Annotated in this window: 44 protein-coding genes (1 of these 44 running past the window's edge); 25 read left to right on the top strand and 19 right to left on the bottom strand. The window is 41.1% G+C overall.

Translation table 11 applies throughout. The annotated features are described in order from the left end of the window. Positions 1 to 127: 127 nt before the first annotated feature. From QTN47_RS06705 to miaB, 7 genes are all read right to left on the bottom strand, one after another. Positions 128 to 1,084 carry a YihY/virulence factor BrkB family protein gene (locus QTN47_RS06705; RefSeq protein WP_369328572.1) on the bottom strand — a complete coding sequence of 319 codons (957 nt, stop codon included), beginning with the start codon at positions 1,082 to 1,084 and terminating at the stop codon, positions 128 to 130. A gap of 3 nt (positions 1,085 to 1,087) precedes the next feature. Continuing rightward, entirely contained in the window at positions 1,088 to 2,119 is a 1,032-nt protein-coding gene (gene mltG, locus QTN47_RS06700) for an endolytic transglycosylase MltG (protein ID WP_369328571.1), read from the bottom strand. A 220-nt stretch (positions 2,120 to 2,339) separates the two neighbouring features. Further along, positions 2,340 to 2,696: a preprotein translocase subunit SecG gene (gene secG / locus QTN47_RS06695; RefSeq protein WP_369328570.1), complete on the bottom strand. Its 357-nt coding sequence runs from the start codon at positions 2,694 to 2,696 to the stop codon at positions 2,340 to 2,342. A 3-nt stretch (positions 2,697 to 2,699) separates the two neighbouring features. Then, positions 2,700 to 3,905, bottom strand: a complete 1,206-nt coding sequence (locus QTN47_RS06690) for a DUF8458 domain-containing protein (RefSeq protein ID WP_369328569.1) — start codon at positions 3,903 to 3,905, stop codon at positions 2,700 to 2,702. An 82-nt stretch (positions 3,906 to 3,987) separates the two neighbouring features. Next, entirely contained in the window at positions 3,988 to 4,521 is a 534-nt protein-coding gene (lptE, locus tag QTN47_RS06685) for an LPS assembly lipoprotein LptE (protein ID WP_369328568.1), read from the bottom strand. 10 nt (positions 4,522 to 4,531) lie between these two features. Beyond that, positions 4,532 to 5,812 carry a sigma-54 interaction domain-containing protein gene (locus tag QTN47_RS06680; RefSeq protein WP_369328567.1) on the bottom strand — a complete coding sequence of 427 codons (1,281 nt, stop codon included), beginning with the start codon at positions 5,810 to 5,812 and terminating at the stop codon, positions 4,532 to 4,534. Between the two features lie 119 nt (positions 5,813 to 5,931). Continuing rightward, positions 5,932 to 7,350 (bottom strand): tRNA (N6-isopentenyl adenosine(37)-C2)-methylthiotransferase MiaB, encoded by a 1,419-nt coding sequence (gene miaB, locus QTN47_RS06675; RefSeq protein ID WP_369328566.1) that lies wholly within the window; start codon positions 7,348 to 7,350, stop codon positions 5,932 to 5,934. A 139-nt stretch (positions 7,351 to 7,489) separates the two neighbouring features. On the opposite strand from miaB, the gene QTN47_RS06670 reads away from it, so the two are divergent. The 12 genes from QTN47_RS06670 (at position 7,490) to QTN47_RS06615 (ending at position 18,673) form a co-directional block, all read left to right on the top strand. Then, positions 7,490 to 8,437: a DUF3078 domain-containing protein gene (locus tag QTN47_RS06670; protein WP_369328565.1), complete on the top strand. Its 948-nt coding sequence runs from the start codon at positions 7,490 to 7,492 to the stop codon at positions 8,435 to 8,437. 56 nt (positions 8,438 to 8,493) lie between these two features. Then, positions 8,494 to 9,675: a hypothetical protein gene (locus tag QTN47_RS06665; protein WP_369328564.1), complete on the top strand. Its 1,182-nt coding sequence runs from the start codon at positions 8,494 to 8,496 to the stop codon at positions 9,673 to 9,675. Between the two features lie 26 nt (positions 9,676 to 9,701). Then, entirely contained in the window at positions 9,702 to 10,367 is a 666-nt protein-coding gene (locus QTN47_RS06660) for a YggS family pyridoxal phosphate-dependent enzyme (RefSeq protein ID WP_369328563.1), read from the top strand. A gap of 45 nt (positions 10,368 to 10,412) precedes the next feature. Then, positions 10,413 to 10,904 (top strand): YajQ family cyclic di-GMP-binding protein, encoded by a 492-nt coding sequence (locus QTN47_RS06655; RefSeq protein WP_369328562.1) that lies wholly within the window; start codon positions 10,413 to 10,415, stop codon positions 10,902 to 10,904. A 128-nt stretch (positions 10,905 to 11,032) separates the two neighbouring features. Next, the gene (locus QTN47_RS06650) at positions 11,033 to 11,410 is read left to right on the top strand and encodes a Dabb family protein (protein WP_369328561.1); all 378 of its coding nucleotides are present in this window, start codon (positions 11,033 to 11,035) and stop codon (positions 11,408 to 11,410) included. Between the two features lie 289 nt (positions 11,411 to 11,699). Beyond that, positions 11,700 to 11,951 carry a type B 50S ribosomal protein L31 gene (locus QTN47_RS06645; RefSeq protein ID WP_369328560.1) on the top strand — a complete coding sequence of 84 codons (252 nt, stop codon included), beginning with the start codon at positions 11,700 to 11,702 and terminating at the stop codon, positions 11,949 to 11,951. Positions 11,952 to 12,249: 298 nt separating this feature from the next. Beyond that, a complete protein-coding gene (gene serA / locus QTN47_RS06640; protein WP_369328559.1) occupies positions 12,250 to 13,482 on the top strand; it encodes a phosphoglycerate dehydrogenase in 1,233 nt (410 codons plus the stop codon). Between the two features lie 116 nt (positions 13,483 to 13,598). Further along, complete coding sequence (locus QTN47_RS06635) at positions 13,599 to 14,951, top strand: AAA family ATPase (protein WP_369328558.1); 1,353 nt, start codon at positions 13,599 to 13,601, stop codon at positions 14,949 to 14,951. Beyond that, a complete protein-coding gene (locus QTN47_RS06630) occupies positions 14,951 to 16,201 on the top strand; it encodes a tetratricopeptide repeat protein (RefSeq protein ID WP_369328557.1) in 1,251 nt (416 codons plus the stop codon). Before QTN47_RS06635 ends, QTN47_RS06630 begins: the two co-directional genes overlap by 1 nt. 378 nt (positions 16,202 to 16,579) lie before the next feature. Beyond that, positions 16,580 to 17,068, top strand: a complete 489-nt coding sequence (locus QTN47_RS06625; protein WP_369328556.1) for a hypothetical protein — start codon at positions 16,580 to 16,582, stop codon at positions 17,066 to 17,068. A gap of 329 nt (positions 17,069 to 17,397) precedes the next feature. Then, entirely contained in the window at positions 17,398 to 17,886 is a 489-nt protein-coding gene (locus tag QTN47_RS06620) for a hypothetical protein (RefSeq protein WP_369328555.1), read from the top strand. Positions 17,887 to 18,145: 259 nt separating this feature from the next. Continuing rightward, on the top strand, positions 18,146 to 18,673 hold the full coding sequence (locus tag QTN47_RS06615) for a DUF2061 domain-containing protein (protein ID WP_369328554.1): 528 nt from the start codon (positions 18,146 to 18,148) through the stop codon (positions 18,671 to 18,673). Between the two features lie 38 nt (positions 18,674 to 18,711). Here QTN47_RS06615 and QTN47_RS06610 read toward each other — a convergent pair whose 3' ends face one another. From QTN47_RS06610 to QTN47_RS06575, 8 genes are all read right to left on the bottom strand, one after another. Next, positions 18,712 to 21,087 carry an ABC transporter permease gene (locus tag QTN47_RS06610; protein WP_369328553.1) on the bottom strand — a complete coding sequence of 792 codons (2,376 nt, stop codon included), beginning with the start codon at positions 21,085 to 21,087 and terminating at the stop codon, positions 18,712 to 18,714. 209 nt (positions 21,088 to 21,296) lie between these two features. After that, positions 21,297 to 21,812, bottom strand: a complete 516-nt coding sequence (locus QTN47_RS06605; protein WP_369328552.1) for a HEAT-like fold family protein — start codon at positions 21,810 to 21,812, stop codon at positions 21,297 to 21,299. 213 nt (positions 21,813 to 22,025) lie between these two features. Continuing rightward, a complete protein-coding gene (lepA, locus tag QTN47_RS06600) occupies positions 22,026 to 23,810 on the bottom strand; it encodes a translation elongation factor 4 (protein WP_369328551.1) in 1,785 nt (594 codons plus the stop codon). Positions 23,811 to 24,264: 454 nt separating this feature from the next. Then, a complete protein-coding gene (locus tag QTN47_RS06595; RefSeq protein ID WP_369328550.1) occupies positions 24,265 to 24,900 on the bottom strand; it encodes a precorrin-2 dehydrogenase/sirohydrochlorin ferrochelatase family protein in 636 nt (211 codons plus the stop codon). A 117-nt stretch (positions 24,901 to 25,017) separates the two neighbouring features. After that, positions 25,018 to 26,673, bottom strand: a complete 1,656-nt coding sequence (locus QTN47_RS06590) for an NADPH-dependent assimilatory sulfite reductase hemoprotein subunit (protein ID WP_369328549.1) — start codon at positions 26,671 to 26,673, stop codon at positions 25,018 to 25,020. A gap of 239 nt (positions 26,674 to 26,912) precedes the next feature. Beyond that, complete coding sequence (locus QTN47_RS06585) at positions 26,913 to 28,625, bottom strand: diflavin oxidoreductase (RefSeq protein ID WP_369328548.1); 1,713 nt, start codon at positions 28,623 to 28,625, stop codon at positions 26,913 to 26,915. After that, a complete protein-coding gene (cobA, locus tag QTN47_RS06580; protein WP_369328547.1) occupies positions 28,609 to 29,466 on the bottom strand; it encodes a uroporphyrinogen-III C-methyltransferase in 858 nt (285 codons plus the stop codon). Before cobA ends, QTN47_RS06585 begins: the two co-directional genes overlap by 17 nt. A 42-nt stretch (positions 29,467 to 29,508) precedes the next feature. After that, positions 29,509 to 30,252, bottom strand: coding sequence for a phosphoadenylyl-sulfate reductase (locus QTN47_RS06575; protein WP_369328546.1), 744 nt, complete (start codon positions 30,250 to 30,252; stop codon positions 29,509 to 29,511). Positions 30,253 to 30,591: 339 nt separating this feature from the next. Here QTN47_RS06575 and QTN47_RS06570 point away from each other — a divergent pair, with 339 nt between their 5' ends. The 11 genes from QTN47_RS06570 to QTN47_RS06520 all read left to right on the top strand — a co-directional run bounded on the left by QTN47_RS06570 (position 30,592) and on the right by QTN47_RS06520 (position 45,759). After that, positions 30,592 to 30,789, top strand: coding sequence for a hypothetical protein (locus QTN47_RS06570; protein ID WP_369328545.1), 198 nt, complete (start codon positions 30,592 to 30,594; stop codon positions 30,787 to 30,789). Positions 30,790 to 30,837: 48 nt separating this feature from the next. Next, the gene (locus QTN47_RS06565) at positions 30,838 to 30,987 is read left to right on the top strand and encodes a hypothetical protein (RefSeq protein ID WP_369328544.1); all 150 of its coding nucleotides are present in this window, start codon (positions 30,838 to 30,840) and stop codon (positions 30,985 to 30,987) included. Between the two features lie 93 nt (positions 30,988 to 31,080). Beyond that, entirely contained in the window at positions 31,081 to 32,223 is a 1,143-nt protein-coding gene (locus QTN47_RS06560) for an alpha/beta hydrolase (RefSeq protein ID WP_369328543.1), read from the top strand. An 84-nt stretch (positions 32,224 to 32,307) separates the two neighbouring features. Next, complete coding sequence (locus tag QTN47_RS06555) at positions 32,308 to 32,814, top strand: DUF7935 family protein (RefSeq protein ID WP_369328542.1); 507 nt, start codon at positions 32,308 to 32,310, stop codon at positions 32,812 to 32,814. A gap of 53 nt (positions 32,815 to 32,867) precedes the next feature. Then, entirely contained in the window at positions 32,868 to 34,415 is a 1,548-nt protein-coding gene (locus tag QTN47_RS06550) for an acyl-CoA mutase large subunit family protein (protein ID WP_369328541.1), read from the top strand. Positions 34,416 to 34,506: 91 nt separating this feature from the next. After that, on the top strand, positions 34,507 to 35,838 hold the full coding sequence (locus tag QTN47_RS06545; protein ID WP_369328540.1) for an exonuclease domain-containing protein: 1,332 nt from the start codon (positions 34,507 to 34,509) through the stop codon (positions 35,836 to 35,838). A gap of 280 nt (positions 35,839 to 36,118) precedes the next feature. Further along, complete coding sequence (locus tag QTN47_RS06540) at positions 36,119 to 38,362, top strand: Tex family protein (protein WP_369328539.1); 2,244 nt, start codon at positions 36,119 to 36,121, stop codon at positions 38,360 to 38,362. Between the two features lie 547 nt (positions 38,363 to 38,909). Continuing rightward, positions 38,910 to 39,395: a MarR family winged helix-turn-helix transcriptional regulator gene (locus QTN47_RS06535; RefSeq protein WP_369328538.1), complete on the top strand. Its 486-nt coding sequence runs from the start codon at positions 38,910 to 38,912 to the stop codon at positions 39,393 to 39,395. A gap of 81 nt (positions 39,396 to 39,476) precedes the next feature. Next, positions 39,477 to 40,970: a histidine ammonia-lyase gene (gene hutH / locus QTN47_RS06530; protein ID WP_369328537.1), complete on the top strand. Its 1,494-nt coding sequence runs from the start codon at positions 39,477 to 39,479 to the stop codon at positions 40,968 to 40,970. Between the two features lie 218 nt (positions 40,971 to 41,188). Then, entirely contained in the window at positions 41,189 to 42,826 is a 1,638-nt protein-coding gene (gene hutU / locus QTN47_RS06525; protein ID WP_369328536.1) for a urocanate hydratase, read from the top strand. A 566-nt stretch (positions 42,827 to 43,392) separates the two neighbouring features. Beyond that, positions 43,393 to 45,759, top strand: a complete 2,367-nt coding sequence (locus tag QTN47_RS06520; protein WP_369328535.1) for an ABC transporter permease — start codon at positions 43,393 to 43,395, stop codon at positions 45,757 to 45,759. Positions 45,760 to 45,960: 201 nt separating this feature from the next. Here QTN47_RS06520 and purB read toward each other — a convergent pair whose 3' ends face one another. Beyond that, the gene (gene purB / locus QTN47_RS06515) at positions 45,961 to 47,307 is read right to left on the bottom strand and encodes an adenylosuccinate lyase (RefSeq protein ID WP_369328534.1); all 1,347 of its coding nucleotides are present in this window, start codon (positions 47,305 to 47,307) and stop codon (positions 45,961 to 45,963) included. A 227-nt stretch (positions 47,308 to 47,534) separates the two neighbouring features. Between purB and QTN47_RS06510 the strand changes: the two genes are divergently transcribed. Beyond that, positions 47,535 to 48,296 carry a menaquinone biosynthetic enzyme MqnA/MqnD family protein gene (locus tag QTN47_RS06510; RefSeq protein WP_369328533.1) on the top strand — a complete coding sequence of 254 codons (762 nt, stop codon included), beginning with the start codon at positions 47,535 to 47,537 and terminating at the stop codon, positions 48,294 to 48,296. A gap of 116 nt (positions 48,297 to 48,412) precedes the next feature. On the opposite strand, the gene QTN47_RS06505 is transcribed toward QTN47_RS06510, so the two are convergent. Further along, positions 48,413 to 49,096, bottom strand: coding sequence for a response regulator transcription factor (locus QTN47_RS06505; protein ID WP_369328532.1), 684 nt, complete (start codon positions 49,094 to 49,096; stop codon positions 48,413 to 48,415). Next, positions 49,093 to 50,709: a sensor histidine kinase gene (locus QTN47_RS06500; protein ID WP_369328531.1), complete on the bottom strand. Its 1,617-nt coding sequence runs from the start codon at positions 50,707 to 50,709 to the stop codon at positions 49,093 to 49,095. The genes QTN47_RS06505 and QTN47_RS06500 overlap by 4 nt, the downstream gene beginning before the upstream one ends. A 127-nt stretch (positions 50,710 to 50,836) precedes the next feature. Here QTN47_RS06500 and QTN47_RS06495 point away from each other — a divergent pair, with 127 nt between their 5' ends. Further along, a complete protein-coding gene (locus tag QTN47_RS06495; RefSeq protein ID WP_369328530.1) occupies positions 50,837 to 51,625 on the top strand; it encodes a GLPGLI family protein in 789 nt (262 codons plus the stop codon). A 536-nt stretch (positions 51,626 to 52,161) separates the two neighbouring features. On the opposite strand, the gene QTN47_RS06490 is transcribed toward QTN47_RS06495, so the two are convergent. After that, positions 52,162 to 54,917 carry the 3' portion of an outer membrane beta-barrel protein gene (locus QTN47_RS06490; RefSeq protein ID WP_369328529.1) on the bottom strand. The gene runs 55 nt beyond the window's last position, so only the last 2,756 of its 2,811 coding nucleotides appear in the window; its start codon lies off the right edge, out of view; the stop codon is at positions 52,162 to 52,164.

The raw sequence follows: 54,917 nt of genomic DNA, 5'->3' as shown, positions 1-54,917 counted from the left end.
GTAAGAAAAATTAAATCCGTCAAGATAGTAAAGAATGGCGATTCCTGAAAAAAACGGTGCTGAGCCTAAACAGCCCTCTTACATGTCTTACGGTCTTACGATCTTACGATCTTACTATCTTACGGTCTTACGGTCTATTTTGAATTCTCTGTTTGATCTGCTGTTCCTGCTTCAGATAGGTGATGCTGATGTTAAGCTCGTAGCCGATGAGGATCATTAAAGAGTTAATGAAGATTAGCAGCATAATGATCATCACCGTGCCTATCGATCCGTAAAATTTATTGTAGTTGGAGAAATTCTGCACCCAAAAGGAAAAGCCCCAGGTTGCAAGAATGATAAGCGTTGTAGCAAACACTGCACCTGGTGTAAGTATAGGCCATCTTTTTTGAACAGAGGGCGCATATTTATAAATAAAGCCAATAGAGTAAAGAAAGAGGACGATGATAAAGGCCCAGTTCAGCGTTTTAATAAACCAGGCTGAGCTGGCGCGGCGGATATGCAACCAATGCAGAACAGACTTAAAGAAAGCTCCCTGCCCCATAGATATAAGTACAGTGCCGATGAGCAGAAATATCACTATGAGCGTAAGTCTTATAGCTCTTAACCTTTTCTTGATAAAATTGGTGCGATGAATCTCGTATAGTGATCTGTCGAATGTCCTGATCACGCCCATCATTGCATTGGAAGAATAAAACAGCGCCAGCACAAAACCTATAGACAACAGACCTGTTTTTGGTTTGTTGAAAAAATCATCCATAAAATTGATGACAAAAGTTCGCGTTTCCTGGTTGGGCGTAAGATCTCTTACAAAACGGAACAGCTCATTCAGAAATTCTTTCGAAATAGGTATATAAGGAACGAGCGTGCATAAGAAGATGGTAGCTGCGGGAATAGCCATTGCAAAATTGAATGAAATGCCGGCAGCTCTTTCGTTCAATCCTACCTTCTTGATCTGCCTGAAAAAGAATCGCGCAACGTCATACAAAGGCAGCCCTTCAAATCCGGGCAGCGTAATTTTCTTACTCTTGTTGATGGCAAAAGTAACGGGTCTTGTATTGACGAGGATGCGTTCTAGCTTGGTCAAAGGTTATTTGTTTTGCTGTTTATTCATTCTTTCGTTCAACGCCTGCTGATATAATTTGGCATATTGCTCGTGTTCTGCGTAGTTGCTGCTAAAATGGTGCCGTCCGCTAAAATCACTTTCCGCTACAAAGAAAAGATAATCAGTCTGCGGAGAATCAAGCACGGCGTCAATAGTAACCGGTGAAGGCGTACAGATCGGGCCCGGAGGCAATCCTTTGTTGCGGTAGGTATTGTATGGTGATTTAACGTCCAGATGGCCATAATACAAACGTTTCAGCGAAAAATCCTTCAACGCGAATTTGATGGTGGGATCTGCGCCCAGCATCATCCCTTTATTATAACGGTTAATATAAACACTGGCGATCTTTCCTTTCTCCTCATTCATATTCGTTTCTTCTTCAACAATGGATGCAATGATGTAAACCTGCTCCGGACTAAGATGTAAATTTTGCGCTTTTTGCAGCCTGTTATTCTTATCCCAGAAATTATCTTTTTCTGATTGGAGACGTTGGAGTATTCTACGGACGGAAGTATTCCAGTTGAAGTTATACGTATCCGGAATAATGATTGTCATCAGTGTGTTTGTGTCAACCCCGAGGTTTTTGAGAGAATCGTTGTTACTGATGAACCGCATTACATCTGCTGAATCAGCGGAGAAATTTTTGCCAATTATTTTAGCCAGCTCTTCCTGTGTTCTAAGTTTATTGATGACGAGCTTAACCGGTGACTGCGTGTTATTGCGGAATGTTCTTACGATATTCAGCAGGCTTTGTGATTTTTTGATCTCAAACCTGCCGGGCTTTAATTTATCCCATACCTGAAGCCGGTTAGCCATAATGGAGAACAACCATCTGTTTCTGACAATGTTCTTTTCTTCAAGTTGTTGCAGTACCTGGCTTTTGGCATCAGCGCCATCTTTTATATAGATGTATTTTGATTTTTCGGAGAATGTGGTTGCGGAGCCCAATATCATCCATGCGAACAAAGCCCCAAGCACTACCAGTGCGATTAAGATATATCTGATTGTCTTTTTCATCCAAATGATTTTTAAAAGTTACCGGATATACCCGCTTGTTTGTCCTCTTGTTCTTAACCTCGTTTTCTCAATGGTTCGGGTTTCGGTCAACTTTGTTGGCTAACAGATTTTGAGTCAGATAATTCAGTATGACTGCAATATACATTAGCTGTAACAGTATCGTAAAATATAAAACCCTGCCTGTATTTACCAGGCAGGGTCAAATTATATCTGGGTAAAATTAGTGTTTACCTGAATCAGGAGCTGTTTGAGGTGCAGTAGCAGGAGCTGTCTGTTGCGTTGCAGGTGCTGTCTGCGCAGGCACATTTGTATTGATCTTCTGCATAATGTCAGGAGATTGCTGTGTTGCACCACCTTTGAAAAACAAAATAGAAAACAAGCACAATAAAGCTATAATGCCTGAGAATAACCAGGTACCTTTTTCCAATACGTCGGTTGTTTGTTTAACTCCCATAAACTGGTTGCTAAAACCAGCTATGTTTCCGGCTAAACCACCACCTTTTGGATTTTGGATCAATACCAGGAATCCCAATATGCCAGCCGCTAATAAAATAAGGATGAAAAATAAAACTGTCATAAATTATAAATCTTTTATTTGCTTGATTTTTGCCGCAAAATAAGTTGTTTTATCCGGATTCAAAAAACTTAATTTTTTATAAAGATTGATGGCACTAAGTATTTTTCCCTGTTTAATATAAACTTCTGCCATTGTTTCGGTGAGGATTTCCCTGGATTCGTTGGATGTCTCGGCAATCTGTTGAATTGCATGCTCCATTTCCGGATCTGTACCGAGGTCATTCGGCTGAATGTTGTGCCTTTTCATGTTTTTTAGCCAGTCGGTAAATTTCCTTACTTTTTTGTCAACGGTATCCTGCGGCTTGTTAGCATCCAGTTTAATTCCCTGGGAATCAAAATAATCTATTGTGTGATATGGTTCAGATTCAATCGGTAACCGCGTAGTGTCATCTATCGGCTTACTGAACTCAGCCATTTGGGCGGTCAGTACTTTAGAAAGCTCCGGAGTCATGTCTTGTAATGGCTCATCATCTTCCAGTTCCTCCTCTTCTTCAACAAATTCGTCTGTAGAAATAAGATCTTTTGTAAAGTGAGACTTATCAATAGCAAATGTTTCCGGTTCCTTTTCTGCGGCCAGCAATAATTCTTTTGTTTCGCTAATTGCGGCTGCTGATAAATTGTGCGCTTCCTGCGGCGCTTCAAATCCGGCAATCTTCTCTTCAACTTCTTCCTGTTGAGATATTACAACATCCGAAGTGTCATTGCCAGCTACATTTTGAACATTTGCAATTTCCGCCTCTTCAGCATGGTTAATGTCCTGAATTGGTTCTATTACTGAATCTGCAGGAATTTCTTCCCGCGTTTCTGCTTCTATTTCAGCTAATTCTTCCTCTTCAACTGAAAGTTGCTGCTCATTTTCATTAACAGTTACCAGTTCTTCGTTTTCAATAGAGTCTGATTCCGGCTCAACGAAAACTGTCTCTTCGCTGGTGATTTTATTATTGAAAGGGCCGGTTATTTTGTGAGTGGAATCCTGCAAAAGATGATGTAGCCAAAACGTATTGGTAAAAAATAAAGCTGTTTTCTGCGTTTGATGGATAGCGGCGTCTTCTTTAGGCGCAATCTGCCTGAGTTTTTTGGCCAGTAACAATTGTGCCGTTGAAAAAGCCGGATATTTATGGATGATAGATTCCAGCTCCTGAACGGACACCTGGTCAAACGAAGATTTACCCGTCAGCGATTTTAATATGTTATTTTCAAACACAGTCATGTACTAAATACAATAAAGGGTGAAAAATGTTGTTTACACATCGCATCCGTCACAAACTGATGCAGTTCAAATCTCACGGGGGTTACCAGTTCGAAAACAACCGGTTGAAAATTTCGTCGGACATGTTTTTAACAATATCCGGCATTAACGATCCTTCGGCCTGGGTTAATGATATTCCGGCTGAAAAGTCGAAGTCTCTGCTAACGTCAAATTCCTGCGTTTTATTTTCCACAGTGTTTATCAATGTCATGTGTGCTGCTACCGTAAGCCTGTTTGCTGCCGCCTGCTGCCCGGAGATGGCGGATGTTGAAACCGAATAATTAGAGATATAGCCTTTTATCTGGTAATGCGCATCATCGTTTTGGGTGGGTGTAAGCTTCGTGTAACTCGTAATTTTCTGTCTTAGGGCATCCGTTAAACTAGGGCTCAACAGTGGGTTTTTATATGGTGCCTTATTTTCAATAAACTCTACTTTAAATGTCTTGATCTTACTGTAATCAATTGACACATCGCGAAACGTATACACGCCACAGGCAGAGAGTAGTGTTATAAGGCTAACAAAAAGTATTTGAAGAATGGTTCTGTTCATAGCGGGCACGCCGAATTTTTGTTTCATGTTAATGATCTTAATCGTTTATATCATATTCTTTCAGCTTGCGGTAAAGCGTTCTTTCGCTTATGCCAAGATCAAGGGCAGCATCTTTTCTTTTGCCGCGGTGCTTTTTCAAAGCTTTTATGATGAGTTCTTTTTCCTTGTCCATAATATTAAGTGATTCCTCTACATCTTCATGATGATAGATTTCATCATTGTCGTGAAGGATCACCGGCTGGCTGGCTGAATGGCTGACCTGCGGAATGAGCGAAGGCTGAACAACCGACGGTGCAGGCATTATGTTGTGCTGCACGTCTCCGTTACTCACATAGTCATTCAACAAAGACTCTTTGGTGTAACTGGCTGCGCTTCCTGCAAGGGCCGGATTCTGCAGGATTTCCAGGAACATTTTTTTAAGCTCTGTAACATCCTTCTTCATATCAAAAAAGAGCTTATACAAGATCTCCCGTTCATTGTTGAATTCGTTGGCATGAGCTGCGCCGTTGCTGGCAAGAACCGGCATGCGGTTCATGTTCTTTTCCGGTAAAAAAGTGCTTAAATCATATGCCGTTACTAACTGTTGCTTGCTAAGAACAGAGATCTGCTCGGCAATATTCTTTAATTCGCGAACATTACCCGGCCAGGGATAATTTACCAGCAGGTTACGGGCATCGTCGTCCAGCTGAACAGGAGTTGTTTTATATCTCTCAGAAAAATCGATCACAAATTTTCTGAACAAAAGAGGAATGTCTTCTTTCCGGTCACGTAAGGCCGGAACACGGATTGGAACTGTGCTTAAACGGTAATAAAGATCCTCCCTGAATTTACCTGTCTGCGTAAATTCCAGCAACTCTTTATTGGTGGCCGCAATTACACGCACATCTGTTTTCTGCACTTTGGATGAACCTACGCGTATAAATTCCCCTGTTTCCAAAACTCTTAGCAGGCGCGCCTGGGTACCGATCGGCATTTCACCGATTTCATCCAAAAAGATCGTTCCTCCGTTTACCGTTTCAAAATATCCTTTGCGGGCATCTACCGCGCCGGTGAAAGATCCTTTTTCATGACCAAATAATTCCGAGTCTATTGTTCCTTCCGGTATGGCGCCACAGTTTACAGCTATGAAAGGATTATGTTTCCTTGCAGACAATGCATGTATGATCTGTGAAAAAGCCTCTTTACCCACACCGCTTTCACCCACTATTAAAACACTCAGATCTGTTGAGGCCACCTGGGCAGCAACATTCAGTGCGTGATTTAGCGCCGGTGAATTGCCGATAATTCCAAACCTGTTTTTAATACTTTGTATATCCATGGTCAATCCTTCATTTTTGAGTTATAAGTTTTACGTGATACGTTGTACGTTTTTCGCCTGGTAGAAGACACTTCATCACAACTATAATCCCTCGCTCAGATCAACGTATAACGTACAACTTACAACGTATAACCTAACAATGTAGCCTGTGTACATTCAGTCACTTTCACCCAAACATAGTCGCCCTTTTTTAGATCAGAGCCTTCCGTTTTTGGGAAAACGATCATTTTGTTCTGGCTGTTTCTTCCTTTCCAATCGGTCTCGCTACGTTTGCTTTCACCTTCAATTAAAACCTTGAAAGTTTTGCCTATATCTCTTTGATTACTGTCTAATGAAAGTTTATTCTGCAGTTCAACTATTTCCTGAAGCCTTCTTTTCTTTACATCCTCGGGAATGTCGTCTGCATATCGTCTGGCTGCCAGGGTGCCCGGACGCTCGCTGTAAAAGAACATATAGCTGAAGTCATATTGACTATGCTCCATTATGCTCAGCGTGTCTTTATGTTCTTCTTCTGTTTCGGAACAGAAGCCGGCAATCATATCACTGCTGATTCCACAGTCAGGTAAAATACGCCTGATCTGGTCAACCTTAGCCATATACCATTCCCTTGTGTAGGTACGGTTCATCAACTGAAGTACCCTCGTATTGCCGCTTTGTACCGGAAGGTGAATGTACTTGCAGATGTTCTCGTATTTAGCCATTGTAGTGAGCACTTCTTCTGTAATATCCTTAGGATGAGAAGTGCTGAAACGCACACGTAGATCAGGAGATACAAGTGCTACTTTTTCCAACAATTTTGCAAATGTTACTGTTTCGTCGTTGGCTTCATCTATCCAGTAATAGCTGTCTACATTCTGCCCTAATAAAGTCACCTCTTTAAAACCGCGGCTAAAAAGATCTTCAGCTTCTGCAATAATGGAATGCGCATCGCGGCTTCTTTCACGGCCTCTTGTGAAAGGTACCACGCAGAAGCTGCACATGTTGTTACAGCCGCGCATGATCGAAACAAAAGCGGTTACGCCGTTACTGTCCAAACGGATGGGAGATATGTCAGCATAAGTTTCTTCACGGCTCAACAACACATTCACTGCTTTCTGACCGGTCTCAGCTTCTTCAATCAATAGAGGGAGTGTTCTATAAGCATCCGGACCCACAACAAGATCTACCAGTTTTTCTTCTTCCAGCAATTTTGCTTTTAATCTTTCAGCCATGCAGCCCAACACGCCTACAAGCATACCAGGCCTTGCTTCCTTAACCTTTCTGAATTCTGTAAGTCTTTTTCTAACAGTTTGCTCCGCCTTTTCACGGATAGAGCAGGTATTCAATAAAACGAGATCAGCTTCCTCAAAATTCCTGGTGGCACCAAATCCTTCATTATTTAATATAGAAGCAACAATTTCACTGTCACTAAAATTCATCTGGCAACCATAGCTTTCAATGTAGAATCTTTTTTTATACTCATTTACATCATTTGCAAAGGGAGCATATGCTTCGCCCTGGCGTTCTTCATTATGTGTTTTAGTTGCTAGATCAAGCATTTCCATCATTAAAAAATTTGCAGCGCAAATGTAAGCAAAAATGTGCACCGTGCCAGTTTGGCAGATTGTTAACAGTTTTTTTTGGTTTCACACTTTTATATTTGTGCCCATTCTTAGCCCATGACTTTCAAATAGCTACATGAAAAGAATAAGCCTACTAATCACATATATGTTTTTATTTTCTACGGTAGGTTTGTCGCAACTCAACAATTTAAGAACGTTGCCCACTGAAATTTTCAGGACAATAAAAGGGATTCCTGATTCCGATACGGCCAAAATGAGATGGAAATCCGGTGGGACTTTTAATGCAAACCTGGCTCAGGGAACATTGTCTAACTGGGCTGCGGGTGGTGATGATTTCTCTATGTCGTTGAATGCCTATTTCAATTATTATTTGCTGCATAGAAAAGGGAGGATCTCCTGGGACAGCAACCTCGATATATATTTAGGCTATGTTCAAACAACGAGTTTGGGAAGCCGTAAAAATGATGACCGTGTTGACTTTCTCTCAAAATATGGCTATCAGTTAGATAAAAAATGGTACCTGTCTGCCCTCTATAGTTTTAGAACGCAGCTATTTGATGGCTACACCTATTACTCCCGTGATAGCGGAACATTTGTTTCAACATTTTTATCTCCGGCTTATACCTTGATTTCTGTGGGTATGGATTATAAACCGAAAGATTTCTCTTTGTTTCTTTCACCGGCAACTTCACGCTGGACGTTAATGACCGACCCTTATCTTATTAAGCAAGGGCTATATGGCGTTGGCAAAGGCAATCATCTGCAAAACGAAATAGGTGCCTTTTCATCAATGACATACAATAAGACTATCTGGAAAGTGATCACTTACAAAGGAAGACTCGACCTGTTTACGAATTACATGCACAATCCCCAGAATGTGGATGTTTATTTTACCAATAGCCTCGCGTTTAAAATAACCAAATACATCCAGGCTTCTTACAACCTGGAGATGATCTATGACGATGATGTCAAGCTGTTTGGACCTCAAAAAAATAGTCCCGCTCTTCAGCTCAAAAGTCTGATAGGAATCGGATTTGCACTAAATCTCGGTAAAAAGTCATAGGCTTTTTTCACTGATAAGTTTTAACGTACTTTGCGCATTTAATAAGCTGCGCGATAATGAAGAACAGATATAATTATTTTGCAAGATTAATATTGTTGTTGGCCATAGCAGTATGTTTATTGCAGGATCTTTGTGCCCAAAACTTTCCTTCATCCGCAGAAATACTGGAAAGAATACAAGCGCTGCAAGTCAAAAAAGACAGCTTCTATTCGCCCGGTATGTTTACCAGTTATCGTCGCTACGCAAGAAAAAGCAATACTTATAAAGCTGATGACAATATCTTTTTTACCGCTATTTCTTTGTTTACACTGAAGCAGCTGAGAAATGATGTTGAGGAGCCAGAAAAAATATTAATCGACAGCATCTACAGTAAAGGCATCAATTCTTTTTATAAATACCGCAACCAAAAAGAACAACCCATATACAACTTCTGGCAAACAGATACTCCCGTAATCTTTCCCAACAGTGGCTGGCTAAACTGGTTTGATAAAAGCAACTCCATGCCGGATGACACAGACGACACGGTAATGATATTGATGGCACTTCAGGCCAATGATTCTACCGCGAAGCAGGTACATGAATTGATGCGACAACACGCTAACCTGAAAAATAAGCGCGTAAAAAATACTTTTAAAAATTACCGGGATATCCCGGCTTATTCAACCTGGTTCGGTAAGAAGATGCCGGTGGATTTTGATGTTTGCGTACTTGCTAACGTACTTTACTTTGTGCAGCTGAATCAGCTTACATGGCAAAAGGAAGACAGTGCTTCTGTTGATCTGATCAGGCAGGTTATTGTTGATAAAAAATATATGACTGACCCGGCTTATATTTCTCCGCACTACAGCCGTTCGGCCGTCATTATTTATCACTTTGCAAGATTGTTGGGCAAATACCAAATGCCGGCATTGGATAGCTTAAAACCAATACTGATCAACTCGGCGAGAGAGTTATTTCGGTCCACTGATTTGCTGATGGATAAAGTGATTTTAAATACTTCACTGCTCCGTTTAGGCGCCGCAGCTGAAATAATAAATAGCAATGGAAACATTACTTTTGATGACATAGAAAGCCGGAAATTTGCTTTTTTTATTGGGGATATGGCAACATATCTTCCAAACACATTCAGAGGAATGATGGCCTCTACGGGCATCGGAAAATTCTATTTTTATTCGCCTGCCTATAATAATGTTTTGTTACTGGAGTACCTGACAGAACTAAGAAAGCGGGGCTACTAAGATTTTTATTGAACCAAACAAAAGACATGGCTGTAAACCTGGAGGCATATCACAGCATTACTGAGGAGCTATCAGATAAAAGGGTAACACTTGTTGCCGTAAGTAAAACGAAGCCGGTTGAAGATATAACCGCTTTGTATGAAGCAGGGCAGCGCGATTTTGGTGAAAACTATGTGCAGGAGTTATTGGAAAAAGAAGGAAAACTGCCCAAAGACATTCACTGGCATTTTATTGGTCATTTGCAATCAAATAAAGTAAAATACATCGCCCCCTTTGTATATTTAATACATGGGGTTGACAGCTACAAACTGTTGCTCGAGATAAACAAACAAGCCGCCAAAAACGACCGTGTTATACCTTGCCTGCTGCAGGTACACATTGCACAGGAGGAAACAAAATTTGGATTTGATGAAGCAGAGCTGGACGAAGCGCTTGGGCGGATTGAAACCGAATCTTTAACTCATGTAGCCGTAAAAGGCCTGATGGGAATGGCCTCTTTTACTGATAACAGGCAAAAAATAGCACAGGAGTTTGCCTATTTACATACTATCTTTAATAAACACGCTCAAAGACATGCGTTCGATATACTATCGATGGGAATGAGCGGAGATTATGAAGTAGCCGTTTTGGAAGGCAGTAGCATGGTGCGGATAGGAAGTCTGTTGTTCGGAACAAGGCCTTCAAAAATGTAAAAACAAATTATATTTGTAAATTCTTCAATTTTAAACGACACCAAAATGCCATCTTTTGATATTGCGAGCAAAGTTGACCTCCAGACTTTGGATAATGCCATTAACGTTGTAAAAAAAGAGATCAGCAACAGGTTTGATTTTAAAGATTCACCTGTTATTATTGACCTGAATAAGAAAGAGTACACGGTAAACGTTGAGGTTGAGAGCGACATGAAAATGAAGCAGGTGATCGATGTAATTATTAGCCGGGCTATGAAACAGGGCATCGATGCCGGGGCTTTCAATTTTGAAAAAGATGCGTACCCAAGCGGTAAGGTGGTTAAGAAAGAAATACCGGTGACAAACGGGCTTAAACAAGATGATGCAAAAAAGATCGTAAAAATAATCAAGGATTCAGGTCTGAAAGTGCAGGCACAGATTATGGACGATATTGTTCGCGTGACGGGCAAAAAAATTGATGATTTACAGGTTGTGATCGCTGCTTTGAAAGGAGCCGGTTTAACGCTTCCGTTGCAGTTCACGAATATGAAAAGCTAGTAATTAATTGAGAATTGAAAATTGACAGTTGAAAATTTCCATTCGGTTGCGGAGAGGGTGACAATGGCTAGAATCGATTGGGTTTTAAGCTTTGCGCTTTAGGCTTTACGCTAAAAATAAAACGACATATGAAAAAAACTGACTTGCTTATGATGGCTGTGCTTCTCGTCGCCATCTTTTCTGTTGCTTTCATCACCCACAAAAAAGATAAAATGTTCAAACACGTAGTTTGTTTTAAATTCAAGGAAGGCATTTCTGAAGAAGCAAAACAAAAGCATATTCAATATTTCGCTTCGCTGAAAGACAGTATTCCGGAAATAGCTGCTTATGAAGCCGGTCCTGCAGAAAAAGTACCTTACGAAAAAACTGCTGACTATGACTATGTACACGTTGTAACATTTAAAACCAAGGAAGATTCAGAAAAATATTTCCATCATCCTGCTCATCAGCGCTTTATACAAGTGAATAAGGAAAGCTGGGCGGGGGCGTTTGTTATTAATTATTGATGTCGGCAGAAGGTGGCCGTAAATAGTCAATAGTGAATGTGAAAGGTGAATAGTGAAGGGTGTGACAGGTTTACTGAAGTGATCAAAGCCTAAGTTGTTGAAAACCATAAGGTTGATGAGGTGTGGGAAACGGATAGAACCAACGTACTTCGTACTTCGTATTCGTACTTTTGCAACAACAGAAGGAATTCCGACTTTCTTTTGGTATTACCATCAAAACCGCCTACCTTCGCGCTTCTAAAAAAATAACAGTACGGCAAAAACCGTGCGGCCTAAAAAATAAAATTTTATGAAACAAGGTCTCCATCCGGAAAGTTACAGGTTTGTTGTGTTTAAAGATATGAGTAACGGTACTTCTTTCTTAAGTCGTTCTACCGCTGCTACTAAAGAAACCATTCAGTGGGAAGATGGTAAAGAATACCCATTGGTAAAATTAGAAATTTCGAATACCTCGCATCCTTTCTACACAGGTAAAAATGTACTGGTGGATACTGCAGGTCGTATTGATAAATTCAAGAAACGTTACGAAAAGAAAAAATAGTTTTCTTTTTAAAATGAATAACAATCCCTCCGAAATGTATCTACACACATCGGGGGGATTTTTGTTTTGACGTAACGCCGCCAGGTTTTAGTTCTTTCTATAAACTCTTCGATTTGCAATGTTTTGGATTTTGGAAGCCGCTGATTAAACATCATACAGCAATACGATCGCTTAATAGCTACTATTTTGTTGATCCGTAAAATTTCTACAATTATCAGCGCACATATATCTACGCTGTCCAAACCTCATTGTTTTCGAAAATCATATTATATTCGTCAACTTTAAAGCTAGCTATATAATGAGCCAATTAACAAGTTATCCAAAAGAGAAAATCAACATTCTTTTTTTAGAGAACATCAGCGACAAAGCTGTGCAACAGTTTAAGCAAAACGACTATGTAAACGTTAAGAAACTTTCCGGTGCACTTAGTGAAGAAGAACTGATAAAGGAAATAAAGAACGTGCATCTTTTAGGGATCCGTTCAAAAACGAAGATTACAGCAAAGGTTCTGGAAGAAGCAAAAAAATTACAAGCGATAGGTTGCTTTTGTATTGGTGTTAACCAGGTTGATCTGAAACAGGCCACTAAAAAAGGAGTGGCTGTGTTTAACGCTCCTTACAGCAACACAAGAAGTGTGGCAGAACTGGTAATTGGTGCTGCTATCATGCTGATAAGAAGAATTCCGGATAAAAATAATGCTGCGCACCAGGGAATCTGGATGAAAGATGCTAAAGGCTCTTTCGAGCTACGCGGCAAAACACTTGGTGTTATCGGTTATGGCAATATCGGCTCACAATTGAGCGTTTTGGCTGAAGCACTGGGTATGAAAGTGATATTTTACGATGTGGAAACTAAACTACCCCTCGGTAATGCCACCGGCTACAAGTCTTTGAAAGAAGTAGTTAGCCAGAGCGATGTTATTTCCCTGCATGTGCCGGAAACAGCACAGACAAAAAATCTCATTAATAAGAACAATCTTAAATATTTCAAGAAAGGTTCTATTCTGATCAACTACGCAAGGGGAGAAGTGGTAGATCTGCCAGCATTGCGCAATGCTTTACAGGCGGGTGATTTAGCGGGTGCTGCTATCGACGTATATCCCTGGGAACCTGAAAAGAACGGCGATAAATTTGAGGCGCCTTTGCAGGGTTTGCCAAACGTATTGTTAACACCGCATATTGGTGGCTCTACTGAAGAAGCCCAGCAAAATATCGGTGAAGATGTAAGCATCAAACTTTTCAATTATCTTGAAAAAGGGATGAGCTTTGGTTCTCATACCGTTCCTGCAATCAGTTTGCCGCCGGTAGAGGGCGCTCATCGCATCTTGCACATACATAATAATGTACCCGGTGTTTTAAGTGCAATTAACACCGAGTTATCAAAAAATAACATCAATATTGTAGGGCAGTACCTGAAAACCAATGAGGACATTGGTTATGTAGTACTCGACGTAGATAAAAAATTGTCTAACAAAGCACTGGAATTGCTGAGAGATGTAAAAGAAACAATCAAAGTAAGAATGTTGTATTAGGCAACCGGCTTTGAGCTTTCAGCCTTCAGCAAAAAGTGTTGTTGTTATTGTAGCATATTAGTGATTAAATATAAGACAGCTGACGGCTGATAGCTGAAAGCTGGCAGCTAAAGATTATGAGTGAAGCAATTGAACAATTAAAGGAAGCAGTTTCATTTTCGCCGGAGAATATTCCTTTGCGTTTGCATCTGGCAGAGATGATGATAAAAGAGCATTTACTTAACGAAGCCGCGGAACAATACAACGAAGTACTTAAACGCAGTTATGGCAATATAAAGGCCAAAAAGGGTTTGGCATCCGTATATTACAGGCAGAAAAAATACTCTACAGCCGTTATCGTGTTTGAAGAGTTGTTTAAGGAAGAAGTGCTTTCGTGGGATGAAATGGTATTGTTTGTCCGTTCGCTTGTTAAGGAAGAATCTTTTGACGAGGCTATAGAAGTATATAAGAAAGTGCTTGCCATTAATCCTTCTTTCGTGGATGAAGAGTTGGATGGCATGTTGCGCTCTCCTTCAGCCGGTACATTTACTGATTCCGATGAATTTGATGAAGAAGAGTTTTTTGGTGATTTTGAAGATGAAAAGGCATCGAAACAAAATTTCTTTATGGAGAAACCCGACATCAAGTTTGAAGATGTTGGCGGAATGGATAAGGTAAAGAATGAGATTTCAATGAAGATCATCCAGCCACTGAAAAATCCTGATCTCTATAAGGCTTTTGGTAAAAAGATCGGTGGCGGGATTTTGCTGTATGGTCCTCCGGGCTGTGGAAAAACATACCTGGCCAGGGCGACTGCAGGTGAGATCAATGCCGGCTTTATTAATATTGGTCTGCATGATATCCTGGACATGTGGATGGGTAACAGCGAAAAAAATCTTCACGCAGTTTTTGAATATGCCAGGAAGAACGCACCATGCGTAGTGTTCTTTGATGAAGTTGATGCGTTGGGTGCAAGTAGAAGTGACCTTCGCCAGAGCAGCATGCGCCATGTAATAAACCAGTTTTTAGCGGAACTCGATGGCGTTGCCAGCAAGAATGATGGCATTCTTGTTCTCGCAGCTACGAACGCTCCATGGAGTGTTGACAGTGCATTCAGAAGGCCGGGCCGTTTTGATCGCATTGTGTTTGTTGCACCTCCTGATGAAAAAGGACGTGCAGAAATATTGAAACAACATCTAAAGAATAAACCTGTTGAAAATATTGATATCAACGCCTTAGCGAAAAGCACTGCTGAGTATTCCGGTGCCGATATTCAGGCTATCGTTGATATTGCAACTGAAGCTAAACTGGAAGAGTCTATGGCAAAAGGCTCTTTGGAAAAAATTACTACAAAGGATCTGCAGAAAGCTGTTAAACAACACAGGCCAACAACCCAGGAATGGTTTGGAACGGCAAGAAATTATGCGTTATACGCAAATGAGTCGGGACTTTATGACGACATTCTCCAATATCTGAAAATAAACAAATAATGTTTGGCGACAACAGGCATATAGAAAGGGCTCGGCTATTACTGCAGCAGGGACGTGTAAAGGATGCGGAAAAGGAAATAGGGTATGCCTTGCAGCAAGACCCTAATGATGATGAGGCTATTCTTGTGCTGGCTGAATGTAAAGTTGACGTGAAGCAATATAATGATGCTGTTTCACTCCTCAATCAGTCCATTCACCTCGATCCATACAATGACAGACCTTTTTACCTGCTTGCTTTTTGTTATTATCAGCAGGATAAATTCAAAGATGCAGTGCGTGAGCTGGATCAGGCTATCCGCCTGAATCCTTATCACGCCGGTTATTTTGGACTGTATGGTTATATTTTCATGGAGCAAAAAAACTATCGTGCTGCGCTTGAAAAAGCCAACGAGGGTCTTGCGTTAAATGCCGAAGAACTAACCTGTCTCAACGTTCGCTCACAAGCGCTGTTCAGGCTAAAGAACAATGATGAGGCATATGAAACGATAAAAGAAGCGCTGGCTATAGATCCCGAAAACGCTTTTACGCACACCAACTATGCGTGGCATTTTCTTGAAAAGGGAAAACACAAACAGGCAAGGGAGCATTTCAGGGAGGCTTTAAGAATAGAACCGGGAATGGACCGGGCGCGCCACGGTTTAAAAGAATCGTTCAAGGCTAATGTACCTCCATACCGTTGGATGCTGATGTTTTCATTGTGGCTTTCCACCAAATCTAAAAATGCACGATGGGGAATTATTATAGCATTATGGTTAGGTGTAAGGCTGGCAACTTCTGCAAGCACTTCAGCAGGGCTTCAGATGTTAGCATATGTTCTAATTGTCGCATACCTTGTGTTTGTGGTATTTTCATGGATCGGCAGTTCTCTTGCCAATCTTTATTTGTCTTTTCATAAAGAAGGTAAGTATGCACTTACGAAGAGTGAAATTTTTAATGCACGGATAGTTGGGTTAACTATTCTTCTAAGCATCGTTTTGCTTTCACTATCCGGATATTTCCCCATGAAGGCCGAAGACAGGTTTGTGCCTGCTGTAATCATCTTTTCTTTGGCTATGCCACTGAGCCAGCTAAGTTATCCTGTAAAATTTGCGGCAAATAAATTTATCGACTGGTTAAAACTCGGTTTAATTATAACCGGGTTAATAACGATACCATTGTGTTTCGTATCAATAAATGCCTTTTCTGTCTTGCTGACTATTTATCTCATAGCATTTGTAATATATACCTGGGTAGGTTCGTTTAGTAAATGAGTTTTTTACCTTATTTTTAAGTAACAAAATTTTAGCATGTTTTTTGTTTACTACATTTAAGCTGATTGTAGACAGAACGATAAGTGCTTCAAAAGGATCAAGACTTTATAGTTGAAGTTCCCGGAAGCTGAGCAGCACTATATTAATATTGTTGATTTTTTTCTACAGCAATTTGTAGTAAGAAACTCTAAAGAAAGAACCGGTCTTTTTTAAGATCATCAAGCAACAAAATCATATCCTTTGATTCTTCTGACACTCTCCCTTGATTGCGAGCAACAGAAGTTGTTCTGTTCGCCCGAAAACTACTTCCATTGTTTTTTTATGAAAAGCCAGGATTTACGGTAACTATCATCAATCATGCTAACAAGTTGAATCAAAATGAAAAAACAATTAACGATCCTTCTCTCGCTAACAGTGTTGATTTTCTCTTGTAAGAAAGAGGTAAATTCTTCAACCGATCAACCAGAACAAACATCAGTAGATGTCCGCGCAGTATTAACCAAACAACCCTGGAAATTAAAGGAAATACGGGCGTTGTTAGGTAATACGCTATCTTATTACCTGCGGAACGGGCAGGGCAATACTGCCAATTTTGACAAAGAGTATATCTCTTTTAAAACCGATAATACAGGCACATATTTCAACGGGGACAGTGCTTACAAGATAACCTCGTGGAATTTTAAAGATGCTGCATTGAGCGTAGTTGTTTACAATGTTGCTTACCGGGGTGATACAATACCTGTTACCTGGGAACATCTGAAAGTAACTAATGACAGCCTTAACTACAGTGAATTTTTTACACGGAACGGGCAGACAGCGTTATCAGTGGCCACAAGAATTCCATCAACGGGGACCAATCCTCAGTAAATAATTATTAGAAGGGAGGCTGCATTTGATGTGGCCTCTTTTTTTGAAGACCGTAAGATAGTAAGACCGTAAGACAGTAAGACCGTAAGACAGTAAGACGGGTAAGACATGTAAGACCGTAAGACGTGTAAGATAGTAAGACCGGCGAAAAGTGCGACAGGTGAAATTTTTGGAGGGAGGAAATGGAAAAGGGGTTAGAATGAAACAAGGAAGTAACGATGGACGATGTTGGAATATTGTTCACCGATTTTAATCAGAAAAGTTTTAATATTTTTTTGATTATTAGTGTTTTGCAACTATCATTGTTGTGGAATCTAAACTCAAAAAAAATGAAAAAACTGCTAACCGCAACCGTATCGATCTTAGTAATCGCTCTAGCCTGTACAAAAAACGTACACACACCAACCCCGGAACCAGAACCTCCCATCAACATCCGCGAAGTGTTAACCAAGCAAGCCTGGCAGCTGAAAGAGCTGAGAGCGCTGCAGGGAAACAAAATGTATTATTACTTACGTGGTGGAAGTAACAACAATATGAATTTCGACAAGGAGTACGTGTTTTTTAAAGATGACAACACCGGAACTTATTTTGATGGCGTGAATACTTACAACATACCATCTTGGTCATTTAAAGATTCAATTAAGAGCATCCTGGTTTACAACATCGATTACAGAGGCCAGGTGCTGCCTGTGACCTGGGAACATTTAAAAGTGACCAAGGACAGTTTAAATTACGATGAATTTTATACAAGAGGTGGGCAGATATCACTTGCAGTAGGAGCCAGAACTCCTGTAGCCTGTGGCAAGTCCTTCCCATAAATAAGTACAGAAAACTTTGAAAAAAAAGCCTCAGATCCTGAGGCTTTTTTGTTTGCTACAAGGCAAAGTTCTTTTAGTATACTTTATTCCATGTTTTCTAATTATCTGATAAACATTAATTTAGGTGAGTGTGAATAATACCCTACCATTTTGGTATATTTTTCTTTTCAAAAAGTTCATTTGTAAAATATTATTTGCTACTTTTATCCATAATTCCTAGTAAGTTAATATGAATTAGGGGAATTAAAAGAATAGCATTATGCCAACGACAAAGAAGGATAAAAACGCCCGGGTTTTTGTTAAAGCCACCTCATGGAGGTTTTTTGCTACTTGCGATACCATTTTCCTTTCCTGGTTATTCACAGGGCATATTGAAGCAGCCTTTAAAATTGGACTTACAGAAGTCATAACCAAAATTGGTTTATTCTACCTGCATGAACGTATATGGGAAAGATCGCGTTTTGGTTTGCAATACACAAAGAATGAAGACGGAGAAATAATCGTAACTGAAAAGCATTACAGAAGTGTTGTAAAAGGTGCGAGCTGGCGCTTTTTTGGTACATTGGATACCATTATTATCGCGCTGTTCTGGACCGGCGACTATACAAAAGCATTGGCAATTGGTGCGACTGAAGTAGTGACAAAAATTGCATTGTTCTGGCTGCATGAAAGGATCTGGTTGAAAATTAAATGGGGTAGAGTGGACAGGCAAATCACCATTAGCCCTAAAGAGCCCGCTGCTCAGTCGTCACAGCAGTTGGCAACTGTTAATGTATCCGTTAAATGAAGACCGTAAGACCGTAAGATAGTAAGACAGTAAGAGGGTTATTCGCTTCGTAGCGAATTAATGGGATTGGCAACAGCTGCCTTAATCGCCTGATAGCTCACAGTAACAACCGCAATCAATCCCGCAATAAAACCAGCCAGCGCAAACACCCACCATTGCAAATTTACCCGGTATGCAAAATTCTGTAACCATTGATGCATGGCATACCAGGCAACAGGCATGGTTATCAGGGCTGCAATAACAACTGGCTTCAATAAATCTTTCGTAAGCAGAACAACAATACTATTGGCAGAAGATCCAAGTACTTTTCTTACACCAATTTCTTTCGTGCGTTTGGATGCTGTGAACGATGCCAGTCCGAATAAACCAAGACATGCAATAAAAATAGCGAGTCCTGAAAAAATGCTGAGTATTTTTTGCTGGCGCATATCCGCCTGATACAAGTCGTTGAAGTCCTGGTCAAGGAATGTAAATTCAAATGGATAAACAGGTGCTGCCAAATTGTATGCTGCTTTTATGGCTGCAATGCCAGCTTGAAGGTTGCCGGATTTTAGTTTAATTACCGCTACCCTTCTGTCGTCAGAAGGAGAGATGACAAGTGCATCCATATTTTCTTTTAAAGACAGAAAATTAAAATCTTCTACAACACCTACTATCTTTCTGTTGGCGGTATCTCTAAATGTATTTCTGATCCATTTACCTATGGCCCGTTCGGGTGTATAACCGAGTTTTGCTGCTGCAGTGCGATTAATCAAAACTGCATCGGTAGTATCTGTAGCAAATTGGCCGGATAAATCTCTTCCTGCTATAATCTTTATATTAAGCGTTTTGGCAAATTCAAAATCTGAAAATTCAGTTCTTGCCTTCCAGATCTGATCATTTTGTCCTTCTACTTTAAAGGGATAATCGTCAAAGAAGCCGCCGGGTTCGCCGGACATTAATGAAACTCCAGCAATATTCGGGCTGGCTTCCAACGCGTGTTTAAATGTAACACGGTGATCATAAATTTCGTCATTGTTCAGTTTTACAACTACGGTCTGCTCCTTATCGAAACCAAGTTCCTTACTCTTCACGTAATGCATTTGATTCATTATGACTATTGTGCCGATAATAAGAAATACAGATATGCTGAACTGCACAACAACCAGTGCCTGCCTGAAAAAAGAGCCACCTTTGCCGAGCCTTAGTTTTCCTTTTAATGATTCAGTAGGAGAGAACGATGAAAGAAAAAAAGCCGGGTAACTACCTGCGAGGAAGCCTACCATGATCACTACAGTCAGCAGAAATAAATAGATTCCGGGTGTGTTCCAATTTACTTCAAGCGTGTAACCAAGTAACTGATTATAGAGTGGCATCAATAATTGAAATAACACAAATGCGATAAAGCAGGCAATGGAAGTTAGTAAAATTGACTCACCGATAAACTGTCCGATCAGGTTATTTCTTAAAGCCCCCATTACTTTTCTAAGCCCGACTTCTTTTGATCTTTCAACAGCCCGAACTGTTGAAAGGTTCATGAAATTGATACAGGCTATCAACAGGATCAGGATTGCAATGGAAAGAAATATATAGACAACTTTTTTGTCGCCATGTTTTACATTGTCAAAGCCGGAAAAAGGTTCAAAGTAAATTTCAGATAATGGAGTTAAAGCGAGATCAAACTTGCTTCCCGATCTTTCAAGTTCCTTGCTGAGGTATTTATCCATAAACATAGGGAAGTTTTTTTCAACCTGAGCTTTTGTCGCATGGTCATTAAGCTGCACATAAACAAAGAGATTGTTATTGAGCCAGCCTTTGAACCAGTCGGCATTCTGATAATTTGCAAGCGGAACGATCATACTGAATTCAAGATGAGAGTTGCTGGGTATGTCTTTTGCAACACCCGTCACCTTTAAAAGCATGTGCTTATCCAGCTCAATTATCTTTCCAACCGGGTTTTCATTTCCGAAGTATTTTTTTGCTGTTTTTTCTGTTAACACCACGCTTGACGGATCTTTTAACGCTGTTTCGGGATTTCCCTTAAGTAAGGGGAATGAAAATACGGTGAAGAAGTCCGGATCGGTAAAGTAGATCTTGTATTCATTAAACGCATGATTGTTATATGTTACCAATGCGTTCGTCGGCATTGTGCGAACAGCCCTTTTTATCAGATCAGGATAATCGTTCAACAAGGCTGGTCCGTAATTAGGTGACAGATACGGAGCCCTTCCTTTGCTTTTGTCGTAACCACGCATTACGCGGTAGATGTTTTTACCGTTTTTGTGGAAACTATCAAAACTGAATTCGTTGTTGATATATAAAAAGATCATCAGGCAACAGGTAATGCCGATGGACAGGCCCAATATATTAATGAAAGAAAATACTTTGTTTTTCTTGAGATTTCGCCAGGCTATCTTAAAATAATTCTGAAACATGTAATATTTTTCGTCAGGTTAACAATCCTATCCGAAAATACGTAGCTAAGAAAATGCCTGTTTTATAACATTATGATAAACAAAATATTATGAGCTATTCTGGACGCTATTTATGTCCGGTTTTGATACAATGAGTGTTTTAATTTGATGCATGAAGTTAACATTCTCAAAACGGTTCGGCCGCTGTCAAATACATTTCCCGGAAGTGCTTACAAGGCTGGCAGGATCTTTTTTGCGCGGGATTTAAATGCCGCTGTTTCATGTGGCAGGTTTTCTTCGATAATTATTCTTAGTTCGTTTTTTATTTCAGGGTAAGTTTTTGTGAGATTAAATAACGTTGTAAGCGAGAAAGCTTTAATAGCAATGGGTGTAGACGGTTCTTCAATAAAGGCGAAGCATGCATTCATTACATCTCCATGAAATTCCTCCGGTATATTAATCGCTTCTAACACTCGCACGGAGTTTCTGATGATGGCCGGATGCACATCTTTCCTGTCAAGTTGCGCAACAAGATCTTTAATATACGGTCTGATCATTGCCGGTTTTTCACGGCCGGCCCAGCTCACGCTCCATGCTGCTCTTTGAGCTACCCGTGTTTCTTTATCCAGGAAGCATTGCATAAGTTGCTTAAAGTTCTTTGCAGATTGAATAGCATACTCGCTTATGGCAAGTGCGTGGTCTCTTGAATGGATCTTTTCTTTTAAGAGTTCTTCGCGAATGTTCATTCTAATTGAAAATTGACAGTTGAAAATTGAAAATGAGGAAGAATGTGCAAATTAGCAAATGTGCAAATGCGAGAATGAATTGAAAACGGATAATTGAAATTGAACATGAAAATAAGCACGCCCAAACTAATAAAAAAGCCCGCCATAAAGACGGGCAGGTTTTATTATGGAGTAATATACATCTTACATCTAAAACCGTACATCGTACATTTCCTAATCCAGTTTCAACACTGCTAAAAACGCTTCCTGCGGAACTTCTACGTTACCAATCTGGCGCATACGTTTTTTACCTTCTTTCTGTTTTTCCAACAGCTTACGTTTACGGCTGATGTCACCACCATAACATTTCGCGGTTACGTCCTTACGCATCGCACTAATGTTTTCGCGGGCGATGACTTTTGCACCGATAGCAGCTTGTATAGCGATCTGGAATTGTTGACGTGGTAATAATTCTTTCAGTTTTTCACAAAGCTTGCGACCGAAATCCTGTGCGCGGCTTCTGTGAATCAGGGCGCTTAATGCATCCACTTTGTCCCCGTTCAATAAAATGTCCATTTTCACAATGTCAGCTTCACGGTAGCCAATAGGCGAATAATCGAAAGATGCATAGCCGCGTGTCTGGCTTTTCAATTTGTCGTAGAAATCAAATACGATTTCAGTCAAAGGCATTTCAAACATCAGCTCTACCCGCGTAGTTGTAAGATAGCTTTGGTTGATCAGGATCCCGCGTTTACCAAGGCACAGCGTCATGATATTGCCGATATACTCAGGTAAAGTGATGATCTGTGCTTTGATGTAAGGCTCCTCAATTCTGTCAAGTCTTGTAGGATCAGGCATTTCAGCCGGATTATTTACAATGATCTTTTCGCCTCTTGAAGTATATGCGTTGAAGCTTACGTTCGGAACGGTTGTGATAACAGTCTGGTTAAACTCACGTTCCAGGCGTTCCTGGATAATCTCCATATGGAGCAGTCCAAGGAATCCGCAACGGAAACCGAAACCAAGGGCCTGAGAGGTCTCCAGTTCATATGTAAGAGATGCGTCATTCAATTGCAGTTTATCCATGCAATCGCGGAGCTCTTCAAAATCTTCTGTTACAACAGGGAAGATACCGGCGAATACCATCGGTTTAACCTCTTCGAAGCCCTGGATAGGCTCACCCGGATTGGAAACCAGCGTAATAGTATCACCAACCTTTACATCTTTCGCGTTTTTGATACCTGTAATAATGTAACCTACGTCACCGGCTTTAACTTCTTTACGTTTATCCAGACCGAGTTTGAGTACGCCGATTTCGTCAGCATCATATTCAGCGTCGGTTGCTATAAATCGCACCTGGTCGCCTTGTTTTATGGTTCCGTTATAAACACGGTAATAAGCGATTACACCACGGAAACTGTTGAAAACGCTATCAAAAATGATCGCCTGTAATGGGGCGTCTTCATTACCTTTTGGCGCAGGTATGCGTTCAATAACAGCAGATAAGATCTCCTCGATACCAATTCCACTTTTGCCGCTCGCCAATAAGATCTCGTCTTCTTTGCAGCCGATCAGGTCGATGATCTGATCTTTAACTTCCGGGATCATTGCGCCATCCATATCAATTTTGTTGATAACGGGGATGATCTCAAGATCATTTTCCAATGCCAGGTAAAGATTGCTGATAGTTTGGGCCTGGATACCTTGTGTTGCGTCAACCAATAGGAGGGCTCCTTCGCAGGCTGCAAGGGCACGGCTAACCTCGTAGCTGAAGTCAACGTGACCCGGAGTATCAATTAAATTAAGGGTATATTTAGAATTTTTATATTCGTAAGACATTTGTATGGCATGACTTTTAATTGTGATGCCTTTTTCTCTTTCCAGATCCATGTCATCAAGAACCTGGTTCATCATGTCTCTCTCTCCAATAGTTTTGGTGAATTCAAGTAAACGATCGGCCAGCGTGCTTTTTCCGTGATCTATATGCGCAATAATGCAAAAGTTTCTGATCTTATCCATAATTGGGGCAAAGATAATTGAAACTGGGCAACGACGGTGGTGCGCGGGCGCACAGTTTTTTTGAACCACGGAGGCAAGGTTTGAAATCACGGAGACAGAGTGACACGGCGAAGCACAGAATTTTTGCCACCAAGGCTCGAAGTTTCAAAGAAGCAAAAAGGTTTGAAACCACGGAGACAGAGTGACACGGCGAAGCACAGAATTTTTGCCACCAAGGCTCGAAGTTTCAAAGAAGCAAAAAGGTTTGGAAACACGAAGGCTGGAAGTCCTCTAAAGAGTAGAAAAGCTTTTTAAGTGGCGCAACCTCGGAAAAAGGCACAAAGATGTGGTGACTTTCAACCCTTCACTACTTACGACGTAAAACGCACAACGTATAACTTACAACTGAGGTTGCGCCCTGGGCTTTAAGCTCCTTTCGCCGCGCCGCTGCTTCTTTGCGTCCGCAGCGAGAAACCTACAAAAACCAATAATCCTCCGCGTCTTTTGGTGCGGGCTTTTCGATGAGTGTTTTGGTGATCTTATTGAGCTCGGAGACTTTGTGTTGAAAATCGCCCTTCAATTCATTGCGGATCTGTTGAAGATTGTCGAGCACTTGTTCTAACTCGTCGGGAAGGAGTTCGTTGAAAACCTCTTTTAGTCTTTTGGCAACGGTGGGGGACTTACCGTTTGTGGAAATGGCCAATTTCAGGCTTCCCTTTGTAACAATGGAACCGAGATAGAAGTCACATAATTCAGGCTTGTCAGCAACATTGATGAGTTTGCCGGCCTGTTTAGCATCGTTACGGATCTGTTCGCTTGTGGCGATATCATTCACAGCTGCAATAACTAAATCGGACTCATTTAAGTAAGAAGCATCATAATCTCCAATCGCTACACAAACATTTTCGTTGGCGTTTGCGAGCGCTGAAAAATCTTCATTTACAGCTCTGGTTATTACTTTCACCTTTGTGTTGGGTGAGTTATTGATGATCGCCTGCAGCTTCTCCAAAGCAACATTTCCGCCACCAATCAACAGCACACGAAGTTGCTCCAGTTTAAAGAATACCGGAAACAGTTTATTTATGTTCGATGTAGATGTTAGGTTGTCCATGATCCATTTTTGAGCTTTCAGCAATTAGCTATGAGCCTTTAGCGATAAATGTGCATGTCTAAATATACACATCAGTTTTAAGGCAATTGCTGATGGCTGATTGCTGAAAGCTGACTGCTATACAATTCCCTGCCTTACCACAAAATCGCCAAAAGATTCTTTCTTTTTTCTTTTTGCAGAGAAGTCTGAAAACAGTGTATCCAGTTCGGCTAATATCTGAGCTTCGTCGAGATTCTCTTTATATAATTTGTTCAGTCTTGTGCCAATAACATCAGCTCCAAGATGCATATTGTAACGGCCGTAGTTGGTTCCTACAAAACCGATCTCTGCAATGTAAGGTCTTGCACAACCATTCGGACAGCCGGTCATTCTTATGCTGATGCCTTCCTGCTCAAGCTTGTGTTTACCAAGCACATCTTCAATCTTCGTGATCAATGAAGGCAGGTAACGCTGGGCCTCGGCAAGTGCCAGCGGACAGGTATTGAATGCCACACATGCAACGGCATTTCTTCTTACCGGAGAAGCTTTGTCGGTTGTTTCGATAACCCTGTATTGCTGCAATACATTTTCAACATAAGCCTTGTCTTCCTCATTAATGTCACTGATGATCAGGTTCTGGTTACATGTAAACCTGAAGTTTGCCTTTCTTGCTTTCGCGATTTCAAGGAAAGCAGTTTTGTACTGAACATCCTCGTCATCACGCACGCGGCCGTTTTCAATAAAGGCCGTATAGTACCACAACCCTTCATGATTCTGGTGCCATCCGTATTCATCGTGGCGATGCGTAAATTCATATTTGCGAGCAGGTGCAAAATTGAGGCCCGCTCTTTTTTCAACTTCTGCCTTAAATACATCCAGCCCCATTCTCTCTATGGTATATTTCAGACGCGATAATTTCCGGTCACTTCTGTTACCATTATCACGTTGAACAGTTGCTATTTCATAGATCGTTTTTAACGCATCTTCTTTCGATACATATCCCAGGATGTTACCAAGTCGCGGATAGGTATCAGGGTTTCCATGAGTAGCCCCTAAGCCACCGCCCGCAGCTATATTAAAGCCGACCAGCTTGTCTTTTTCTATGATGGCGATAAGTCCCACGTCATTCGTGAAAACATCAACATCATTGTATGGAGGGATAGCAATAGCTATCTTGAATTTGCGCGGCAAATAACGGTTTTCATACAGTGGATCTTCTTCTGTCACTTCAACAAGTTTCTCTTCGTCGAGCCAAACCTCGTAATAAGCTCTTGTCTTTGGCAGCATATAGGCGCTTATTGTTTCGGCAAAATGAAATACTTCTTCATGCAACGGAGAGTATTTTGGATGCGCGCCTGCAACCACATTTCTGTTTACATCGCCACAGGCAGCAATAGAATCCAGCTTCTGCTTATTGAACGCGGCTATGGTAGGCTTAATATGAGATTTTAGAATGCCATGCAATTGTACGGTTTGCCTGGTTGTAATTTTAATTACGCCGGTTGTATGTTCGTCCGTTACCTGGTGCAAAGTTTCCCATTGCTCGGCAGTAAGAAATCCGCCGGGCAGGCGTAAACGGATCATGAATGAGAATAAGCGTTCCAATTTCTTAGCTGCACGTTCCTCTCTTCTGTCACGGTCATCCTGCATGTACATGCCGTGAAACTTTATTAATGACTGATCATCTTCTCGGATAGCGCCTGTATGTTCATCTTTCAGACTCTCTTTCAGTGTTCCGCGTAAACCATGGCTGGCTTTCTTGATCCTTTCTACCGGTGATTCGTTCTGAGACATTGTTGGTTGGTTATAATGAGAGCTTAAAGCTTAAAGCTCAAAGCCCAAAACTATGGTTTCAAATACAAGTTGCTAAATATGTGGTACAGTTTTCAATTGGCACATATTCACATCTGACTTTGCAAGTACGAGTTACGAAGTACCTAAGCTTGATCAGCGCTATTTCATTTAGCCTGCAAAGTTCGCTTCATTCATTTTCAATTTTCAACTGTCAATTATCAATTGAAAGAACTGTCAAGCTAATAGACATCTTTATGATACTGCCCGCTTTCATGCAGCTGATGTACATATTCTGTAGCTGCGTCGATGCTGATGTCCGCTTTTTCTGCGATAATGCTGATCAGCGTGTTTTCTACATCTACACTCATTGGTTCTTTGGCACCGCAAACGTAAATGTTAGCGCCGGACTGAATCCAATCATACAGTTCATCAGCCTTTTCTTTCATGCGATGTTGTACATATACTTTGTGATCCTGATCTCTTGAAAAAGCAGTATTCAGTTTTGTAAGTACACCTGTTTCAAATAGAGCCTGCAAGTCAGTCTGATAAAGAAAATCAGATACGAAATGCTGATCGCCGAAGAACAACCAGTTACGGCCGCTATCACCTTTTGCATCTCGTTCCAGTAAGAAAGAACGGAAAGGCGCGATACCAGTTCCCGGTCCGATCATAATTACATCTTTGCTTTCTTCAGGCAAGCGGAATGCATTGTTCTTTTGTATGTAAAACTTAATGTTGTCATTTTCATTCAACGTTGACAGATAGTCGGAGCACAAGCCAAAGCGCTGGTGTCCATCAACATTAAACTTGCTTCTGCTTACAGTGATGTGCACTTCGTTATTTCCATGCGCAGCAGGAGAAGAAGAAAGAGAATACAGTCTTGGTGCAATTGGTTCCATAATGGAAACAAATTGCTGAACGTCCATGCTTTTATCAGAAGGATAAATGCGCAACAGATCGGCAAGGTCCATCCTGATAGATGGAATTTCTTTCTTAACCAGCTTTGCGTAGTTCTGTACCACGCGCTCAGGCAGGTATTGAATATTTATTTTAGTCGTCAACAGATCTTCCAGTGAGTGTGACTGATCACGGAAAGAAAATTGCTGATCAGCGGATGCATCCAGCAATTCAATGATCTTGCCAACGGATGCCGGCTTGTTGAAGGCAATGATGCCGATAGAATCACCTGGTTCATATTCCACTTCTTCGTCAGAAGCTATTTCTATGTGATAGGTTTCTTTGCCGGATTCTTTATCATTCAGGTTAACCGTTGCTATAACCGTGCCGTCAAAAACTTTTTTGCCGCTCTTTGCAGACTTGGTCTTTGTTGCCGTTGCAACGCTTGCAGATGCAGTTTTTCCTGAAGAAGTACTCAGCAATTCTTCCAGCCATTGTGTTGCATCAGCTTCGTAATCTGTATCACATTTTCTCAACGGCACGATTCGTTCTGCGCCAAGTGAACTCAGGCGGATGTCGACATCTTCACCTGCTTTACAGAACAGGGGATAAGCTGAATCTCCCAGTGCAAGTACAGCGTATTTCAGGTCCCCCAGCTGCAGGTTGTTTTGTAAAATATAGTCGTAGAATTTCTTAGCTCCGGCAGGTGGCTCACCATCACCCTGCGTACTGATCACAACCAGCAGGCACTGTTCTTTAGAAAGATCATTTATCCTGTACTGCTCAAGGCTTTTCAGTTTTACTGACACACCTTGTTTTTTCAATCGCGTACTAAAATCAGTTGCTACTTTTTTGGAATTGCCGGTTTCTGTGCCATACACCACAGTGCAGTTAGCCAGAGCCGGTGACGAAGCCACAGCAGTGATTTCTGCAGTTTCTCCATTAGAAAAATCAGCAACCACGGCACTCAGGTACCCATTCATCCAAATAAGCTCATCCCTGGATGCGTTTTTTACCAGTTCACGAAAAGTGTTAAGTTTAAGCTCTGCTAACATTTGCCTCGTTTTGAAAATCGTTAACTAATTGTATTAATTCCGGATAGTTGTTAAGTGGTTTAAAATAATGTTCCCTTTTGCTGTTATTGGGAAGCCAGGCAAAACGCTCATACAGTTCTGTAACGCGGCCCATAATAACAAGCGAAGGACTTTTGAACGTTATGTCAAATCCGTTATTGAAGAATTCTGATAAGTTAGATTGAAATACGTATTGTTCAGGCGTAGTGGCCTGTTCAACAACAATAAAAGGAATAGATGCATCCGCTCCTGCATCAAGCAACTTGCTTGTTACCGTATGCAGTGATTTTCCTGACATATAGAAAACCAACGTGTCTTCAAACGTTGCCAGCTCTTTCCATGAAGATTCTTCAACTGCAGACTCTGTGTAATAAGTCAGGATTTTTACGCCTTGCGCAAAGCCACGTGCCGTTAGTGGCACGCCTGTGTAAGCCGATGCTCCCGATGCAGCTGTTATACCCGGAACTATTTCATAACTAATGTTATGATCATGTAAGGCCTGCAACTCATCAAGTACATTGGAGAAAAGTGCAATATCACCGCCTTTTAGTCTTACAACAGTCTTATGTTTTTGCGCCAGTTTTACGATCAGTTCATTTATTTCGTGCTGCGGTACAGAAGCGTTTGAACCACCCTGTTTACCCACAGCGTAAATTAGCGCATCAGGATGGGCGTATTCTTCGATAATTGCGTTGCTCACCAGCCTGTCCGTAATAATAACATCAGCCTGAGATAATATTTTAACCGCTTTAACCGTCAACAATTCCGGATCGCCAGGACCGGCGCCAACCAGGTACACTTTACTGGTATTACGAACATTCATTAGTCTACAAATTTGGTGGATTTCATGAGAAAATAAAAAGCCTTAAACGGCTTTTGCTACTTCGTGGTTTGCGGAAGTGGAGTGTAGACCGCACTCTTTCGAGTTTTTGTCTTCCCACCACCAGCGGCCTGCACGAAAATCTTCGCCCGGCTTAACTGCCCTTGTACAAGGTGCACAACCAATGCTCACAAAACCTTTGTTGTGAAGTGTATTGTATGGAATGTTGTTTTTATAAATAAAAGAAGTAACATCTTCAGTGGTCCAATAGAGCAATGGATGAAATTTGATGATGTTATTCGTTTCGTCCCACTCAACCTGTGATAATTGTTTTCTTTCCGGTGAATGTTCAGCGCGTAAACCTGTTACCCATACTTCGTTTCCGGCCAAAGCTCTCTTTAAAGGTTCTACCTTTCTGATATGGCAGCATCCTTTGCGAAGATCAATAGATTCATAAAAAGCATTCGGTCCGTTCTGCTGCAGATAGCCTTCGAGTGCTTCGTTATTGGGATAGTAAGCTTTTATTTTGGTGTGATACTTTTCGTTGGTTCTTCCCCACACGTAATAAGTCTCATCAAATAAACGCCCGGTATCAATCGTGAAGATTTCAATCGGCAATTTATTCGTCAGTATCATGTGTGCTATAGCCTGGTCTTCCCAGCTAAAGCTGCTGGAGAATACAATCTTTCCCGCATGTTCTTCCGAAATAAGTTTCAACGCATCCTCCTCGGATAGTCCACTTATTTTGTAGGATAAATCATATGTTTTGCTAAAGTTGTTGTTAGACATATATGCTATTGTTGTATGGAATTATGTGTTGTTATGGTTCAGACTATTAATTATTGCATGCAACAGCAGATGAGTGCGAGCTTGTTACAGCAACAGACAGAAGTGAAGTATGATGGAGATTGAGACATTAGTCTACCATTTTGGTGGTAAAATTAATATACGGTAAATAAAATACCAAATAAAAGATGAATTGTACTATAAACTAACGACCGTTTGAATAATGCTTAAAAGCAAAAGAAGAGCGAAAGATTAAATCAGATAATAAAAATTTATATGTGTCTATTGAAAATTGGTAAGTTTGTTCTGGAAATAATTCAGTCAAATCGAAAATCTTTGTGAATGAACAAAAAACGTCACAATATAAATGCAAGTCTTTGGAAGGCATTTTTGAGTTTTTTTTGTTTACACGAAAATCTCTACCAGGAAGCTGTAAAGAAAATTATCTCCAGAACTTCTTCAGAAGCATTGATGTCAGACATTGCTGCCCTCCAGGGAGATTTTAGTAAAGTGTTGCATGAAAAGAAGATTCATAGTTAAGCTTAGTTCTCGTCAACGTAGTTAACACACTAAATCCAATAAAAGTCAATGACGAGGCAAACAGTACCGGTTTTGCGCGAAAACTCATCCATACAATCAGCGTCTCAAAAAATAGAATTTTATCAAAGAATTATACCTCATCCGGACTTGATCGAAAAATACCGGCAGATTAGTAAAGTTGGAAAGCCGGAAGAATAGCTGGCTCTTATGTTAATCTTTCTCGAATTGTATTTTCAGTAAGAAAAGAATACATGGCGGCGAAGTATTTTAAAACTTTCAAAACATACTGCCATGAAATTTTGCGCCGTTTTGTCTTCAGTTCTTTTACTTCTTGCCGGATGTAATAGTCACCAAACGACTCCGGTTTATAAAACAGGCTTGGTAGTTTTTAAGGACTTTGATAGCACAAGGCATTTTGATACATCCTCCGCAAATAGTTTGCGTCCTGTAAGGATTGATGTATTTTATCCCTCCACTGATTCGGTTACCCACGCTGCATTATCATATGGTGATATTCTTGACATGTATGAACAACGGTTTAATTTCAATACACCCATTGACAGCTGTAAAAGAACCAGCATGGAACTGGCAAAGGCATTTGCTGAATATTTGCATGTAGATTCCGGCGCAAAAATGCTCTCTTACAAAACCGGCGTTTACAGAGATCTTAAACAACCGGTTGATCGTTTACCGTTGATTGTTTATGCTGCAGGGATGAATGGCAGTAGCTGGGATAATGTAATACTATTCGATAGCCTTGCAAAAAAAGGATTTGTTGTGGCGTGTGTTAGCTCAGTTGGCAAATTTCCTGGATTTATGACGGCCGCCGTTGATCTTGATGAGCAAGTGCGTGATATTTTGTTTGTAATCGACCAGATGAAAAAATTGCCATACATCGACGCATCAAAAATTGGTTTGTTAAGCTGGAGCCTGGGTGGTAGCGCAATAACCAAGGCGGCAATGCTTTCAAATGAAATAAAATGTTTGCTGTCTTTTGATGGCACTGAAATTCATTATTATGGTTTTGATAAAGATTGGGACACACAGTTCGATGAAATAAAAACAATAGCACCTTTTACACCTGCCTCAATCACTGTTCCATACATGTACCTGGGCAGCGAGCATCCGGCAAAAAATGACTCTGTTTACAGCTTACCGGCACACGTCAATTCGTCGGAAAAATATTTCCTGAAATTCAACAACGGAATTCACGAAAATTTCTCGTCTATCGTATCAATTGCAAAGGCCGTTGATCCCAAAATTGGAAATATAGATAGCAACCGGCACGAGGTTATCTGTGATTTGGCCGCAACTTTTTTCAACCAGTATCTTAAACAGGATAAATCAGTCAATACAAGAAAATACATAGAAAAGCTGGTTGTTTCGTCGCCCTCAAAATATGACACAGCATGGCCTGTTTACTTACATAAATAGTGGTACGGTATCCTAAAAACTTATCCCTGAACATTTTTATTGCTTTGGACCTATTCCTATATTTTTGTAGAAATTGAATCCTGAATGAGTAATACAATTATCCTATTGTGCGTTGCTATCGTCATCCTTTTATCCGTATTGCTGGTATATATATACCGCGATGTAAAAAGAGGGGAAAAAAGCGACGAAAAAACCATCGATCCTCAAACAAAACAAATGCAGTTACAGGCGTACGAAAGGCTTACGCTCCTGGTCGATCGTATTGCGTTGCCCAACCTGATCAGCCGTATTGCTATTTCCGGCATTAGCGCAAAAGACATGCAGTTATTGCTTGTGAGAAACATACGGGAAGAGTTTGAATACAATATCTCCCAACAGATCTATGTTACACATGATGCATGGAATGCAGTCAAAAATTTAAAGGAGCAAAACATGCTGGTGATTAACCAGTTTGCAAATGCATTGCCTCCAAATGCAACCGGTCTTGATCTGAACAAACTGTTGCTTGAATTTCTGATGAACAATAAGAAAGGTGCTTTACACGAAATTGTAAGCGAGGTGTTGGCATACGAAGCTAAAACACTTTTATAGCGTATCTTGTATTGGGGCAGACTGGAAAGCGTTCATCATTAAAAAATGGTCATATGAAATCTGATAGCGGGATTGATATAAAATCTGTTTATACCAAAGATGATGTGCAACGGTCTGCCGACAATGAAATGCCGGGTGAATATCCTTATACAAGAGGTATTCAGCAAGATATGTACCGTGGCAGATTGTGGACGATGCGCCAGTATGCCGGTTTTTCTACTGCGGAAGAGAGTAATCAGCGATATCATTATTTATTGTCTCATGGCGTGACCGGATTAAGTGTCGCCTTCGATCTCCCTACGCAAATTGGCTATGACAGTGATCATGCGCTTGCAGAAGGTGAAGTTGGTAAAGTAGGCGTGGCTATCGATAGCCTTGAAGATATGCAACGGCTTTTTAACGGTATTCAGTTGGAAAGTGTAAGTACCTCAATGACCATTAATGCTACCGGTTTTATTTTGTTGGGGCTGTACGTTGCGCTTGCCAAACAACAAAATGCCGATTTGCATAAAATAGCGGGTACCATTCAAAACGATATATTAAAGGAGTACGCAGCAAGAGGTACATATATCTTTCCGCCCAAACCTTCCATGCGCATCATTACCGATATTTTTGAATGGTGCAGTCACGAGTTGCCAAAATGGAACACCATTTCCATCAGCGGTTATCATATTCGTGAAGCAGGAAGCACCGCCGTGCAGGAAATAGCTTTTACATTAAGCAACGGTAAAGCCTATGTGAAGGCTGCCATCGAAAAAGGATTGGATATAAATGTTTTTGGAAAGCGCCTTTCTTTCTTTTTTAATGCTCACAATAACCTGTTTGAAGAAGTTGCCAAGTTCCGGGCGGCAAGAAGAATGTGGGCGCACATTATGAAAGAGCTTGGCGCCACTTATCCCAAAGCAATGATGCTTCGTTTTCATACACAAACGGGCGGCAGTACTTTAACAGCACAACAGCCGTTAAACAATATCACTCGCGTAAGTGTACAAACACTTGCCGCGGTATTAGGTGGAACACAAAGCCTGCATACAAACGGTTATGATGAAGCATTAAGTCTGCCTACAGAGGAAGCTGCAAGTATTGCACTGCGAACCCAGCAGATTATAGCTTTTGAAAGTGGCGCCGCCGATACTGCAGACCCGCTTGCAGGAAGCTATTATGTAGAGGCACTGACAAATGAAATCGAACAACAAGCCTTGCAGCTGATCGCCAAAATTGAAAAAATGGGCGGAAGTATAAGTGCAATTGAGCAGGGGTTTATGCAGAACGAAATTGCCAGAAGCGCATATGAATACCAGCGCAAGATTGAAAAAGGAGAGAAGATAGTGGTGGGGGTTAATAAATTCACTGTTGAAAACGAGGGATCGGCACCGGTATTTAAAATTGACGACAGTATCCGATTGGTTCAGTCCGAAAGACTCAGGCATCTCAAACAATCGCGCAACAGTGACCTCGTAAATGCCTCTTTACACAAAATTAACAGCGCAGCCAGGGATGGCTCCAACCTGATGCCTCCCGTCATCGAAGCCATTGAAAATTACTGCACACTTGGCGAAATTGCTGATGAGCTTCGAACCGTTTTCGGCGAGTTCAAATGATATTCTGTCTAAATCCAACATAATTTAAAGAAGTCTCTATCTGATAGCCAATAGCTGACCGTTGATAGTTATCTTTGCACGTAGCTTTTTCATGTACGCAATTGTAGATATAGAAACAACAGGTAGTCATTCGCATAACAACGGTCTGACAGAGATCGCAATTGTGTTACATGACGGTGAGAAAGTGGAACATGTGTTTGAAACATTGATTAATCCGGGTGTTCCCATCCCCAAATATATATCTTACCTGACCGGCATTACTGAAAACATGGTCGCTGATGCGCCACCTTTCAGCGATGTTGCTTATAAAATTTTTACACTACTGCATGGCCGTGTTTTTGTGGCACATAACGTTAATTTCGATTACTCCTTTATCAAAGATCACCTGAGGCAGTGCGGTTATGAATGGCAGCCCAAAAAGCTATGCACACTTCGCCTGAGCAAGAAAGCCTTTCCCGGGTTACCCAAATATGGTTTAGGGAGTATTTGTGATGCATTGTCTATTCAGATAGAGAACCGACACCGGGCAGGCGGAGACGCCGGAGCAACGGCAAAATTATTTGAGCTGATCCTTCAAAAAGGCGGTGAAAAGTTGGTGCTGGAAACACTCAAAAGAGAAAACAGGGAGCAGATGCTGCCACCCCATATGCCGGCAGAACAAGTGAACAATCTGCCTTATGTACCGGGTGTGTATTATTTTCATGACAACAAGGGGAAAGTGATCTATGTGGGTAAAGCGAAGAACCTGAAAAAACGTGTGGTCAGTCATTTTACAGGTCTTAATACCGGTAAGAAACGCCAGGATTTTTTGCGTGATATTCATTCGGTTACGTTTACAGAATGTGCTACGGAATTTACTGCTTCAATTTTTGAAAGTATTGAAATAAAGCGCCTCTGGCCAATTTACAATATCAGTCAAAAGACTTTTCAGCAACGGTTTGGTATTTATTCTTTTTTGGATTCAAGAGGATACATGCGTCTCGCAATTGATAAGAAAAGAAAATACCTGGAGCCGGAATTGTCTTTCAGCCTGCTTACGGATGCCAACAGAACGTTGTGGAAGATGGTTAAGACCTTCAATCTCCATCCTGCACTTTGTTTTCTGGACCAATCAATTGCTGTTGATGAAGATGAATGCCCGCCCTATAGTTACAATGAAAGAGTTGAATACGCCCTGAACGAAATGAAAAGCCAAATGGGCAGCTATGCCATAATGGAGCCCTGCGATTTCTTCAAGGAGACGTCCTGTGTGCTGGTCGAAAATGGCCGGTTTTATGGCATGGGATTAATTCCCAGGTATGTTGACAACTTAGAAATAGATGCTGTGAAGGAGCATCTGGTCCAATATCCCGAAAACGAAGTGATCACTTCCCTGATCAGAGGCTTCGCAATAAAAAATCCAGAAAGAATTTTACCATTTTGATGTACGATGTTAGATGCCCGCCCGTACCGACGGCACGTTCGGACGGGTAAGATGTAAGGAGATGTCTGATGTATTGATTTAAACTTCAAAATGGTAATGTTTACGATATTTAATATTAGTGTCTGCACAAAATCAGTGCGCTGATTAAAATTGAGCAATGGCTAATAGCTGATAGCTCACAGCTGACAGCTATTTAATTTTTTCTTTTCATACACGTCACCTACATTCGCAACCCTCTTTGAATGGCTATGCCACTTTGGGGAATAAAACATTGAATATTATGACAGAATTTGCACAACCAATTGCGTTAAAACTAAATCTAAAACCTTCACAGGTTGAAGCTGTTTTGGAGTTGTTTAGTGAAGGGGCTACTATTCCGTTTATCGCCCGTTACCGTAAGGATAAAACCGGTGGCCTGGATGAGGTGCAGATACAGCAGGTGCAGGATGAATCGAAATTCCTGAAAGAGTTTACAGAGAGAAAAGCATTTATTGAAAAAGCGATCACCGAGCAAGGTAAAATGACCGACGCTTTGCAGACTAAAATAAACAACGCCGCTACGTTGGCTGAACTGGAAGATATTTATCTGCCTTACAAGCCGAAACGCAAAACCAAAGCCCAGACTGCACGCGAAAACGGTCTGGAACCGCTTGCATTGCTCATCCTCGAACAAAAGGATACAGATGTGCTTGCAGAAGCAGGCGCTTATATCACAGAAAATGTGAAATCTGTTGACGAGGCTCTGCAAGGAGCGAGAGATATTATCGCCGAAACGGTAAATGAAGACGCGCAGGTAAGGGCGAAAATGCGTAAAGTATTTGAAGAAGAAGCAACTTTCCAAAGTAAAGTGATTGCTGATAAAGAAAATGAGGCAAGTAAGTACAAAGATTACTTTGACTTTAACGAGCCGGTTTCCAAAATACCTTCCCATCGTATACTGGCGATTTTAAGAGGTTTTTTAGAGGGCCATTTGCGTATGGCTATTTCACCGGTAGAAGAAGAAGCAATTGAAAAAATTGAGCAACAATATATTAAAGGCATGAACGCTTCAACCGACCAGGTAAAGCGTGCCATTAAAGATGCCTACCGACGTTTACTGCAACCAAGTTTGGAAAGTGAATTCCGCACAGCGTTAAAAGCTAAAGCTGATGAAGAAGCTATTAACGTGTTTGCTGAAAATCTTCGTCAGTTATTGTTAAGCTCGCCACTTGGAAGCAAAAGAATATTAGCGCTGGATCCGGGATATAGAACAGGCTGTAAGACTGTTTGCCTGGATGAAAAAGGAGAGCTGCTGAAAACTGACCTGATCTTCGTCCATGAAAAGAACAGATTAATGGATGCCGAATATAAGGTTCGTGAACTGGTTGCAAAATATAACATTGAAGTAATTGCGGTGGGTGATGGAACGGCGGGTCGTGAAACGGAACAATTTATCAAAAAACTGCAGCTAAATCTACCGGTGTTTTTGGTGAATGAAGACGGTGCCTCCGTTTATTCTGCTTCGGAAACAGCCCGTGAGGAATTTCCTGATGAAGATGTTACTGTACGTGGAGCGGTAAGCATTGGCCGCAGACTGATGGATCCATTGGCTGAGTTGGTGAAGATTGATCCAAAGAGTATTGGTGTTGGCCAGTATCAGCACGATGTAAACCAGTTCCGCTTAAAAGAAAGGCTGGATCAAACCGTTGTAAGCTGCGTGAACGCCGTTGGTGTTAACCTGAATACAGCAAGTAAACATTTACTAAGCTATGTGAGTGGGATTGGATCAACCCTGGCGGATAACATTGTAAAATACAGGAATGAAGCCGGCAAATTCTCCAGCAGGGAACAATTAATGAAAGTTCCCCGCCTGGGAGGCAAAGCGTTTGAGCAATGCGCAGGATTTTTGCGCATTAAGGAAGGAGAAAATCCATTGGATGCCAGCGCCGTGCATCCGGAAGCATACAAACTGGTTGAAAAGATGGCTGAGGATCTGAAAGTGGATGTAAAAGAACTGATAGGCAAGGAAGAATTGATCAAACAAGTTGATGCCAAAAAATATGTGACGGAACAATTCGGCGAACTTACCATTAAAGATATTCTGAACGAATTGAAAAAGCCGGGTCTGGATCCGCGTAGTGAATTGGAGCAATTTGAATTTGCATCTATTTACAGCATTGACGATGTTCAGGTTGGCATGATCGTTCCGGGCGTTGTTACCAACATTACGCGCTTTGGTGCATTTGTTGATATCGGTGTAAAACAGGATGGCCTTGTGCATGTAAGTGAGATATCTCATCAATATATCACCGATCCTAATGAAGTTTTAAAATTGAATGATAAGGTACAGGTAAAAGTGCTTGAGGTCGATGTTGCCCGTAAACGCATCGCCTTATCCATCAAGCAAACCCAGGAAGCGCCTGCAAGAAGGGAAACAAGGTTCAATAAGAGTAATCAGCCTTCACATAAAAAGAAAGAAGAGGATTTAAGTAATTTAAGCGTAAATGACGCGTTGGCGGCGCTTAAGAAGAAGTTTGGCAAGTAATTGAAAGTTGAAAATTGATAATTGAAAATGAAGCCCCGGTAACAATGCAGCCGGGGTTTTATTTTGCCACTCAGGCACGGAAGCACCGAGGTAATTTTGGAGGTATTTAACCACAGAGGACACGGAGTTTTTTTTCACAGAGTAGCACGGAGGCTAAAACATAGTTTTTACCACTGAGGCACGGAAGCAGTGAGGTTTTGGAGGAATTTAACCACAGGGGACACGGATTTTTTTTCAGGGAGTAGCACGGAGGTTAAAACACATTGAGATTATTAATCTTGCTTCACACTCGCTTGCTATATCAGTTTTTTTGCAAATAGGGTCTTTTTATGTGATGCTTCTGTCCATAGATTTCACGCCTCAAAACTTGTTCCTCTCCGTGGCCATCTGTGAAAAAAAACTCTATGTCCTCTGTGGTTAACCTCTCCTGCGGTTTTATTTCTGTATTTCAGTGCTTCAGTGGCAAGCCTCCTTCTTCCGGTCAAAAAAAATTTGTCACCATACACATTAATTGTACTTTTGAAATTGTATAAGCACTTATATATTTATGAACTTTTACCAACAATTGGGATTTCTTGTATTCGGCAGTCGCTTAAGAAGGCTTAGCGAGACGTTTTTAAATGATGTGAATAAGGTCTACAAATCACACAAAATTGCCTTCGATGCATCCTGGTTTCCAGTGTTTTATATTCTTTCTCAAAAGCAGGAAGCCTCTATTAAAGAAATCTCGGAAGAGGTGAATGTGTCGCATTCTGCGATTAGCCAGCTTATCAGTAACCTTCAACAAAAAGGGCTGATCAAATCGACAGTCTCAAAAAAAGATGCTCGCCATAAAGTGATCACTTTTACAGCAAAAGGAGAGAAGTTGTTGCATAAAATACAACCCGTTTGGACCGCTCTGGAAACAGCAATGGAGGAGATTGCCGGGTCATCAGCAGAAAGCAAAAAATTGCTTAATGCTTTGACAAGTATGGAGAAAAGAATACACCAGAAGAGTTTGTTTGAAAGGATTGAAAGAGTGATTGAAAGTTGATAAGTGGATAGAATTGACAGCGGACAGAAAAGGCTCGTTGTATGATCACCAATTGAATGAAGATAATTTAGAAATACGGTTATGAAGAGTACGCTTTTAATAGATAACGATTGCTTGCAGTTTGAACAGGTGAAGGATTTGTTGGATCAGGAACAACAGATTGAGTTAACGCCGGAAACTAAACAGCGGGTTGAAAAATGCCGGACTTACCTCGACAGCAAGATGGACGGTCACCGCGGGTTGTTTTATGGGATCAATACAGGTTTTGGCTTCCTGCAAAATGTGGAAATAGATAAAAACCAGATTGAGCAATTGCAATACAATCTGATTGTATCGCATGCCTGCGGAATGGGAGATGAAGTACCTGCGGAGATTGTCAAACTGATGCTGATGCTCAAGGTTCAATCGCTTGGCTACGGGCATAGCGGCGTACAACTTGATACTGTAGAAAGGCTGGCACAAATGTTTAACAACAATGTGCTTCCTGTTGTTTATACACAAGGCTCATTGGGTGCATCTGGTGATCTCGCGCCTTTGAGTCATCTGAGCTTGCCGTTACTAGGACTTGGCGAAGTTTATTTCGAAGGAAAAAAGTATCCTTCCAAAGTCGTTCTGGATAAATTCGGCTGGCAGCCGATCCGTCTTCAAAGCAAGGAAGGCCTGGCACTGATTAACGGAACGCAATTCATGAGTGCCTATGGAATGTATTGTCTTAAAAAATCAGCGCACCTGCTGCAGCTTGCTGATCTTATCTGTGCGCTGTCTTTTGATGCATTTGATTGCGTGAGTGGTCCGCTGCATCCCAATATTCAAAAGATCAGAGGTCATAAAGGACAGGCATCTACTGCAGCCATTATCACAAGATATCTGCAGGGCAGTGAAGTTGCTGTACAGGAAAAAGAACAGGTACAGGATCCTTATTCTTTTCGCTGCGTACCACAAGTGCACGGTGCAACAAAAGATGTTTTCGAGAATGTGTTGAATGTCTTCCTGACTGAAATAAATTCTGTCACTGATAATCCGAATGTTTTTCCGGATGAGGATCTTATCGTAAGTGGCGGAAATTTCCACGGACAACCGCTGGCACTCCATCTTGATTTTTTAAGCATAGCTATGAGTGAGCTTGCCAATATCAGCGAACGAAGAATCTATCAATTAATAAGTGGTCAGCGAAACTTGCCGTTGTTCCTCGTACAGGATGCTGGGCTGAACTCAGGATTTATGATCCCACAATATACGGCTGCCGGAATTGTGAGTGAGAACAAGCAGCTGTGTACGCCAGCATCAGTAGATTCTATTTCCTCATCCAATAACCAGGAAGATCATGTAAGTATGGGTGCCAATGCAGCTACTAAATGCTTACGGGTGATCAACAACGTCGAACGGATTCTGGCCATTGAATTGCTGAGCGCAGCGCAGGCGTTTGACTTTAGGCGACCTTTAAAAACATCTCCGATCCTTGAAGACTTGTTCACGGCTTTCAGAAAGGAAGTTTCTTTTAATGATAAAGACCGCGTGTTACACAATGATATGATGAAGGCTGTTGAGTTTATAAGAGGGTGGGAGAGATTTTAGGAAGACTGTAAGACGGGTAAGATCGTAAGACGGGTAAGACCGTAAGACCGTAAGACCGTAAGATAGTAAGACCGTAAGATAGTAAGACCGTAAGATAGTAAGAGGGATCGAATAGTCAGAATTCTTTGTGCCACTTTGTGTTCTTCGTGACTTTTTGGTTTGAAAACTTTATGCCGCTTTGAGACTTTGAGCCCTGGTGGCGAAAAAAATATTACCATATGAATGCACAACCTAATACAACGTTGTCCTGTAAAGGATGGATCCAGGAAGCGGCTTTACGTATGCTGATGAATAACCTGCATCCCGATGTGGCAGAACGACCGGAAGACCTGATCGTTTATGGCGGACGCGGTAAAGCTGCGCGCAATAAAGAAGCTTTACAGCAGATTATTGCTGCGCTGCATGTTTTAGAGAATGACGAAACATTGCTCATACAAAGCGGCAAACCTGTTGGTATTTTAAAAACGCATGAAGACGCGCCAAGAGTGCTGTTGTCTAATTCGCAGCTTGTTCCAAAATGGGCGACATGGCAACATTTTGACGAGTTGGAAAGGAAAGGACTGATGATGTATGGGCAGATGACTGCCGGCAGTTGGATCTACATTGGTTCGCAAGGTATTGTGCAGGGTACCTACGAAACTTTTGCCGCATTAGCCAATAAACATTTTGGCGGTACACTGAAAGGAACACTTTGTGTCAGCGCTGGTCTCGGAGGTATGGGTGGTGCTCAGCCTTTAGCTATCACCATGAATGAAGGTGTGGCCTTAATCGCAGAAGTAGAAGAATGGCGCATTAATAAACGCCTAGAGACTAAATACCTGGATGTTAAATGCCACAGTATTGACGAGGCTATTAACATGGCTACGGCTGCCCGAAGAGAAGGGCAACCATTGAGTATAGGTGTTGTATGCAACGCAGTACACTTATTGAATAGATTGATCGAGCGTGATATTACAGTAGATGTTTTGACAGATCAAACCTCTGCACATGATCCGCTGATAGGGTATGTTCCGCACACTTTAAGTAATGAAGAAGCATCGGTTTTGCGCAATGATGACCCGGAAAGATATATTGCTTTGAGCTACGATAGTATGAAGCTGCATGTAGAGCTGATGCTGAGAATGCAGCAACGCGGTACCATTACATTTGATTATGGCAATAATATCCGTGCCCGTGCTCAGGAACACGGATTAAAAAATGCCTTTGATTTTCCCGGGTTTGTGCCCGCATATATACGACCCCTATTCTGCGAGGGCAAAGGTCCTTTCCGCTGGGCTGCGTTAAGCGGCGATCCGGAAGATATCGCAGTGACCGATGAAGTGATTGCAAATATGTTTCCCGAAAATGAAAGTCTGCAGCGTTGGCTAAAGCTCGCTAAAGAAAAAATTGCTTTTCAGGGGTTACCCGCACGCATTTGCTGGTTGGGGCAAGGTGAGCGTGAAAAGGCGGGATTGGCATTTAATGAATTGGTGAGAACAGGTAAAGTAAAGGCACCCATCGTTATTGGTCGCGACCATCTGGACACTGGCTCAGTCGCGAGCCCGAACCGCGAAACGGAAGCTATGCTGGATGGCAGTGATGCTGTCGCCGATTGGCCCTTGCTTAACGCGCTGATCAATACCGCAGGTGGGGCAAGCTGGGTAAGTCTTCACCATGGCGGTGGTGTTGGAATGGGCTATAGTATCCATGCGGGAATGGTGATTGTGGCAGATGGCACCGAACAAGCTGCAAAGCGTCTTGCACGTGTATTACGCAACGATCCGGGAATGGGTGTTATCCGTCATGCCGATGCAGGTTATGAACTGGCGAAGGAAACAGCAAAAAAGTTTGGGCTGGATTTGGAAAGCCGCTTGTAAACCACGAAGACTGGGCGACACGGAGAAACACAAGGAATAGCCACAAAGACACAGAGGCAGAAAGGGCACAAAGATTAGATACAAAGGGAAGAACCTAAGAACCTACAATGACTTAAACGCAGAACCTAAAACTTATAACGTATAACTTCTTTGCCACTAAAGCGCCTGAAGAACACGCAGCCTATCCACCGCGTTGCTGCCCAACGGTCTGTGAGGCTTCCAATGCTCTGCTAAGCCTCCGGGCTTCGCAGACTTACTCTGTCGCCTCTGGCGACGAATACAAGTTGTTAATTGTCAATCCGAATTTTTTGCTTGTATAATTATTCTTTCAACTTTCTCTTTGCAATGCATCATTAACCAATTCGTGTTCTGCCAATAGCAAACGAAGGTAATTTTCCTGTGTATTGACATGTCACTTTTTATTATCATAAAAGCCTGAAAGCGAACAGTTTTTGTATTGTAACCGGACACTTATTTACCTTTTCATTATTATAAATATTTGATTTATAATGCTTTATAATACTGGCACTTTATTAGCGAATTATCTATAGCAAATTTTAGGAACTATGCTTAGAAACTACATCAAAACCGCGTGGAGAAATCTTGTCAAAAATAAATTCTATTCATTGGTAAATATTTTCGGATTGACCGCTGGGCTTGCTGTAGGTATTTTGATCTTGCTGTGGGTGCAATACGAGTTATCTTTCGACGGTTTTCATAAGCAATCTAAAAACATCTACCGGCTTGAAAATATGGTGGGCACCGGCCCAAGCCGGCAAATCTGGACGGTAACAGCCGGACCTATCGGTCCACTGTCAAAAAAACAAATTCCGGGAGTTGAAGCATTCGCACGTATATCATACAATCCTTTCTACGGATTATTCAGATATCAGGATAAAGTTTTCAATGAACAACGTAACGCCTTTGCGGACGCAACGCTGTTCTCTATGTTCGACTTCAATCTTATAAAAGGAAACAAAGCAAATCCTTTTCCTGACAACAATTCAATCGTTATAACAGAAAGTACCGCCACAAAATATTTTGGAAAAGATGAGCCAGTCGGAAAAGTAATTTCAGCCGACAATAAAATAAATTTTACGGTCACTGGTGTAATACATGACTTCCCGAAAAATTCCAGCATTGATGGCGATATGTTTTTCCCGATATCTCTGTTGGAAAAGATCAGGTATGCCGACAATAAAGAAGGGAAGAACTTAGAGAATGATTTTGTGCAATTTGATTTTGATACATACTTGTTACTAAAACCCGGGATGCAACTATCGCAGCTGGCCGACAAAATGCGCACTATACATTTAAGCGTAAAATCGGACGATACTGATATTCAATATTTATTTCTACCGTTAGAAAAAATGCATTTGTACAAAGCTGATGGAAGTAACGGTGGCATTGAAACTGTGCGCATGTTTACCATTATTGCGTTGCTTATATTGGTGATTGCCTGCATCAACTATGTGAATCTTTCTACGGCACGTTCTATGCTGCGTGCGAAAGAAGTCAGCCTGCGTAAAATTGTCGGCGCAGCAAGATTGCAGCTTTTCTTTCAATTTATCATTGAGACTGCATTGCTTTTTGTATTGGCAACGGGGCTTGCCTTAATGTTGGTGTATACACTTGTACCTGTATTTAATCAGGTAACGGGGCGCGAGCTTGTGTTGAATATATATGATGTGCGAATATGGAAAGTTATTGTTTGCACCATTCTGGGTACACTGATAGTTTCAAGCATTTATCCTGCATTGTTGCTTTCTTCTTTTGAGCCGCTGAAAGCCATAAAGGGAAAGATCTCTGCACGCGTGAGCAATGTTGTTTTCAGGAAAGTATTGGTAGTTGTTCAGTTTGGTTTTTCCATGATCCTGATTACCGGAACGCTTATTATAGGGAAACAATTATCTTATATCCATTCCAAAGAACTTGGATACGATAAAGACCACGTGTTGTCTATGAGCATGATTGATATGAGTAAGCATATTGATGCAGTGAAGGCAGATTTGCTGACGCAACCCGGCATTTCCAATGTTACCTGGGCGGATGCAAACATCATATTTTATGGCGGACAAACAGGAAGCAATTCATGGGACGGTAAGCAGAACGGAGAAACCCTGATGATTAGTCCCATTAAAACCGATAAGGATTTTATGTCTTTTTTCAAAATGCAGTTGAAAGAGGGCAGTGGCTTTACGGGCGCGGTTGCTGATTCAACTCATTTTATCCTGAATGAAACAGCGGTTCAGGCAATGAGATTGAAGGATCCTATTGGAAAAAGATTCAAGTTGTGGGAAACTGAAGGAACGATCATCGGCGTAGTTAAAGATTTTCATTTTACTTCGATGCGTCAGAAAATTAAGCCTGCTGTATTTTACTATAAGCCTGCATCGTACGGTCAGATCTATGTAAAGACAACTGGCAAGGATGCTCCCAAAGCTATCGCTGCTGCAGAAAAGGAATGGAAAAAATACAACGCAGATTTTCCGTTCACCTATGCATTTCTTGATGATTCGTTCAATCGATTGTATCAGTCAGAGCAGCGTACAAGTTTGTTGTTTGACATTTTTGCAGCTATTGCTGTATTCATCTCCTGCCTTGGATTGTTAGGTTTAGCGGCCTATACAGCCCAGGTGCGTACACGCGAAATAGGTATTCGTAAAGTGTTGGGCGCAAGTGTTTCCGGGATAATAAGTATGCTTGCATCGGACTTTATTCGATTGGTTGTGATTGCAATACTGGTCGCCATACCGGTTGCGTGGTACGTAATGAATAAATGGTTGCAGGATTTTGCTTACAAGACAAATATTGGCTGGCTGGTGTTTTTAGCCGCGGGCAGCATTGCTGTGGTAATAGGTATTCTTTCAATAAGTGTACAGGCTGTAAGATCGGCTATAGCAAACCCAGTTAAAACCCTCCGAAGCGAGTAGGGGAAACACGAAGGCCCAAAGGGCACGGAGGATCACAAAGAATTTTTATCTGGTTGCAAAAGGTCTCACGAAAAGGATATGTTGGAAGGAAGCATCCAAAGTCTAAGACATCAAAAACATTAATCCTAAACTGCTCCTATATTAAAGCAAGAAGCACAAATAATCTTTGTGCTTCTTTGTGTTCTTAGTGGTTCAAAAAAATTAATAATCAGCTGCAACACCCGTATAATTGTGCGGTGTAATTGCCTTTAATTCTTTCTTCAGATCAGCGCTTACTTTTAAGCTTGTGATAAAAGACTGAATATCTTGTTTTGTAATAGCTGATTTACCTCTCGTCAATTCTTTCAATGCCTCGTATGGATTCGGATAGTTTTCTCTTCTTAACACTGTTTGTATTGCCTCAGCAACAACAGCCCAGTTGTTTTCCAAATCTTCCTTCAGCCTGGCTTCATTCAGAAGCAGTTTGCCTAAACCTTTTTCGATTGATTTCAATGCGATCAAAGTATGTGCAACCGGAACGCCGAGGTTACGCAGCACCGTAGAATCGGTTAGATCTCTCTGTAGTCTGCTAATGGGCAATTTCGCAGAAAGATGTTCTAATAATGAATTAGCTACGCCGAGGTTTCCTTCAGCATTTTCAAAATCAATCGGGTTTACTTTATGCGGCATTGCACTTGAACCTACTTCACCTTTTACAGTTCTTTGTTTGAAGTAGTCCATGCTGATGTATGTCCATATATCACGACACAGATCAATCAGTATTGTATTGATACGCTTGATGGCATCAAAATGTGCAGCAAGATTATCGTAGTGTTCAATCTGTGTAGTGAACTGCATGCGCTGCAAGCCTAAAATGTCCTGCACAAATTCATTTCCTAACGACACCCAGTTCTTCTTAGGGAAAGCGATATTGTGTGCGTTAAAGTTGCCTGTAGCACCGCCGAATTTTGCTGCATAGGGTATGTAGGAAAATAACTGTACCTGGTTATCCAGCCTTTCCACAAACACCATGATCTCTTTACCAAGCTTGGTAGGAGAAGCGGGTTGTCCGTGTGTTTTGGCCAGCATGGAAATATCTTTCCATTGAGAAGCCAACACATGAAGGTTGTTTTGCAGGTTAATAACTGCAGGCAGGTAATCATGCTCCATGCAGTGTTTCCAGCTCAATGGAATAGATGTATTGTTAATGTCCTGGGACGTCAATCCGAAATGCACCCACTCTACAACATCCTCAGCACCTGCTTTTTTAAGCTGTTCTTTCAGGAAATATTCAACCGCTTTTACATCGTGGTTGGTAATGCTTTCAATATTTTTTATCTGTTGTGCATCGTCCAGGCTAAATTCTTCACCCACTTTTTTCAACGCCTGCCTTGCTTTTGCTGGCAGCTTGAAGATCTTTTTATCGGCAAGAAACAGGAAGTATTCTATTTCAACAATTACGCGGTATTTAATTAGGGCAAACTCAGAGAAATACTCATCAAGGTGCGCCACCTGCCTGCGGTAACGACCGTCAACAGGAGAAATGGCAGTAAGATTAGTTAATTCCATAATATTATTTTAAACACTGTTCAGGTTAGATTGGGCAATGAACAGTTAAAATCAGGTTAAGCAGTTACTTTATTTTAACGCGCTAACACTACATTTGCACGCAAAAGTAAAAGAAAGTTCTTTCCAATTGCTGATTTTATTAAAAGAAAGCTGTTTTGTCCTTGCTATATGCGCTGTTTATCAGCAAGTTGTATGCAATATGACGTCACGGTGAGAAAAGAAATGAAATGAAGAAGATTAAAGTAGGTGCAGTCAGTTATTTAAATACTAAGCCATTGGTCTATGGCATTAAACGTTCAACCCATTTATTAAAGCAAATAGAATTAATAGAAGATTATCCTTCCAAAGTAGCCGGAATGCTGGTTGATGGCACAATTGACATCGGGCTGGTACCGGTAGCGGCGATTCCCAAATTGAAAGAATGGCATATTGTGGGCGATTTTTGCATTGGTGCCGAAGCCGATGTGGCCAGCGTTTGCCTGTTCAGCGAAGTGCCGATCGAAAAGGTTGAAAAAGTGCTGTTGGATTATCAAAGCCGTACTTCGGTAAATCTTGCTAAAGTGTTACTGAAGCATTATTGGAAAGTAGATCCAATCCTTGAAGATGCCAGCGAAGGTTATATTGACGACATTAAAGGAACGACTGCTGGCGTTGTAATAGGGGACAGGGCACTTGCTCAGCGTAAAGTATCACCCTATATCTATGACCTCGCTTCTTCATGGAGAGCCATGACGGGGCTGCCATTTATGTTTGCTGCGTGGATCTCTAACAAGCCATTGTCCGAAGATTTTATTGAGGAGTTTAATGCAGCCAATGCTTTAGGTTTCGAGCACCTTGAAGAAGTGATTGCAGAAAATCCATGCCCGGTTTATGATCTGCATACTTATTATACGCATAATATCAGCTATCAATTGACGGAGGAGAAAAGAAAAGGCATGGAACTTTTCCTTCAATATCTGGAAGAATTCAAAACTCAAAGAGCCTTCTAGATTTCTGAGTTTTGAATCAAATTCTAAAACGAACTATAAGCCCCGTCTGAACATATTCAGGCGGGGTTTTAATTTTTATCCGGTTCTATTTTGATTGTTGTTGGTATTTGATTGAGTTACATTACAAACCGGTAGCCGATTCCTTTAATCGTAATTATTTCAAGCGTAGGATCATCTTTTAAATAACCCCGCAGTTTGGTGATGTAAACATCGAGATTACGGCTATTAAAAAATGAATCATTTCCCCACAATAGGTTAAGTATATCCCTGCGTTGAATTATTTGCTGGCGGTTATTGTATAGCAGCTTTAAAAGCTCGCTTTCCCTGTAAGATAACTTTCTCTCTTCTTCGTTATTTTTTAGTATTTGCCGGCTTTGTTGAAAATTGTATTTACCAATTGAAAATGTATCTCCGTTTGTTTTAGGTAACTGCGTTTCAGTTCCTTTTGTAACATTCTGTATGCGTACAATAAGTTCCTCAATGCTAAATGGCTTGCGGATATAATCATTGCCACCTACATTAAAACCTTTCACTACATCTGCCGTTTGTGTTTTTGCCGTAAGAAAAATAATAGGCACTTTGTTGTTCATGCTTCTTATCTCATCTGCAATAGTAAATCCATCCTTACCAGGCAACATAATATCAAGCACACATACATCCGGGTTGCTTTGTTTATATAATTCAGTAGCCCTTGCACCATTGCTTTCCATGATCACTTCAAAGCCACGGCTTTCAAGGCTTTCCTTAACTATCTTGCCAAGGAATAATTCATCTTCTATATATAATATTTTTGTGCTCATCCAATGCGGATAGTTTTCTTTATGATCTTTCTGTTTTCATCAAACTCAATTATGGCCGCTTCTTCATATGGAATGTGTACAATAAAAGTGCTGCCTTTACCAGGTTCGCTTTTTACTTCTGCAAAACCCTGATGGCTTTTTGCAATATGATCTACATAGCTTAATCCCAGGCCATATCCCTTAATGTCATGCCTGTTATTTCCCGGCACACGGAAAAACTTTTCAAATACTTTTTGCTTGTATTCGGGCGGTATGCCAATGCCGTTATCGCTTACACGCATTTCCACATGTTGTTTGTGAGACAATAATTCAACATGAATAACCGGATTATCCCGGCTATATTTCAATGCATTGTCAAGCAGATTGTATATAACACTTGTTATGTGCAGTTTGTCTGCATGTATGGTAAACCTGTCACCTGTTGTCGTAAAAGTTATTGTGGCATCCTGTTTTTCAAATTGCCATTTCATAGAATTAATTACTTGCTTGCACAGTGCGGCAAGGTCGAAATATTCCTTTTCCAGCGCTATGGACTTATTTTCAAACATGGATAGTTTAAGTACCTTGTCAACCAGTAAACTCAGGCGTTGTAGCTCATTTTGCGATATGTTGAGGTATTCCTGTGTTCGTTCAGGATCATCCATTGCCTTAAAATTCTTTAATGCTTCAACGGCAACGCTTACTGTGGCAATAGGTGTTTTAAGTTCGTGCGTAATATTACTGATAAGATCGTTTTTCATTTGTGTAAGCCTGCGCTGCTTTACCAGGCTACTATACAACAAAACAAATGAGGCAATGGTAATGCCCACCAGTAGAATAGAAAAAAGTAAAGGCGTTTTAAGCTGAGAAAAAATATATGAAGGTACATGCTGAAGTGAGAGACGATAAGTTACCGGCTTGGCAAGTCCGATGGTTACATCATTTGAACGACCTGGCTCAAAAGCGTTTATCCGGGAAACACTAAACGCAACATTCATTTTATCAGCGTTAAGCCTTGCGCTATAAGCTGAATCTATTTCGCGGATGGTGACTGAGTCGCTTGAGTAGAGCGAATCTACATTAAACATCATTCTTACTTCGGTACCGCTTACAGTATCTTTTGTGCTTCGTGCGATAACATCAGGAAGAACCATAGGCACCCGCGGCAAACCGTCATCCCTTTTAAAGGTGTAGTTGACAAAAACCTGGTTTTCACGTTTAGCGGAATCCCATTGATGTGTTTCTGTTTTGCGAATTAAGGGCGGTGAGCCTGAACTATCCGCTCTGTCTGATATCGTCCTTAGTCTTGAAGTCCCAATGAAAACTTTTCTTTGCCGGGTGGAATCTACATCAGACTCCCTCATTTTTTCCTGAATTAGACTGGCAATTGTTATTACTGGCCGGTCGTTTTTCGAGTCTTCTCTTATAACGGGACCCAGCGCAGGACGCATCGAATCCAATTTCAGTTTAGAAGTCTGGAGCCTGAGCACAGTTTGATAAAAGGAAGCGTTTGTTTTTATTTGCAGGTTCTGGTGTTCACGGTCATAGTTGTCCTTCAGCCAGTATACCTGGAAGCCGGTTATTCCCGCAATGGCAATCACCATTAAAATTGCTAGCGTGCGAAGCCTGTTCATTTCTTTTACAAATTTATAAGAATGCGTGTGACGTTGCTTTTGTTTTAACCTTTATTAACCTTAAAGCAAGGGGACTTAACCTGATGCGAAAAGTGCTGTGGCTAGCTTTGGTTAAAATCAAAACATTATGAACAAACTAACTTTCTCGTGCATAGGGATGTTAACCTTCGCAACCATTCAGGCACAACAGAAAGAAGGTAAGATAATTTACCAGCGTACTGTACAAAGACAAATGATCCTGGATCGTGGAAACGGGCCTGAAAGTTCGGTGCAAAAAATGGTCAATAAATTTGAAGTGGACTTTGCCAATAATAAGATGATGTTGAAGCAACAGGAAGATGATATGCCTGAGGAAGAACCAGCTCCTGCCGGAGACCATTTAATGATCCGGACTTTTGGAGGTGGTGCCGATGATGCCACCTATTGCGATTTTCAAAATGCCCGCAAAGTTCAGCAACAGGAATTCTTTGATAAAACATTTGTGATAACAGACAGTATCAAAGCCGGCAACTGGAAACTAAGTAATGAGACAAAAAGTATTCTTGGCCACGTTTGCCAAAAAGCAACGACACAGGAAATTGTTAAACATATGAAGATGTCTATGGACAATGGTAAAATGGAACGCAACGAGGTTGAAGATACGTCAGTGGTTACCGCCTGGTTTGCTACGGATATTCCCGTTCCTGCAGCGCCTGAAATGCAAGGACAATTGCCCGGGGCCATGTTGGAATTAGAAAACGATAACGGCCGAACCGTTTATGTAGCCATTGAAATATCGCCAAAGGCGGATCTGTCAGCCATTAAAGAACCGGCAAAGGGTAAGAAAGTAACAGCTGCTGAGTTTGTTGCAGAACGCAACAAAATGATTGAAGAAATAAACAATCGTAATGGAAATTTCAGGATCTCGGCGGACTGAGGAAAATTGATAAACCTTAATGTATTTCTATTTCAATATCGTTTAGATAAGAATTACGTTTTAGCACTGGTATCGTCACCTCGACGCAGGAGAGGTCTCTCGACTATTAGCCTGTTGAATAGCGGGAGATGTCTCTTGTCGTGCCGATGACAGATTTTATAACAGTTATAATTTTTCCCGTAGGGAATTAAGCTCAATAGAAGTGGTCGAATCGGGAACCCCATAGCCCGTTAGGGCTTTAACCAACGAAAGGGTTAATGTCCTACGGACAAAAGAAGCATAAATTATTTGGCTTTTCTATTGAGCTTAAAGCCCTATGGGCTATCACACCAGGCTTACTGTCATTACCTTTTTGATTGTGGTTAACCAAATTTTCCGGTCGACATGAGTTCAATCTTAATCAGTCTAACTAAAGCAATCAAATAAATAATTTTGTCTTAACTAAACGACATTGTATTTCTATTTGTCTTTTGTTTATATCCTCGTTCGATGAGCGTTAATATTTTATGTACGGCGCTTATCGAACGCGGATATTGCTATCGCAATTTTATTGGTCCGGGGCCATTGTTGTTTCCCAGCCCGGTTTTACTTAAGCTATAAGTAAAACTCAACAGTACAAATCGTTTGAGTGTATTAGCACGAACATCTTCAATATAATTCTGATTGCTTGTACGGCTTACACTTACATTCCGGTTTAATATATCATTTATTTTCAGCTTAAGTTCGCCGCGATTGAACTTTAAAAACAGCCTGCTTACAGAGGCATTCCATAAGGGCACATTTGCATTGAAACCAGCAGATAAGCGATTGTTTACTGTATAACTGAAATCAGTATTAAAATTAAACTTAGCAGGTAACTGCCAGCTATATTCAGCTTCATACAATTGTGAAAAGTAACGGGTATTTGATGACGGTTGCAGAGAGTAAGCGGTATAATTATAACTGATGCCGCCATTTACAGAGAAGAATATTTTTTCTGTTGGATTAATATCGAAAGCCAATCGGGGCCCGGCACTAAATGTGCTAATGGTATTTTTTTCACCATTGATAAACTGCGGACCTCTGTTGTAACCGAGGCTGCTCCCAACTCTCATCGTTCCTTTAATAAAACGCACCGGCAGTCCGAGGTCAATGTTACCTGTGAGATTATATACACCGTTCACATTTACCGGCCTGGTTGTTTTTACGCCATTGGCATAAAGGGAATCATAATTTACAATCTTGTCATCCGTTCTCATCAGATTAAAGAACGCAAACAGGTTTTTGTTCGCAAATGGATTTACGCCCATATAGTTGATCTGTAACAAGTGAATAAATTCCTGTTTCAGATCGGGATTACCGTATTTGATATTCAGACGGTCGCTGATATCAGGAACCGGTTGTAACTGCGATATGGAAGGAGGATTGGTAAGAGAGCGGTAACTAAGTATAAGATTCTTGTTTTTTGTAAAGTTGTACTGAAAGCGCGCGACGGGTAGGAGGTTAGTGAATGTTTTTGCAAGTAAAGAATCTTTAATGCCGCTAATGATGGTGCCATCCAGCTGTGCACGTTGTACTGAAAAACCAATAGCATAATTAAATTTCTTTTTTTGCACGCGCAGTCGAAGCCCGGCATTCATAAATCCATAACTGTTGCTAAACTCATTGCTTAAAGAATCATTGAGATGTTCGTATTTACCACTTGTTTGATCATAGTCATATGTGGCTTTGTTAGAAGCGCTTTTTGTATGACCGCCACCCGCGCTAAACTCCAGGATTGACCGGCGTGACAGAGGTTCTGTATATACAACTTTAACTGTGTAACCCGATAAATTGCCTGCAGTGTTTATATGTTGATTGATGGAATCGTTCCGGTAGCCGGTACCTGCTCCATCAAAAAAATTACTAAGGGAGAGCAAAGCTTCATCGCCCTGGCTATTGTTAAATGAGGTTTGCATATTAACTGAAAACGTCCGTCCTTTTCGTCTGAATTTTTTTCTGAATAAAAGATCACTCTGAAAGTTAAAAGCGTGGCTATTGTTGATTGATTTTGATGCGCCGGTGTTGCTTACGTGGTCGTCTTCTCCATACTGTGCATAATCATTTACAACTTTGTTATTCGTTTGTTGATAGCCAAACTTAGGAGCGAACCTGATCGAGTGGAATGAATCAATAACGTAATCCGCAGCTATGCTGATCCGGTGACTGTTATTAATATTGTCTGTCAAATTGTTTTGCCTGTAGAAGTAAGATGAATCCGGCAGAATGTATTGCCGTTGTATATCTGTCTGTGTCTGAGGGTTATAGTGATTGTAAAAATAACTGCTTGACCAGTCCAGCTTATTACCGATAATATTATTGTAATTTAAGCCACTTCCCCAAATAGTCCGGATGCCCTTATTATCGTTTCCGATTGAGCCTGCATTTTGGTCCTGCTGTGTGAGGTTGATAGTTGCGTTGCCATTTCCATTGCGCATCATACGGCTCAGCTCTCCGCTAAAATTCATGAGATCCATAAAGGAGAATCCTTCGGCGTTGATATTATTGGCCATACCAATAGCTGACATTTGCCGTGCGCCTTTGAATGAATTCAGGTTAAAACGGCCTTCATATCGATCAGCTGTACCACCACCTCCCGTTATTTTTCCAAAGCCTCCTTTCTTCTGATCTTTTTTCAATTTCAGGTTGATGGTCTTTTCACTATTGCCATCATCAAAACCAGTTAACTGCGATTGCTCACTTTGTTTGTCGTATACCTGCACTTTGTCTATCGCATCAGCCGACAGATTCTTTGTTGCCATTTTTGGGTCATTACCAAAAAACTCTTTTCCATCAACAAGCACACGATTCACTGTTTGGCCCTGTGCCTTAACCGTTCCATCTTTATCGACCTGCACGCCGGGCAGCCTTTTTAATAATTGCTCTACGCTGGCATTGGGTTGCGTTTTAAAAGAACCTGCATTGTATTGCACGGTATCACCGACAAGCGTAACAGGTGGAGCTTCACTGGTAACAACCACTTCAGCAAGTGTTGTTTTTTTATCATTAAGTATTATTCGTCCCAAATCAGTATTGGCTCGTTTTCCATCTACAGTGAAAAAGATTGTTTTATTATGGTAAGCTACATGCGTTATCAGCAAACGATATTCGCCAGTTGCAAGATTGCTGATAGAAAATCTTCCCGCCTGGTCCGTCATGCTGAATGAAACCAATGAACTATCCTTTTTTTTCATGATAGTCACCGTGGCGTCCGGGATTATTAGCTTCGATAAAGTATCATACGCTTCGCCTTTGATAACACCATTTTGTGCCG

The sequence above is a fragment of the Danxiaibacter flavus genome (assembly GCF_041060425.1).
In the GTDB taxonomy this organism is placed as follows: domain Bacteria; phylum Bacteroidota; class Bacteroidia; order Chitinophagales; family Chitinophagaceae; genus Danxiaibacter; species Danxiaibacter flavus.
This window is presented reverse-complemented; position numbering and strand designations above follow the sequence as displayed.

Bases quoted from the DNA above. Each gene is read 5' to 3' on its own strand.
- QTN47_RS06625 (WP_369328556.1), top strand. From the start codon at position 16,580: ATGAAAAAACAATTAACGATCCTTCTCTCGCTAACAGTGTTGATTTTC.
- purB (WP_369328534.1), bottom strand. From the start codon at position 47,307: ATGGAATTAACTAATCTTACTGCCATTTCTCCTGTTGACGGTCGTTAC.
- miaB (WP_369328566.1), bottom strand. From the start codon at position 7,350: ATGCTTGATCTAGCAACTAAAACACATAATGAAGAACGCCAGGGCGAA.
- QTN47_RS06595 (WP_369328550.1), bottom strand. From the start codon at position 24,900: ATGGACAACCTAACATCTACATCGAACATAAATAAACTGTTTCCGGTA.
- lepA (WP_369328551.1), bottom strand. From the start codon at position 23,810: ATGGATAAGATCAGAAACTTTTGCATTATTGCGCATATAGATCACGGA.
- QTN47_RS06690 (WP_369328569.1), bottom strand. From the start codon at position 3,905: ATGACTGTGTTTGAAAATAACATATTAAAATCGCTGACGGGTAAATCT.
- cobA (WP_369328547.1), bottom strand. From the start codon at position 29,466: ATGAATGTTCGTAATACCAGTAAAGTGTACCTGGTTGGCGCCGGTCCT.
- QTN47_RS06500 (WP_369328531.1), bottom strand. From the start codon at position 50,709: ATGAACAGGCTTCGCACGCTAGCAATTTTAATGGTGATTGCCATTGCG.
- QTN47_RS06635 (WP_369328558.1), top strand. From the start codon at position 13,599: ATGAGTGAAGCAATTGAACAATTAAAGGAAGCAGTTTCATTTTCGCCG.
- QTN47_RS06505 (WP_369328532.1), bottom strand. From the start codon at position 49,096: ATGAGCACAAAAATATTATATATAGAAGATGAATTATTCCTTGGCAAG.
- QTN47_RS06575 (WP_369328546.1), bottom strand. From the start codon at position 30,252: ATGTCTAACAACAACTTTAGCAAAACATATGATTTATCCTACAAAATA.
- QTN47_RS06495 (WP_369328530.1), top strand. From the start codon at position 50,837: ATGAACAAACTAACTTTCTCGTGCATAGGGATGTTAACCTTCGCAACC.
- QTN47_RS06550 (WP_369328541.1), top strand. From the start codon at position 32,868: ATGAAATCTGATAGCGGGATTGATATAAAATCTGTTTATACCAAAGAT.
- QTN47_RS06665 (WP_369328564.1), top strand. From the start codon at position 8,494: ATGAAGAACAGATATAATTATTTTGCAAGATTAATATTGTTGTTGGCC.
- QTN47_RS06585 (WP_369328548.1), bottom strand. From the start codon at position 28,625: ATGTTAGCAGAGCTTAAACTTAACACTTTTCGTGAACTGGTAAAAAAC.
- QTN47_RS06565 (WP_369328544.1), top strand. From the start codon at position 30,838: ATGACGAGGCAAACAGTACCGGTTTTGCGCGAAAACTCATCCATACAA.
- QTN47_RS06590 (WP_369328549.1), bottom strand. From the start codon at position 26,673: ATGTCTCAGAACGAATCACCGGTAGAAAGGATCAAGAAAGCCAGCCAT.
- QTN47_RS06670 (WP_369328565.1), top strand. From the start codon at position 7,490: ATGAAAAGAATAAGCCTACTAATCACATATATGTTTTTATTTTCTACG.
- QTN47_RS06545 (WP_369328540.1), top strand. From the start codon at position 34,507: ATGTACGCAATTGTAGATATAGAAACAACAGGTAGTCATTCGCATAAC.
- hutU (WP_369328536.1), top strand. From the start codon at position 41,189: ATGAATGCACAACCTAATACAACGTTGTCCTGTAAAGGATGGATCCAG.
- lptE (WP_369328568.1), bottom strand. From the start codon at position 4,521: ATGAAACAAAAATTCGGCGTGCCCGCTATGAACAGAACCATTCTTCAA.
- QTN47_RS06510 (WP_369328533.1), top strand. From the start codon at position 47,535: ATGAAGAAGATTAAAGTAGGTGCAGTCAGTTATTTAAATACTAAGCCA.
- QTN47_RS06610 (WP_369328553.1), bottom strand. From the start codon at position 21,087: ATGTTTCAGAATTATTTTAAGATAGCCTGGCGAAATCTCAAGAAAAAC.
- QTN47_RS06630 (WP_369328557.1), top strand. From the start codon at position 14,951: ATGTTTGGCGACAACAGGCATATAGAAAGGGCTCGGCTATTACTGCAG.
- QTN47_RS06555 (WP_369328542.1), top strand. From the start codon at position 32,308: ATGAGTAATACAATTATCCTATTGTGCGTTGCTATCGTCATCCTTTTA.
- QTN47_RS06620 (WP_369328555.1), top strand. From the start codon at position 17,398: ATGAAAAAACTGCTAACCGCAACCGTATCGATCTTAGTAATCGCTCTA.
- QTN47_RS06655 (WP_369328562.1), top strand. From the start codon at position 10,413: ATGCCATCTTTTGATATTGCGAGCAAAGTTGACCTCCAGACTTTGGAT.
- serA (WP_369328559.1), top strand. From the start codon at position 12,250: ATGAGCCAATTAACAAGTTATCCAAAAGAGAAAATCAACATTCTTTTT.
- QTN47_RS06560 (WP_369328543.1), top strand. From the start codon at position 31,081: ATGAAATTTTGCGCCGTTTTGTCTTCAGTTCTTTTACTTCTTGCCGGA.
- mltG (WP_369328571.1), bottom strand. From the start codon at position 2,119: ATGAAAAAGACAATCAGATATATCTTAATCGCACTGGTAGTGCTTGGG.
- secG (WP_369328570.1), bottom strand. From the start codon at position 2,696: ATGACAGTTTTATTTTTCATCCTTATTTTATTAGCGGCTGGCATATTG.
- QTN47_RS06535 (WP_369328538.1), top strand. From the start codon at position 38,910: ATGAACTTTTACCAACAATTGGGATTTCTTGTATTCGGCAGTCGCTTA.
- QTN47_RS06660 (WP_369328563.1), top strand. From the start codon at position 9,702: ATGGCTGTAAACCTGGAGGCATATCACAGCATTACTGAGGAGCTATCA.
- QTN47_RS06650 (WP_369328561.1), top strand. From the start codon at position 11,033: ATGAAAAAAACTGACTTGCTTATGATGGCTGTGCTTCTCGTCGCCATC.
- QTN47_RS06605 (WP_369328552.1), bottom strand. From the start codon at position 21,812: ATGAACATTCGCGAAGAACTCTTAAAAGAAAAGATCCATTCAAGAGAC.
- QTN47_RS06540 (WP_369328539.1), top strand. From the start codon at position 36,119: ATGACAGAATTTGCACAACCAATTGCGTTAAAACTAAATCTAAAACCT.
- QTN47_RS06680 (WP_369328567.1), bottom strand. From the start codon at position 5,812: ATGGATATACAAAGTATTAAAAACAGGTTTGGAATTATCGGCAATTCA.
- QTN47_RS06645 (WP_369328560.1), top strand. From the start codon at position 11,700: ATGAAACAAGGTCTCCATCCGGAAAGTTACAGGTTTGTTGTGTTTAAA.
- hutH (WP_369328537.1), top strand. From the start codon at position 39,477: ATGAAGAGTACGCTTTTAATAGATAACGATTGCTTGCAGTTTGAACAG.
- QTN47_RS06615 (WP_369328554.1), top strand. From the start codon at position 18,146: ATGCCAACGACAAAGAAGGATAAAAACGCCCGGGTTTTTGTTAAAGCC.
- QTN47_RS06520 (WP_369328535.1), top strand. From the start codon at position 43,393: ATGCTTAGAAACTACATCAAAACCGCGTGGAGAAATCTTGTCAAAAAT.
- QTN47_RS06570 (WP_369328545.1), top strand. From the start codon at position 30,592: ATGAACAAAAAACGTCACAATATAAATGCAAGTCTTTGGAAGGCATTT.